The following is a 57,671-nucleotide window of genomic DNA, read 5'->3' as shown; positions in this document are numbered from 1 at the left end:
TTGCTCACCGCCGTCGCGGTACCGGAGATGACGGCGGTACGGGCGACGCCGCGGAGAAGTCCTGGCATGTTCTGTCCTTTCGAGGTGTCAGATCGGTTGTCGACGGCAAGCTACGCGGTCGGTGCGGCCGGTGTCGCCTCGTCGACCAGATCGAGCTGTGCGAGCAGAGCATCCACCGGTATCCGGCCCGACGCAACGAGTCGTCCGCCGCCGTTGCGGACAGCGGTGGCGAACGGAGCGGCCCACGCGTTCTCCCAGACGAGGACGGCCGCGCTGGAGCCCGGATCGATGACGGTGGCCGCCTCCGCGAGGTCCGAGTCGTCGAGCAGCGAGGTCGCTGCCCCGTCGAAGATCGCGAACTCCGCTCCGAGCGAGTTGATCTCGAGCCGGGCGACGGTGCCGTCGGCGTCCTTGGTGATGAAGACGATGTCGATCAGCCGCACGACGCCGCGGTCGATCAGATCGATCAGATGCGGAAGCGCCTCGCCGGTCGGCTGCTTGCCCGTCCACTCGACCACGATGTAGTCGATGGGTCCGAGTTCGCGATCTGCCGTCTGGTCGACACCTGCTTGGTCGTCCATTCCTTCTCCTCGTCTGTCTGGTTCCGGCGGTGAGACCGTCGTCGATCGACCCCGGTCACGACCGCAGGTCCACCACCGACCGTCCCGGTTGCGCCTCGTACAGCTCACCGATCTCGTTCGCATACTTTGTCGCAATCGGCTTGCGGCGCAACTTCATCGTCGGGGTGAGCTCGTCGCCGCCGGGATCCCAGGCGGTCGGCACGATGGTAAATCGCTTGACCTGTTCCACGCGGGACAGTGACCGATTCCCGGCACGAATTGCCACCGCCACCTCCTCGACCACGTCGGGATGGGTGGACAATTCGGCCAGGTCGCCGCCGGACAGATCGAGCTTCTTGGCGCGCGCGGCCGCGGCATCCGGGTCGAGCACCACGAGTGCCGACACGAAGGGCCGGGCGTCGCCGATCGCGGCCACCTGACCGATCAGCGACGAGGCCGCCTTCATCGCGTTCTCGATATTGGTGGGCGACATGTTCTTACCGGACTCATTGATCATGAGTTCCTTCTTCCGGTCGACGATGGTGACGTTTCCGTCGTCGTCGATCGTCGCGATGTCGCCGGTCGACAACCACCCGTCGGCGTCGATGGTCTCGGCGGTCTTGTCGGGTTGTTTGCGATAGCCGCGCATCACCACCGGTCCACGGACGAGGAGCTCACCGTCGTCGGCCAGCCGCACCTCCACGCCACGCACCGGTGTGCCGACGGTGCCGATCCGCAGATTGTCGTCGGTCGTCATCGTCGAGACGCCGGTGGTCTCCGACATCCCCCACACCTCGAGGACCGGAATGCCCAGGCCCAGGAAGAATCTCAGGACCTCGGGCGGGATCGCGGCCGCGCCGGAACCGGCGAAGGAGACCTGGTCCAGCCCCAACGCGGTACGGACCTTGTGCAGCACCAGACGGTCGGCGAGACCGTAGGCGAGGCCACCCGATCCCTTTCCGTCGATCCGGGCCTGGGCTGCCGACGCCCCGGCGCGGAACGCCCAGCCCGCGAGTGCCTTCTTCACCGGACTGGACTCCTCGGCCAGCTTCGCCTCTATGCCGGCACGGATCTTCTGCCACACCCGCGGCACCCCGAAGAAGAAGGTGGGATGCACGTCGGGAAGCGCTGCGGCGATCTCGCGCGGATCGGGCACGGTCGTGATCTGGATGCCGCGCATCATGTTCGCCGCATGCGAGGACACGCGGTCGGCGATGTGCGCCGCGGGCAGGTATGAGATGGCCCGGTCGTCGAACCCCGCCTGGACGATCTCGGCGAGCGCGGCCATCTCCGCGACGATGTTGCGATGGGTGATCTCGACGCCCTTGGGTGGGCCGGTGGTGCCCGAGGTGTAGATCAGCGTCGCCAGATCGTCGGGATTGACCGCCTGCCACGACGCGGTGAAGTCGAAGCCCTCCGGCGCCGGCGTCTGTTCGACGTCGGCGAGTGAGATCGCGCCCGTCGCCACTCCGTCGACGACGACCGTGGTGGACACGGCCGTCGCCGCGGCCGTGAGCACCGGCAGGAACACCTGCTCGGTGACGACGACCGCGTTCTCCGCGTTTCCGAAGAGGTATTCGACCTGTTCGGGCGAACTCGTGTTGTAGATCGAGAACGGGACGGCCCCGAGATGGAGTGCGGCGGCGTCCACCAGGTGGAACTCGGGACGGTTCGTCAGCATGATCCCGATGGTGTCGCCGCGTGTGACGCCCAACGCCGCGAGTCCACCGGCGATGGCCTCGACCCGGCGGGCGTACTCCGCCCAGGTGATCTCCTGCAGCCCGCCGACGGTGCGGAGCGCGACGGCGTCCGGTCGCACGGTGACCGTCTGCTGGAACGCGGCGGGTAGCGTCGCGACGGCGACGCCGGTCTGATGGGGAAATGTGATGGTCTCTGCAGCGGTCATGAGAGTCCTCGACTTGCCGAAGTAATGTGTTGCACGTCACATTAGCGAGTGGAGGCAGGGGTCATGCACGGATCCGGCGATTGGTAACCGCTTGGCAAAAAACCCAGATCAGGACCGTTTGTCCAGCGAAGGACCGTTGGTCAGCGACTCGAGGTTCCAGGCCCCGCCGCCGGTGAGTTCGAGCAGGTCCGTGTGATGCTGATCGGTGGTGCTCCGATGGCTGACCGATACCACGATCGTCTCCGGCAACTCCGAACGGATCAGCGAGTAGAGCGAGTACTCGAGACCCTCGTCGACCGCCGAGGTGGCCTCGTCCATGAACACCGCCTGTGGTCGTGTCAGCAGGATTCTGGCGAAGGCGACGCGCTGCTGCTCGCCCGGCGAGAGCACCTTGACCCAGTCCTCCTCGTCGTGGAGCCGGCCGACGAGATGCGGGAGGAACACCTTCTCGAGCGCGACCTTGATGGCCTCGTCACCGACGTCGTCGGGCAGGGCCGGATAGGCGACCGCGGTCCGCAGGTCCCCCAGCGGGATGTAGGGCATCTGGGACAGGAACAGCGTGTGTTCACCTGGCGGCCGGGCGAACTCGCCGTCGATGAACGGCCACAGCCCGGCGAGCCCACGGAGCAGCGTCGTCTTCCCCGAGCCCGACCGTCCCTTGACGACGAGCGCCGCGCCGGGCGCGAGGGACAGGTTCAGCGCGGTGATCAGGTCGTCGCCGCTGGGGGTCTTGACGTCGACATCGGACAGCGCGACGGCGCGTTCACGATCCACGGTCGTCACCTCCGGCATGACCCGCGAGCGCGCGTCGGCGTCGGCCAGGCCGTCGAGACGGATGATCGCGGCCCGCAGCACGGTGAAGTCGTCGTAGGCGTTCCGGAAGAACGAGAGCGCATCGTGCATCTCGGCGAAAGCCGACGAGGTCTGCGACACGTCACCGAGCTTGATCTGGCCGTCGAAGAATCGTGGTGCCTGCACGAGGTACGGGAACACCACCGACAGCTGGGTCACGCTGAAGTTCCAGCCGACGAACGCCAGTTGGACGTGGATGATCTGCCAGAAGTTCCTGACCACCGCACGGAACCTGGTCATGAGGTTGGTGTGTTCGACGCGCTCGCCGCTGTAGAACGCGACGTTCTCGGCGCCGTCGCGGATGCGGACGAGTGCATAACGGAAGTTCGCGGTGAGGCGCTCGCGCCAGAAGTTCAATCGGATCAGCGGGCGTCCGATCGCGAATGCGACCACGCTGGCGACGAGGACGTAGACCAGCACCAGCCACATCATCATTCGCGGGATCTCGACACCGAACAGGGTGACGGGACCGGAGAGGTCCCACAGGACGATAGCGAACGACACGATCGACACGCACGCGGGCAAGACACCATTGGTCGAGGACCCGCCGCCGCCCCAGAACAGCGACGAACCCGATGACACGACGGTGGTGATGTCGGCCTCGATGCGCTGATCGGGGTTGTCGACGCCGGGATGGATGTCGGCGGCCGCCCGACGGTTCACGTTCGACTCAGTGCGGCGAAACAGCCTGCGGCGCAGCAGACCCGCGCTGAGATCGACGAAGCGGTTGCGGTAGAAGGCGCGACCCTCCATCCAGTCCGCAGTGGCACCCTCGGTGAGCCAGTAGCGCAACCGGATCTCGAATGCGGCGCCCACGTAGATCTCGACCATCGTGCGGACGACATGGAGTGTGGCCAGGATTCCGAAGACGGCCATCGAGTGCCAGAACGCGTCCTTGCCCATCTGGAGCATCTCGGCACCTTGGGGGCCGCCCGCGGCGAGGCCCTCACCGGCGGTCTGCAGCGAGGTGAAGAGGTCGTTGCTCCAATACGAGACGAGCACGGTGACCCGCACTCCCAGCAGTGCGAGCAAGGTCAGGGCCGCCGCCAGCCCCCACGCCTTGACCCGTGTCTCCCGGTCGGTGAAGAACCCGCCGATCACCCGCCACAGCGGCGTGCCCCATTGGCTGAACCTCGCCAGGAGGTAGCCGATCACGAGAATGACCGCGGCCGAGATGGCGAACGCGATGGCCAACCATTTCAGACTGGCCCACACCTCGTTGCCCCAGTCGATGCTGTACTCCACGCACACTCCTCGCTACGGACGTCCCGACGGAGACCGGGTTCGACATCCCCGGTCGATGTCATCGAGGTCCCGGCCGCCGCAACGGGTTCGGTGACTCCGATGATGATCCGGCGCAGTTTAACCCGCCGTTCACCCGGTGTCCGGGCAACCACGGCGACGTTGCACCGGCCATCTGCGCCGAGCGCGTGGATTGTCGGTTTTCGTCGGCGATTCGGGCGTCAGCCCAGTGGCCGGAGCACTGCGCCCTGCTGCAGGGCCGCGGTCGAGATCGACTCCGAGAACCGGCCGTCGGCGTCGCCGACGGTGACCAGATAGCCGGCGTCGGTGTACTCCACACCGCTCACCTCGAAGGTGAGCCGGCAACCATCGTCGCCGCGGAGGAACCTCGACAGCGTGGTGGTCGCCACCTCGCCGCCGGCAGCGTCATAGATGACGACCCGGGCTCCACGGGCGAGGGTGCCCCCACCCGGCACCGCTGCGACCTCTGTCGCACAGTCGGCGACCACTCCGCCCTTGGCGGTGAACTCCGGTGTCGTGAGGAGACCCGCGATGACGGCGGCGATGACGACCACCGCGAACCCGACCATCGCGATCGAGGTCGCGACGATGACCGGGACCCTGGTGCGCCGCTGCCACGTCCGCCGGGGAAGCGGCGGGCCGGGGTCGAGCCACATCTCGTGGGCGGGGCCGTACCCCGGTGTCACCGACTCACCCCGTTCGCGATCCATCAGCTCCCCCGCAGACCGGCGCGGTCATTTCTTGGGCGGGAAGTACTTGATGAGCGCTTCCTGCACGACCGATGTCGCGAGAGTGCCGTCGCGCATCCAGAATCGGCCCGAGCCCATTCCGCGTGACCCGGTCGCGACCGGCGACCGCGTCGCGTAGAGCAGCCAGTCGTCGAACCGGAACTCGCGGTGGAACCACATCGAATGATTCACGGTCGCCGCGAACAGCCGGTCCATGCCCCACGAGAGGCCGTGGGTGGTGATGATCGAATCCAGCACCGTGGTGTCGGAGGCGTAACACATTGCCGCGACGTGCATCACGGGGTCGTCGGGCATCGTGCCGTCGGCCTTCATCCACACCCGGTTGTCGGTCAGCTTCTCCCCCGCGTCCTTGGCCTTCCAGCTCGGGTCGTTGGCGAAGCGGATGTCGATGGGATGCAACGCATTCACGAACGTCGCGATGCGGTCTTCGTAACCCTTGAAGTGCTCTCCGAGAGTAGGCAACTCCTCCGGATAGGGCACGTTCGGGATCTCCACCGCATGTTCGAGCCCGGAGGTGTTGTCCTGGAACGCGACCAGCATCGTGAAGATCTCTTCGCCGCCCTGCTTGGCGGTCACCTGCCGGTTGGCGAACGACCTGCCGTCGCGGAAGCGATCGACGTGGTACTCCATCGGCGCGGTGACGTCCCCGCCACGGATGAAATGTGCATGCAGGGCGTGGATGGGCGGATTGCCCCGGGTCAGGCTCCGCGCCGCCGCGACAACGCCTTGTCCGAGCAGCTGCCCGCCGAACGTCCGGGCGGTGACCTGCTCGGGGTGGTGCCCGATGAACAGGTCGTCGCCCTGACGTTCGACGTCGAGCAACGCGAGCAGTTTCCCGAGATCTCCGGCCTGTTCCACGGTCATGCCTCACACCCTAGAACCCGACCGCCGCGGCATCGTGCACCGCCCCGAGCAGGAGGAGACGCCGTCAGTGGTCCTGCTCGCCGATCCGGTGCACGTGGATGAGGTTGGTCGAACCGACCGTCCCCGGCGGAGCACCAGCGACGATCACCACCACATCACCCTCACTGAGCCGCCCGATCCGCAACAACTGATGATCGACCTGATCGATCATGTGATCCGTCGTGTCGACGTGGTCGACGATGAACGTCTCAGTACCCCAACTCAACGCGAGCTGACTACGCACCGCCTGCGTCGGGGTGAACGCCAGCAACGGCAACCGCGAATGCAGACGAGCCAGCCGCCGCACAGTATCCCCGGACTGGGTGAACGCCACCAACGCCTTCACCTCCAAACGCTCACCGATATCACGCGCCGCATACGAGATCACACCCCGCTTGGTGCGCGGCACATGCGACAACGGCGGCACATCACGAGGACCACCCTCGACCGCACGACAAATCCGGTCCATCGTCCGAACCGTCTCCAACGGATACTTGCCCACCGAGGTCTCCCCCGAGAGCATCACCGCATCCGCACCATCGAGCACCGCGTTGGCCACATCCGAGGCCTCCGCCCGCGTCGGACGCGAGTTCTCGATCATCGAATCGAGCATCTGCGTCGCCACGATCACGGGCTTGGCGTTCTCCCGAGCCATCTGAATCGCCCGCTTCTGCACCAACGGCACCTGCTCCAGCGGCAACTCGACCCCCAGGTCGCCGCGAGCCACCATGATCGCGTCGAACGCCAACACGATCGCCTCGAGATTCTCGATCGCCTCAGGCTTCTCCAACTTCGCGATCACCGGCACCCGACGGCCCACCCGATCCATCACCTCATGGACCAACTCGATGTCCGAGGGACTACGCACGAACGACAGCGCCACCATGTCGACCCCGAGCTCCAACGCGAACTCCAGATCAGCGATGTCCTTTTCCGACATCGCCGGCACCGACACACTCATCCCCGGAAGCGACAGGCCCTTGTTGTTGCTGACCGGCCCGCCCTCGGTCACCGTGCACACGACATCGTTGCCCTCGACCGCAGACACGGCCAGACCGACCTTGCCGTCATCGACCAGCAGCCGATCTCCCGGGCTCGCGTCCTCGGCGAGTTGCTTGTACGTGGTGGAGACCCGGTCGTGCTCGCCCACGACATCCTCGACGGTGATACGTACCTGTTCACCGGTCTCCCACACCGTCGACCCATCACAGCCATCGAAACGGCCCAAACGGATCTTCGGACCCTGCAGATCGGCCAGAACACCGACCGCCTTCTCCGTGGTGTCCGAAGCCTTACGAACGCGCGCATAAACGGCCGCATGGTCCTCATGCGTACCGTGGCTGAAATTCATCCGAGCCACGTCCATACCGCTCTCGACAAGCTCTTTCAAACGCTCATCACTCGCGGTGGCCGGGCCCAGCGTGCAAACAATCTTGGTTCGGCGTGTCACAAGAACACCTTAGTCCTCATCAGCCGTGCATCTCTATGTCGGCGGCGACTTGTCACCGGGACGCCACCGGCTGTTACCGCTGGTGGCGGCCCGCTACCGCCGAGTATGAAATTAACTTAACTTGTTGCGGCCGCGCGTGTTCGGCGACGATCGCCCCCTGTCACCGCACGGACAACGGCAGGGACGCGGGACGGACCGGCGAGGGAAGATCCGATTCGCCGACGAGGAACTCGTCCACCGCACGCGCGGTCGACCGGCCTTCCGCGATCGCCCACACCACCAGCGACGCGCCGCGGTGGGCGTCGCCGCAGACGAACACGCCCGGGGCGTCGGTCTGCCAGTCGCTTCCGCACGAGATCACACCGCGCGGATTGGGTTCGATCTCGAGATCGGACAGCAGCCGGCCGCCGCGCACACCGGCAAAACCGATCGCGAAAAGCGCCAACTCACAAGGGATCTCGAACTCGTCACCGACCGGCGTGATCTCGCGGCGACCCTCGGCGTCCCGTCTCACCTCCACCTCGGCGAGCACCATCGTCGTGACGTTGCCGTCGTCGTCACCCTCGAATCGTTGCACCGCGACCTGGTGCAGCCGTTCGCCGCCCTCGGCGTGCGCGCTCGAGGTCCGCATGATCAGCGGCCAGGTCGGCCACGGGGACCGTTCGTCGTCGCGTTCGCCGGGTAGTTCCGGGTTGTAGTCGAGCTGCACGACCGAGGCCGCACCCTGACGGTGTGCCGTTCCCAGGCAGTCGGCTCCCGTGTCGCCGCCGCCGATGATCACGACGTGCTTGCCTGCCGCGGTGATGGGTGACGGGCCGTCCCCCTCGCACTCCTTGTTGGCGGGTACGAGATGCTCCATGGCAAGGTGGATGCCGTTCAGTTCCCGGCCCGGCACCGGGTTGTCCCGCGCCTCCATCGCACCGATGGCCAGGACCACCGCGTCGTGGGTCGAACGCAGATCTTCGACCGACAGGTCGGTCCCCACGTCGCAGTTGGTCACGAACGTCGTTCCCTCCGCACGCATCTGGGCGATGCGCCGGTCGATGTCGGACTTCTGCAACTTGTACTCGGGGATGCCGTAGCGCAGCAGCCCGCCGAGGCGGTCGTCGCGCTCGTAGACGGTCACATCGTGACCGGCACGGGTGAGTTGTTGCGCCACGGCGAGACCCGCCGGACCGGAGCCGACGACGCCGACCGATTTACCGGTCGTGGACTCGGGCGGCTCGGGCCCGATGACACCTTCGGCCCACGATTCGTACGCGATCGTCTTCTCGATGCGCTTGATGGTCACACTGCCGCCGGTCGCCTGTTCGGAGATCGACAACACGCAGGCGGCCTCGCACGGCGCCGGGCACACCATCCCGGTGAACTCCGGGAAGTTGTTGGTCGCGTGGAGCCTGCTGCTCGCCGCATCCCACCGGCCGCGCCGGACCAGGTCGTTCCACTCGGGGATGAGGTTGCCCAGCGGACACCCCGCGGTTCCGGAGTGGCAGAACGGGATACCGCAATCCATACACCGGCGGGCCTGTGCGCTGACCTCGTCGAGGACCTTGATCGGGTTGTCGGCGTGCTCGTACACGTCGTCCCAGTCGTGGACGCGCTCGGCGACGGGACGGTACTTCGCCTCTTTCTTCGGGACTTCCAGGAATCCGCGCGGGTCAGCCACGTGCCGCCTCCATGATCGCTGAATCGACGTCGCGCCCTTCGGCTTCGGCCATCCGGGCCGCGTCGAGGACACGTCTGTAATCGGTGGGCATCACCTTGGTGAACGCCAGGCAACGCCGAGGCCAGTCGGCCAGGATCGACGCGCCGATCGCGGAACCGGTCAGTTCCGTGTGTGTGACGATGGTGCGCTTGAGCCAGGCGAGGTCCTCCGGGTCGGGACGCAGCAGTTCGACCATGGCCATGTTCACCTTCGCCTGATCGAGATCGTGGACGAACGCGATCCCACCCGACATGCCGGCGGCGAGGTTGCGCCCGGTCGGTCCGAGAACGACCACCCGGCCACCGGTCATGTACTCGCAGGCGTGGTCGCCCACCCCTTCGACGACGGCCGTGGCGCCCGAGTTTCGCACCGAGAAACGTTCGCCCACACGACCTCTGAGGTACACCTCACCGGAGGTGGCCCCGTAGAGGATGGTGTTGCCCGCGATCACCTGATCCTCGGCGACGAACAACGAGTCGGGATCGGGGGTGACGACGATCTTGCCTCCGCACAACCCCTTTCCGACGTAGTCGTTGGTGTCACCGGTCAACCGGATCGTCACGCCGGGCGGGAGGAACGCACCGAGTGACTGCCCGGCCGAACCCTCGAGTTTGACCGTGATCGTGTCCTCGGCGAGTCCGTCCGCGCCGTACCGGCGCGTCACCTCGGAACCCAGGAGGGTTCCGACCGTCCGGTTCACGTTGCGCACCGGCAATTCCAGCGTCACCGGGTGCGCGTCCTCGAGCGCACCCTCGGCGAGCTGGATCAGGGTCTGGTCGAGCGCACGGTCGAGGCCGTGTTCCTGACCCCGCACCCGACGAGTCGGTCCCTTGTCCTCGACCTTGCGGAAGATCGGACTGAGGTCGAGTCCCTTGGACTTCCAATGCGCGACCGCGGTGTCGGTGTGCAGCCGCTGGGATTGCCCGATGGCCTCGTCGAGGGTGCGATAACCCAACCGCGCCAAATGTTCCCGAACGTCTTCGGCGATGAATCGGAAGAAGTTGACCAGGTGGTCGACCTGCCCGGTGAAGCGTGACCGCAGCTGCGGATTCTGCGTCGCCACGCCGACGGGGCACGTGTCCAGGTGACAGACACGCATCATGATGCATCCGGCCACGATCAGCGGAGCAGTGGAGAATCCGTACTCCTCCGCTCCGAGCAGGGCCGCGGTGATCACGTCGCGTCCGGTACGCAGCGCTCCGTCGCACTGCACCGTGATGCGGTCGCGCAGGCCGTTCAGCATCAAGGTCTGCTGGGCGTCGGCGAGGCCGATCTCCCATGGCGTGCCGGCGTGTTTGAGGGAGGTCAGGGGCGATGCCCCGGTTCCGCCGTCGTGCCCGGAGATGAGAACGACGTCGGCGTGCGCCTTCGACACCCCTGTTGCGACCGTGCCCACGCCGACCGCGCTGACGAGCTTCACGTGGATGCGCGCCTGCGAGTTCGCGTTCTTCAGGTCGTGGATCAGCTGCGCGAGATCCTCGATCGAGTAGATGTCGTGATGCGGCGGCGGTGAGATCAACGCGACACCCGGCGTCGAGTGCCGGGTCTTGGCGATCCAGGGATACACCTTGTAGGCCGGGAGCTGACCGCCCTCACCGGGTTTGGCTCCCTGCGCCATCTTGATCTGGATGTCGGTGGCGTTGATCAGGTAGTCGCTCGTGACGCCGAAACGCCCGGACGCGACCTGCTTCACCGCGCTGCGGCGCTCGGGATCGTAGAGACGCTCGACGTCCTCGCCGCCCTCCCCCGAGTTCGAGCGACCGCCGATCCTGTTCATCGCCATCGCGATGGTCTCGTGGGCCTCCGCGGAGATCGACCCATAGCTCATCGCCCCGGTGTTGAACCGCTTCATGATCGCCTCGACCGGCTCCACCTCCTCGAGCGGGACCGGTTCGCGCGCGTCGAGATCGAAGTCGAACAGGCCGCGGAGGGTACCGCCCTCACGCGAGAGCCGATCGACCTCGTCGGAGTACTTGCGGAAGATCTCGGCCCGGCCGGTCTTGGTGGCGTGCTGCAGCAGGAAGATGGTCTCGGGCGAGAACAGGTGCAGCTCACCCTCCCGGCGGTACTGGTACTCGCCACCGACCTCGAGCCGACGGTAGACCTGCTCGGTGGGGTTCTCCGGGAAGGCCCGGTGGTGGCGAATCCGCACCTCCTCGGCCAGTTCGTCGAGTCCGACGCCCTCGATGCGCGACACCGTGCGGGTGAAGTACTCGCGCACCACCTCCGAGGACAACCCCACGGCCTCGAAAGCCTGTGCGGCGGTGTAGGAGCTGATGGTCGAGATCCCCATCTTGCTCATCACCTTCAGCACGCCCTTGCCCAGCGCCTCCAGATAGTTGCCGATCGCCTTGGCACGCGTGACACCGGTGAGCTCACCCTCGGCGATCAGGTCCTCGATCGTCTCCAGCGCCAGGTACGGATTGACCGCGGCCGCGCCGAAGCCGATCAGGGTGGCGATGTGGTGGACCTCGCGGGCGTCGCCGGACTCCACCACCAGCGCGACCCGCGTCCGCTCCTTGGTGCGGACCAGGTGATGATGCACGGCCGAGGTGGCGAGCAGCGACGGGATGGGCGCGTGATCGGAATCGGTCAGCCGGTCGGAGATCACCAGGGTGGTGTGTCCCTCGGCGATCGCCTGACTGGCCCTCAGGCGCAGATCCTCGAGTGCCGCAGCGAGACCCGCACCGCCCTCGGACACCTCGTACAGCGCGCGGAGCACCTTTGCCGACAGACCGGGGTTGTCGCCGTCGTCGTTGATGTGGACGAGCTTGGCCAGCTCGGCGTTGTCCAGCACCGGCCAGTGCACCATGATCTGCCGGCACGACGCCGCGGTCGGGCGGAGCAGGTTCTGCTCCGGGCCCATCACGCGACTCATCGACGTGACGATCTCCTCGCGGATGGCATCCAGCGGCGGGTTGGTGACCTGGGCGAACAGTTCGACGAAGTAGTCGTAGAGCAGACGTGAACGCTGCGACAGGACGGCGACCGGGGTGTCGGTGCCCATCGACCCGAGCGGTTCGTAGCCCGACGCCGCCATCGGGGTCAGGAGTACACGCAGGTCTTCCTCGGTGTAGCCGAAGGAGATCTGGCGGCGGACCACAGTGTCGTGGTTGGGCTGGAAGACGGGCCGGTCGGGCAGCGTCGCGATGTCGAGCAGACCGGCATGCAGCCACTCGCCGTACGCCTCGGCGTTCATCAGCTCACCCTTGAGCTCCTCGTCCGGGATGATCCGGCCCTGAGCGGTGTCGACGAGGAACATGCGGCCGGGTTCCAGGCGACCCTTGCTGATCACGTCGTCCACCGAGACGTCGAGCACACCGGACTCGGAGGCGAGGATGACCCGGCCGTCGCGCGTCTGCCACCACCGGCCGGGGCGCAGGCCGTTGCGGTCGAGGACCGCGCCGACGACCGTGCCATCGGTGAACGTCACGCAGGCCGGCCCGTCCCACGCCTCCATCAGCGAGGCGTTGAACTGCAGGAACGCCCGGCGACGGGGGTCCATGTCGGGGACGTTCTCCCACGCCTCGGGCACCATCATCATCACCGCGTGGTGGACGTCGCGACCGCCGAGGTGCAGGAGTTCGAGGACCTCGTCGAGCGACGCCGAGTCGGAGGCCTCCGGGGTGCAGATCGGGAACGCGCGCTTGAGGTCTCCCGGGATCAGGTCGGTCTCGAGGAGCGCCTCGCGGGCGCGCATCCGGTTCCGGTTGCCCCGCACGGTGTTGATCTCGCCGTTGTGCGCCACGAACCGGAACGGGTGCGCGAGCGGCCACGACGGGAAGGTGTTGGTGGAGAAACGCGAGTGGACGATCGCGATCGCGCTGAGGCAGCGGTCATCTCGCAGGTCCTCGTAGTACAGCGGCAGCTGCATCGTGGTGAGCATGCCCTTGTAGACCATCGTGCGGCTCGACAGCGACGGGAAGTACAGGCCGGTGCCCGCCTCCTCGATCTCCGGCGTCACGCGCTCGGCCTGCTTGCGGAACGGATAGATGTAGCGATCGAGGGTCACCCCGGCGAGTCGTTCGGCGCCGGGAGCCGGGTCGACGGTGACGAACAGCTGCATCATGTACGGCATGCACGCGACGGCGGTCCCGCCGACGTCGGCGTGTTCGTGGTCGACCGGGAGATCGCGCCAGCCGAGGACGGTGATGCCCTCGTCGGCGGCGAGCGCCTCGACCCGCTCCATCGCGGCCCGACGGAGGTCGGGGTCCATGGGCAGGAAGCAGGTACCCGCGGCGTAGCTGTTCGACCCGTCCGCGGCGGGCTCGGGAAGGTCGAAGTCGACGGTGGCGCGCAGCAACTCGTCGGGGAGCTGGATCAGGATTCCCGCGCCGTCGCCGCTGTTGGTCTCTGCTCCGGCCGCACCTCGATGCTCGAGGTTCTCCAGGGCCAGCAGTCCGTCGGCGACGATCGAATGCGAACGGCGACCGTGGATGTCGGTGACCATGGCCACGCCACACGAGTCGACCTCGGCCTCCGGGTCGTACAGACCCTGCTTGGCCGGGAGCGCAGAAAACAGCATCACTACCTCCACTCGAACCGGCGAACGGTTCGCTGCTGAGTGTCCAATGGGACAGCATTGGCCCGTGGAGCATTGCGCGGCGTACGAATGACCGTGCCGAGATCGGTACCGGGCTGAGTCAGAACCGTTGAGCGGTCACGGGCTCTGGAACTGTCGGTACCGGGGCGGAGGGATCGCACACCGTGAGATCCGATCCTATCCGAACACCCCGGCGGCCGTCGTCGGCCGAGACCTGTGACGCCGGTGACCGCGGCGACGAGCACCCTGATCAGCCGGTGACACCGACCGGACGCTCAGGACTTGTCCCCGGTGGAATCGGGATCCGGGTCTGTCGTGTCGTCGGGATCTGTCGTGTCGTCGGTGTCGGACGGGTCGTCGGTGTCGGGACTCGGCGACTCCGCGGCCTCGTCGGCGATGGAATCATCCGTCGGGTGGGACGCGGTGTCCGCGGATGTCTCCGACTCCGGCTCTGTGGCGAGCTGCTCGGTCGGTGTCAGGTCCGCGGGGTCGTCCGGCTCGGTGGTTTCTGAATCGCCGGTTTCGGGCTCGACGGCTTCCGGACCGCCGGCTTCCGTATCGATGGCCTCCGGATCGACGGCCTCCGGGTCGACCGCTTCCGGGCCGTCGGCTTCTGGATCGTCGGCTCCCGGATCGACGGTTTCTGGATCGTCGGCTCCCGGATCGACGGCTTCCGCGTCGCCGGCTTCCGGATCCACGGCTTCCGCGTCGCCGGCTTCCGCGTCGACCACTTCCGGGCCGACGGCTTCCGTGTCGTCGGCTCCCGGATCGACGCCTTCAGGATCGTCGGGTTCCGCGTCGCCGGCTTCTGGGTCGACGGCTTCTGGGTCGTCGGCTTCTGGGTCGACGGCTTCTGGGTCGACGGCTTCTGGGTCGACGGCTTCTGGGTCGACGGCTTCTGGGTCGACGGCTTCTGGGTCGAGGACGCCGCTGGTGAGAGCTCCCTCGTCACTGGAGTCGTCGTCGGCCTCAGCCTGCGGTACCGGCGCGTCCGATTCGGCGTCGGTCTCGGTCTGCGCTGCGGCCTCGGTCTGTCCCGGTGTCGCCGCGGTGACGGGCGCGTCCCCGCTTTCATCGGTGTCGGCTACCTCGGCTACCTCGGCTACCTCGGGATCCGGCGACGTTCGGTCGGGGTCGTCGGCGTCGAACAGGGACGATGCCCTCGCGCCCGTCGCCACCCCGCCGGCGGCGACCGCCGACGTCGTCTCGGGCTCGAGGTCCTCGTCGTACCAGTCGTCGACGTACCCGGCGACGCCCTGTTCCGCGAGCTCGGCGGCACGGTCGTCGTGGTACATCTCCAGACCCTGCTCGCGGCCCTTGGGCGCGAGGACGAAGTAGATGACGGCGGCGAGGAACACCAGCGCCGCGGTGAAGAGGTTCGGCCGGATGCCCGCGATGTCATTGGCGACGGCTGCCCGGTCGTCGCGGAGCAGTTCCACGAAGAACCGGCCCAGGCAGTAGCCCGCGACGTAGAGCGCGAACAGTCGGCCGTGCCCGATGCGGAAGTACCGGTCTACGACCACCAGCAGGACGACGATGAGCACGTTCCACAACAGCTCGTAGAGGAAGGTCGGGTGGACCACCGCGACGACGACGCCGTTGGAGACGCCGTCGATCAGCCCGGGATCGGAGTACCCGGCGGCGTTCTCGCGTTCGTAGATCTCCAGGCCCCACGGGAGTGTGGTCTCGCGGCCGTAGAGCTCCTGGTTGAAGTAGTTGCCGAGACGACCGATGGCCTGCGCCAACAAGATCGGCGGCGCGATGGCGTCACCGAAGGCGGGCAGGCGGATACCGCGGCGACGAGCGCCGATCCACGCACCGACCGCGCCGAGCGCGACCGCACCCCAGATACCGAGACCGCCGTCCCAGATCTTCAGGGCGTCGATCGGCTCCTTCAGGGCATCGGCACCGAAGTACGTCTTCCAGTCGGTGATGACGTGATACAGCCGACCACCGATGAGGCCGAACGGCACGGCCCAGATCGCGACGTCGAGAACCTCGCCGTCTTGTCCACCACGCGCCATCCACCGGCGGTTGCCCCACCAGACGGCGACGATGATGCCGACGATGATGCACAGTGCGTACGCACGGAGCGGAAACGGTCCGATGTCCCACACGCCCTGGGGCGGACTGGGGAGGTAGGCCATCATCGTCGAGGTCGGCGCGATCACGCTGCCACCCTAGCCGACCGGCCGCGGCGCTCCCCGCCTCGACCGGAAGCCGCCGTGACGATCAGAACAGCGCGCTCGGGTCAGACCGATGCCCGGCGCGAGCGGACACCCTCGGCCAGTTCGGAGACCAGCGAGGCCAGCCGATCCTGCCCTGCGTTCGCCGCGGTCACCAGTGCCGATCCCACGATGACTCCGTCGGCGTACGACGCGATCTGCGCAGCCTGCTCACGGTTGCGAACGCCGAGCCCGACGCCGATCGGGATGTCGGAGTACTCGCGAACCCGTGCGCACAGCTCGGGGGCCATGTCCGACACCGCATCTCGCGCACCGGTCACACCCATCGTGGACGCCGCGTAGACGAAACCGCGGGAGGCGTCGACGGTGAGGGCGATCCGCTCGGTCGTCGACGACGGCGCGACCAGATAGATGCGATCGAGACCGTGCCGGTCGGCCGCCTCGTGCCACTGCGCCCCTTCTTCGGGGATCAGGTTGGGGGTGATCAGACCCGCGCCGCCGGCCGCGGCCAGATCGCGGGCGAAGTTCTCGACCCCGTACTTGAGCACCGGATTCCAGTAGCTCATGACCACCGCGTTGCCACCGGCGGAGGTGATGGCCTCGACCGCGGTGAACACGTCACGGACGCGGACACCGTTGGTCAGGGCCAGGTCGGCGGCATCCTGGATCGTCGGGCCGTCCATCACCGGGTCCGAGTAGGGCACCCCGACCTCGATGATGTCGCATCCGGCGTCGACCATCGTCCGGAACGACGTGAGCGACTCCTCGACGGTCGGGAAACCGACCGGGAGGTAACCGATCAGCGCACTGCGGCCCTCCTCCCGGCAGCGGGCGAACACGGGGCCGAGTTTGGACGGGATAGACTGGGTGCTCATGCCTGCTCTCCGGGCTTCTGGACGTCGGCCGATGCCGAGAGGGTGGCCTCGTCCTGCGAGGGCGGGGTGTCGAACAATCCGAACCAGCGTGCGGCGGTGTCGACGTCCTTGTCGCCACGACCGGACAGGCTGACCACGATGATCGCGCCCTCACCCAGCTCCTGCCCGAGCTTCAGGGCGCCCGCGACCGCATGCGCCGACTCGACGGCGGGGATGATCCCCTCGCGGCGGCTGAGCAGGGCGAGCGCGTCCATCGCCTCGGTGTCGGTGATCGGCCGGTACTCCGCACGCCCGGTGTCCTTGAGGTACGCATGCTCCGGCCCGACGCCCGGATAGTCCAGACCCGCTGAGATCGAATGCGATTCGATGGTCTGGCCGTCGTCGTCCTGCAACAGGTAGGAGTACGCGCCCTGGAACGCGCCGGGCGTCCCGCCGGTGAAGGTCGCGGCGTGCCGGCCGGTCTCGACGCCGTCGCCGGCGGCCTCGAATCCGACGAGCCGCACACCCTCGTCGTCGATGAACGGGTGGAAGATGCCGATCGCGTTGGAACCGCCACCGACGCAAGCGGTCACCGCGTCGGGCAGGCGCCCGGCCTTGTCCAGGATCTGGACGCGCGCCTCGAGCCCGACGATGCGCTGCAGATCGCGGACCATCACCGGGAACGGGTGCGGTCCGGCGGCGGTGCCGAAGCAGTAATACGTGTTGTGCGCATTGGTGACCCAGTCACGCATGGCCTCGTTGATCGCGTCCTTCAGCGTCGCCGAGCCGTTGTCGACGGCGATCACCTCCGCACCGAGGAGACGCATGCGGGCGACGTTGAGCGCTTGGCGGTCGGTGTCGACCCGGCCCATGTAGATCACGCACTCGAGGCCGAGGAGCGCGCAGGCCGTGGCGGTGGCGACCCCGTGCTGGCCGGCGCCGGTCTCGGCGATGATGCGGTGCTTGCCCATCCGCTGGGCCAGGAGTGCTTGTCCGAGAACGTTGTTGATCTTGTGGGACCCCGTGTGGTTGAGGTCCTCGCGCTTGAGGAAGATGCGCGCCCCACCGGCGAACTCGGACAACCGCTTCGCTTCGTACAGCGGGGACGGGCGGCCGGCATAGTCGCGCTGCAGACGGTCGAGCTCGGCGAGGAAATCGTCGTCGGCGCGGACCTTCTGGAAGGTCGTGGTGACCTCGTCGATGACGGCCATGAGCGCCTCGGGGACGTGGCGCCCACCGTAGACGCCGAAATGTCCCTGCTCATCGGGTTCCACGGAGGTGCGTGTGGTCAGCCCGACACTCGCGGTGGGCAGCGGGGTGGCCCCGGTGACATCGGTGTGGGCGGAATCAGGATGCGCGGTCACTTCATCTCACAGACGATCGGGCCGACAGGATCACGTGGACCGAGACCGGCCCGGACGCGTTGTCAGCGAACAGGTTTCGGGCACGACGGGTGAGTACCCGCGGTGACGAGCTCACGGACCGCGGCACGCGGGTCACCACTGGTGACGAGACCTTCGCCGACGAGTACGGCATCGGCGCCGGCACCGGCGTAGGCCAGCAGATCGGCGGTACCGCGCACACCCGACTCGGCGATGCGGATGGTCTCGGTCGGCAGACCGGGTGCGATGCGCGAGAAGGTGTCACGCTCGACCTGGAGGGTCTTGAGGTTGCGCGCGTTGACGCCGACGACCGAGGCGCCGGCCTCCAGGGCGCGGTCGGCCTCTTCCTCGGTGTGCACCTCGACGAGCGCGGTCATGCCGAGGCTCTCGGTGCGGTCGAGGAGCGAGGCGAGCACGTTCTGCTCGAGAGCGGCCACGATCAGCAGGATGACGTCCGCTCCATGGGCGCGGGCCTCGTGGATCTGGTAGGTGCCGACGATGAAGTCCTTGCGCAGCACCGGGATGTTCACGGCGGCGCGAACGGCGTCGAGGTCGGCGAGTGAACCGCGGAACCGTCGTTCCTCGGTGAGCACGCTGATGATGCGCGCACCGCCCTCTTCATAGGCGCGGGCGAGTTCGGCGGGATCACCGATGCTGGCGAGCTCACCCTTCGACGGGCTCGCGCGCTTGACCTCGGCGATGACGCCGATTCCGGGCTGGCGCAGGGCGGCCAGTGCATCCTTGGGTGCGGGAGCCTTGGCCGAGGCCGCCTTGACCGACGCGAAGTCGACCACGGCCTCGCGAGCCGCGACGTCGGCTTTCACTCCCTCGATGATCGATTCGAGAACGTTGGGCACGCTCACAGCGACTTGCTCCCTTCCGCTCGAGGTGTGTTCTCAGGGTAGACGGGCCGTTGGGGCCGGTTGCGGCCGGGTTGGCCGATCTGTGACCTCGTCGCGCCGACGGGTGCGCGGCCATGTCCCGGCTCGGACAGTGAGTTCGCACACCCCGGCATCCGCGCGTGGCTCAGCGTCGGTCGGGATCGGTGGGGTCGGTCGGGTCGATGCCGGTGTCGAGCGCGTCCCACATCATGCGCTCGTTCGCGCCCGGCGGCGTCGGGTCCGGCGAGTCGGTGTCGTCCGCGGCCCCCGGCTTGCCGGACCCGCCGGTCGTCGTCTCGGGTGCGGGGGTTCCGGTCTCCGTCTGGGCGGCCTTGCGGCGCTCGTAGTCGGCGAAGATCTGGGTCTCGATCTCCTCGCGCCGTGCCGCCGGGGTCGTGTACTTCGACGGCCTGGTCGCCCCCTTCGCGACGCGCAGCAGCGCGACCGCCGCGCCCACCGCGAACAGGGTGCCGACGAGGACGACGAGTGCGGCGAGGGGGTTGGTGTCGACGTAGAGCACGACATAGCGATCGGGAATGCTGCCGGCATCTGCCGCATAGTTCGAGTCGGCGCCGCCGGTGATCAGCGAGATCGCCGGGAAGGCGGCCAGCACCCCGCCGACGGCGACGAGGATCGCGACGACGCGAAGCGCCCAGCCGCGCACCGACAGCGCCGCGGCGATGCCCGCCAGATAGACCAGTGCGAGCGGGGTGAGCCACGGACTCCAGTCCCCGCCGTTGACCTCGAACGCGCGCTGCGGGGACAACCCGTCCTCGGCGGAGACGGTGGCCCAGGTCAACCGGCTCGCACCCCAGAACGCAGCCGCTGCGGCCGCCATCAGCACGGCCGCGAGGACCTGCATTCGGCGGACGGACTTGCGGCGCAACGCCTCGGCGTCGGGCCCTGCTCCGGCACCTGGCTCGGCAGAGGTCATGAGGTCTCACCCACCCGTCGCATCGTCGAGGCGGCGGCGACCGCGTTGAGCACCGCGGTGGCCTTGTTGCGCGCCTCGTTGTATTCGTACTCGGGCTCGCTGTCGGCCACCACACCGCCGCCGGCCTGGACGAACGCCTTGCCGCGCGCGAGCAGTGCCGTGCGGATGGCGATGGCGGTGTCGGCATTGCCGGCGAAGTCGATGTAGCCGACGATCCCGCCGTAGAGCCCACGACGGGTCATCTCGTGTTCGTCGATGAGTTCCATGGCCCGCACCTTCGGTGCCCCGGTGAGGGTTCCGGCCGGGAAACAGGCCGTCACGGCGTCGAGGGCGTGTTTGTCGTCGCGGAGGGTCCCCGACACGGTCGAGACGAGGTGCATGACGTGGCTGTACCGCTCGATGTGCCGGTAGTCGCTGACCTTGACCGTGCCGGGCACGCAGACGCGTCCGAGGTCGTTGCGTCCGAGGTCCACCAGCATCAGGTGTTCGGCGTTCTCCTTCTCGTCCTCGATCAGGCCCTTGCCGAGCAGCTGGTCTTCCTCCTCGGTCGCGCCGCGCCAGCGCGTCCCCGCGATCGGGTGGGTGGTCGCAACCCCGTCGGCCACGGTGACCAGTGCCTCGGGGCTGCTGCCGACGATGGTGAACGGCTTGCGGGCGATGGCATCGGGCGAGCCCGTGTCGCTGTGTTCCTCGGTGCCGGGCATACGCAGCAGGTACATGTACGGACTCGGGTTCGACGCGCGCAGGACGCGATAGACGTCGAGCGGGTCGGCGTCGGAGTCCATCTCGAAGCGCATCGACGGCACGACCTGGAAGGCCTCACCGGCCTCGATCTCGCCGACCAGGTCGGTGACGATCTCGCTGTACTCCGCGAGGGACCGCTGGGCGGAGAACTCCGGGCGCGGGCGGTCGAAGGTCGACACCGTCGACGGCGCGGGTGCGGCGAGTGCCTCGGTCATCCGATCGAGCCGGGCGAGGGCGTCGGCGTAGGCGTGCTCCACCCGGTCATCGGAGCCGTCCCAGTTGACCGCGTTCGCGATGAGGGTGATCGTGCCCTCGTGGTGATCGACCGCGGCGAGGTCGGTGGCCAGCACCATCATCATGTCGGGGAGGCCGAGGTCGTCGACCGTGGTCTCGGGAAGACGTTCCAGCCGCCGAACCATGTCGTAGGCCATGAACCCGACGAACCCACCGGTCAGCGGCGGCATCCCGGGCAGCGGGTCGGTCTGCAGAAGGCGCAGCGACTCCGCCAGCACTTCGAGCGCGTCGCCGCCCTCGGGAGCGCCGACGGGCACCGAACCCCACCAGTGCGCCTGCCCGTCGACGACGGTCAGGGCCGACGGCGCGCCGGCGCCGATGAACGACCAGCGGGACCACGATCGCCCGTTCTCGGCGGACTCCAGCAAGAAGGTTCCCGGACGGTCACCCGCGAGCTTGCGGTAGGCCGACAGCGGTGTCTCGGAGTCCGCCAGGACCTTGCGCGTCACCGGCACGACGCGGTGATCACGCGCGAGATCGAGGAACTCCGGAAGAGTGGTGGTGGCGGCCGCGCCGCCGGTGGTGGCGGTCATCCGAGCGGCTCGCCGCCGACGCCCCACTGATTGCGCGGCACCTCCGTGATCGTCACCCAGACCGAGTCGGGGTTCTTGCCGGTCGCCTTGGCGTAGGCCTCGGTGACCGCGGCAATCGTCTCGCGTTTTACGCGATCGGACAGTCCCGGCGTCTGCGAGATCTGGATGAGGGGCATGGACGCACCGCCTTTCGAAGGTCTCGAGCTGTGACGAGCACCCGGGAGGTCTCCCCCGGGACTCGCGTCTGGACTTCTATTCTGCTGTGCCCGGCGAGCCCCGCCCGGCGTCGGCCCCGGAACCCGGCGCCGCGTCGATCCCGAAGGTCAGCGACTCGGTGTCGAAGCAACTGTGATTGCCGGTGTGGCAGGCCGCGCCGACCTGGTCGACGACCAGCAGCACGGTGTCCCCGTCGCAGTCGAGCCGGGCGTCGTGCACGTACTGCGTGTGCCCGCTGGTCTCCCCCTTCACCCAGTACTCCTGGCGTGACCGGGAGTAGTAGGTCCCCTTCCGGGTGGACAGCGTGCGCTCGAGAGCGACGTCGTCCATCCAGGCCACCATCAGCACCGTGCCGGTGCTGCGTTCCTGGGCGACCGCGGTGAACAGGCCGTCGGCGTTGCGTTTGAGGCGTGCGGCGAGATCGGGATCGAGTGCCATCAGCGACCTTCCTGATCGGTGCGAGAACAGGCGCGGCGCCTCATCGGACGATGATCCCGGCGTCGCGCATGGCCGTCTTCACCTCGGCGACGGTGAGTTCGCCGAAGTGGAAGACCGAGGCCGCGAGGACAGCGTCGGCGCCCGCCTGCACGGCCGGGGCGAAGTCGTCGATGCGTCCGGCGCCGCCACTGGCGATGACCGGCACCGACACCGCGGCGCGCACGGCCGTCAGCATGCGCAGATCGAAGCCCTGCTTGGTTCCGTCGGCGTCCATCGAGTTGAGGAGGATCTCGCCGACACCGAGGTCCTGGCCGCGGACCGCCCACTCGACCGCGTCGATACCGGTGCCCTTGCGGCCGCCGTGCGTGGTGACCTCCCAGCCCGAGGGCGTGGGCTCCGACCCCTCCGGCACGGTCCGCGCGTCCACCGACAGCACGATGCACTGCGATCCGAACCGCCGGCTCATCTCGGCGAGCACATCCGGGCGGGCGATGGCCGCGGTGTTGACGCTGACCTTGTCGGCCCCGGCGCGCAGCATCGTGTCGACGTCGTCGACGGTCCGGATGCCACCGCCGACGGTCAGCGGGATGAACACCTGGTCGGCGGTGCGCTTGACGACGTCGATCATCGTCGAACGTCCTGAGCTCGACGCGGTGACGTCGAGGAAGGTCAACTCGTCCGCGCCTTCGCGGTCGTAGCGTTCGGCCAGTTCGACCGGGTCGCCGGCATCGCGCAGGTTGGCGAAGTTGACGCCCTTGACCACGCGGCCGTCGTCGACGTCGAGGCATGGGATGACCCGGGTCGCCAGCGTCATCGTCGGGTCTCCTTCGGGGTGGTGGCTTCGGTACTCACAGACGTCCTCAACACGGTTCCCGGCGCGGTCACGCCGACCATTCCCGGACCGTGTCGCCGATGACACGCATCAGCCCGGCATGCACGGTCGGCGTACCCGCGACGAGCGACGGCGACGCCACGGTCCACGGTCGGCCCGCGATGTCGGTCGCGACGCCGCCGGCGGCGCGGACCAGGGCCGCGCCCGCGGCGTTGTCCCAAGGGTGCCTGCCGAATGCGATCGCCCCGCCGAACACGCCGGCCGCGGTGAACGCCATGTCGACACCCGTGGAACCCGTCATCCGGATCCGTGCGGCTCGCGTGCTCAGTTCGCGAAGGAGGTCGGCGCGGCGGGTGCCCGGGTACCTGCCGCCGCCGCGTGCGTCGAACGGACCGAACGCGATGGCGGCCTCGGCGAGCTCCATGTCGGGGGCCGGCGGGACGGGCTCACCGTCGACCAGAAGCGGACCGTCGACGTGCGCGGCGTAGCGACGTCCCACGAGAGGCAACCAGGTCATTCCGAGCGTGGCCTCACCGTCCACCACCAGACCGAGGAGGATGCCGGTGAGCGGCATCCCCGCGGAGTAGTTGAAAGTCCCGTCGATCGGGTCGAGCACCCACACCGGACCGTCCACGACATCGGCGCCGCCGAACTCCTCGCCGTGAACCGGGATCTGGGTGCGGTCGGCGAGCTCGGCCCCGATGTGGCGTTCGAGGTCCAGATCGATCTGGGTGGCGAAGTCGGTGCCGCCCTTGTTGATCGCGCTCGGCGCGCCCTGACCGTCGACGAACCGCTCGACGGAGGCGTCGAGGATCGACCCGGCGATGTCGAGCAGCCGGGGCAGGTCGAGGGAGGTGTCCGCCGCGCTCATCAGACCCCGGCGACCGCGGCCAGCGCCTCCGGCAAGGTGAAACGGCCCGCGTAGAGCGCCTTGCCGACGATGACGCCCTCCACACCCTTGCCGGTGAGGCCGGCGATCGCGACCAGATCGTCGATGGCCGAAACTCCACCCGAGGCGACGATCGGGGCGTCGGTCGCCGCGGCGACCTCGGCGAGCAGGTCGAGGTTCGGACCCTGCAGCGTCCCGTCCTTGGACACGTCGGTGACCACGTACCGCGCGCACCCGTCGCGGTTCAGTCGCTCGAGGACCTCCCAGAGATCGCCTCCGTCGGTGACCCAGCCGCGTCCGCGCAGGCGGTAGGACCCGCCGTCGCGGATGACGTCCAGACCGACCGCTATGCGGTCGCCGTGCTCGGCGATCGCGCGGGCACACCACTCCGGGTTCTCCAGGGCAGCGGTGCCGAGGTTCACGCGGGTGCACCCGGTCGCGAGGGCGGCCGCCAGCGAATCGTCGTCACGGATGCCGCCGGACAACTCGACCTTCACGTCGAGTTCGCCGACCACGCCGGCCAGCAGGTCGCGGTTGTCGCCACGGCCGAAGGCGGCGTCGAGGTCGACGAGATGGATCCACTCCGCGCCGTCGCGCTGCCACGCCAGCGCGGCATCGCGCGGCGAGCCGTAGGACGTCTCGGTGCCGGCCGCGCCCTGGACCAGGCGGACCGCCTGCCCGTCGGCGACGTCGACGGCGGGAAGGAGTTCGAGGGTGCTACCCATGGGTGAATCTGTCCTGTCTGTTCTGGATCGAGCGTGAGCGGCTGTGGGACGGGTGGTCAGGCGGGGTCGTGACCGTCGCGAGCCGCGATCAGGTCCGCCCGCGCACGGTCGACCATGCGGTTGGCAACGGTACCGATCGCGGCGATCATCGCCGCCACCGCCACCAGCGCGGCGACGAGCCCGGCGATCGGCGACCAGTGCGCGCACAGCGCGATGATCGGGACGGACGCGATGAGGACCAGCACACCCGCCCCGAGAGCGTAGAAGGCGAGTTTGGCGATCGAGAAACCGGTCGACGCCGACGCGGAGTCCTTCGGCACGGATTCGGGCGGCGGCCCGCCGTGCCCGTCGCCGAACCCGCCGTCGTGGCCGGGGCGCGGCGTGCCGTCGGTCACGAGAGTCCCCGAACCCAGTTCTCCAGCAGGTGGGCGCCGGCGTCACCGGACTTCTCCGGGTGGAACTGCGTGGCCGACAACGGCCCGTTCTCGACTGCGGCGAGGAACCGGCCGCCGTGTTCGGCCCAGGTCAGTCGGGGTGCGACCAGAGGCGAACCCTCGTTGTCCATCTCCCAGGTCTGCGCGGCGTAGGAGTGCACGAAGTAGAAGCGGGTGTCGGCGTCGAGTCCGTCGAACAGCACCGAACCCGCCGGGGCGTCGACCGTGTTCCAGCCCATGTGCGGCAGCACCGGCGCCGGCAGCTGCGTCACACTGCCCGGCCACTCTCCGCAACCCTCCGCCTCGACACCGAACTCGACGCCGCGCTCGAAGAGGATCTGCATGCCGACGCAGATGCCCAGCACCCGGCGACCGCCGGCCAGTCGTCGCCCGACGATCCGGTCGCCCTTGACCGCGCGCAGGCCTTCCATGCAGGCGGCGAACGCGCCGACGCCGGGCACGACGAGGCCGGTGGCGTTCAGGGCCGTGTCGAAGTCGGAGGTGACCGTCACCTGTGCCCCGGTCCGCTCGAGCGCACGCTGCGCGGACCGCAGGTTGCCCGAGCCGTAGTCGAGGATCGTGACGTCGGCGACGCTCACAGCGCGCCCTTCGTCGACGGCACACCGGTCACGCGGGCGTCGTATTCGGTCGCCGCGCGCAACGCGCGGGCCACGGCCTTGAACTCCGCCTCGGTGATGTGGTGCTGGTCGCGGCCGTAGAGGACCCGCACGTGCAGCGCGATGCGAGCGTTGAGCGCGATCGACTCGAACACGTGCCGGTTGATGACGGTCGAGTACGGGACACCCGGGTAGCCACCGATCACGGCGGTGAGCATGTGCTCGGGCTCGCCGGTGTGGACGCAGTAGGGGCGGCCCGACACGTCGACGACGGCCTGGGCGAGGGTCTCGTCCATCGGGATCCAGGAATCGCCGAAGCGACGGATGCCCTTCTTGTCGCCGAGCGCCTGGCCGAGAGCCTGGCCGAGCACGATCGCGGTGTCCTCGATGGTGTGGTGGCCCTCGACCTCGATGTCGCCCTTCGCCTCGACGGTGAGATCGAAGCTGCCGTGCTGACCGAAGGCGGTGAGCATGTGATCGAAGAACGCGATGCCGGTCGAGATGTTCGTCACGCCGGTGCCGTCGAGATTCAATTCGACGGAGATCGACGACTCCCTGGTGCTCCGTTCGACCTTCGCGACACGGGGCGCGGGGTTGGTCGCAGAGGGGGTGCTCACTGAGGGTTCTCCAGATCTGTGGTGGCGAGCGTGCGGCTGACGTCGAGGAAGGCGTCGTTCTCATGCGCGAGACCGATGGTCACCCGGAGGTGACCGGCGATGCCGACGTCCCGGATGAGGACGCCCTGGTCGAGGTAACGCTGCCACGACGCCGCAGCATCCCGGAACCGTCCGAACAGCACGAAGTTGGCGTCGGAGTCGATGACGCGGTACCCGAAGGCGGTCAGCGCCGCGACCACGCGCTCGCGTTCGGACCGGATCGCGGTGACGCCGGCGAGGGTGTCGTCGCTGTGGCGCAATGCGGCTCGCGCGGCGGCCTGGGTCAGCACGGACAGGTGGTACGGGAGCCGCACCAGCTGGATCGCGTCGACGACGGCGGGCGCTGCGGCGAGGTAGCCGAGCCGGCCGCCGGCGAAGGCGAAGGCCTTGCTCATCGTCCGGCTGACGACGACCTTGGCCGGGAACTCGTCGATGAGCTCGACGGCGCTCGGAGCCGCCGAGAACTCGGCGTAGGCCTCGTCGACGATCACGATGCCCGGAGCCGCCTCGACGATGCGACGCAGGTCCGCGAGCGGGATCGAACCGCCGGTCGGGTTGTTCGGCGACGTCACGAAAACGACGTCCGGTTCGCGGTTCGCGACTTCGGCGACCGCGTAGTCGGTGTCGAGCGAGAAGTCGCCCGCCCGCGCCGCGACCAGCCAGGTGGTGTCGGTGCCGTCGGAGATGATCGGGTGCATCGAGTAGGACGGGACGAAGCCGAGCGCGCTGCGACCGGGACCGCCGAACGCCTGCAGCAACTGCTGCAGGACCTCGTTGGAACCGTTTGCCGCCCAGAGGTTTTCGACGCCGAGCTGCACACCGGTGGCCCGTGTCAGGTAGGCGGCGAGGTCGGCACGGAGAGCGACGGCATCGCGGTCGGGATAGCGGTGCAGCACGGCGGCGGCCTCGCGCACCGACGCGGCGACATCGTCGATCAGGGCCGGCGACGGCGCGTGCGGGTTCTCGTTGGTGTTGAGGATCACCGGAACCCTGAGTTGCGGTGCGCCATAAGCGCTCTTGCCACGGAGGTTCTCACGTAGCGGCAGGTCGTCGACGGTGATCGAGCTGCCCGGGGTTGCCGTCACCGGATCGGCGGCCGTCACCGGCCCGCGCTCCCGACGAAGCGCTGCTTCACCGCATCACCGTGACCGGGCAGGTCCTCGGCGTCGGCGAGGGTCACCACCTTGTCGGCGACCTCGCGCAGCGCGGCCTCGTCGTAGTCGATGACGTGGACGCCCTTGAGGAAGGTCTGCACCGACAACCCGGAGGCGAAGCGCGCCGAACCCGAGGTGGGCAGAACGTGATTGGAGCCCGCACAGTAGTCACCGAGGCTGACCGGCGCATAGGGCCCGACGAAGATCGCGCCCGCGTTGTGCACCCGGTCGGCGACCGCGGCCGCGTCCCGGGTCTGGATCTCGAGGTGTTCGGCCGCATAGGCATCGACGACGGCGAGCCCCGCGTCGAGATCGTCGACGAGGACGACGCCCGACTGCTCCCCCGACAGCGCGGTGGTCACGCGTTCGCGGTGCTTGGTGGCCGCGACCTGCTGCTCGAGAGCCTCGTCGACGGCGTCTGCGAGTTCGGCGCTGTCGGTCACGAGCACCGACGCCGCGAGGACGTCGTGCTCGGCCTGGCTGATGAGGTCGGAGGCGAGGATGCCCGCGTCCGCCGAGTCGTCGGCGAGGATCGCGATCTCGGTGGGTCCGGCCTCGGAGTCGATGCCGACCACGCTGCGGCACAGACGCTTGGCCGCGGTGACGTAGATGTTGCCCGGGCCGGTGATGAGGTCGACGGGGTCGAGAACGGCATTCGGCTCGTCCGCGGATTCCGTGTCGGCGCCACCGTAGGCGAGCAGTGCCACGCCCTGGGCACCGCCGACCGCCCACACCTCGTCGACTCCGAGGAGCGCACAGGCGGCGAGGATGGTCGGGTGCGGCCACCCGCCGAAGTCCTTCTGCGGAGGCGAGGCGACGACCAGCGAGCCGACGCCGGCCTCCTGGGCGGGGACGACGTTCATGATGACCGACGACGGATAGACGGCGTTTCCGCCCGGGACGTACAGGCCGACGCGGCGCACCGGAATCCACTTCTCGCTGACGACGCCGCCGTCGACGACCTGGGTGCGGGTGGTCTCCCGTCGCTGGTCGGCGTGAACCTTGCGCGCGCGTGTGATCGACTCGCGCAGCGCCTCGGCAACCTGCGGGTCGAGCCCGGCCAGAGCATCGGCGATGACCTGGGCGGGCACCCGCACCGACGCGGGGCGGACACCGTCGAACTTCTCGCCATAGTCGAGCGCAGAGCTGCTCCCGTTCTCCGCCACCGAATGCACGACCGGTGTCACCGTGTCGAGGACGGCATTGACATCGGTACCCCCGCGGGGCAGCGCGCGACGCAACTCGGCGAGTGTCGGCGTGCTACCGCGCAGGTCAATTCGGGCGAGCATGATCTCTCCTGGTGGCTGCTGATGTACCCGACAAGGATACGTGTCGGCTGCCAGCGGGTTTCTGGTGCGGGTTGTCACCGAGAACGTCGGGGCAGTTCGATCCGGTATGCGGACGAAGCTGCCCCCGTCCTTCCACCGGCCGTTCGCCAGGACCGAGTTGTCCGACGTCGAGGTCCGAACCGGCGACGCGGGGCTGAACCTACGGTGCCGGGATGTCCAGACCGAGGTCCAGGACGGTGACGGAGTGCGTCAGGGCGCCCACGGCCAGGTAGTCGACGCCGGTGCGGGCATAGTCGGCCGCGACGTCGAGCGACAGGCCTCCCGAGCTCTCCAGCTTGGTGCCCGGCGAACGGGTGTTGCGGCGCTGGACGGCCATCTGGGTCTCCCACGGCTCGAAGTTGTCCAGCAGGACCAACTGCGGTTCGAGTCCGAGGACCTCGTCGAGCTGGGCCAGCGAGTCGACCTCGACCTCGACCGGTAGGCCCGGCGCCGCCGCCCGGACCGCCTCCAGTGCCGCGGCGACCGAACCCGCGGCGACGACGTGGTTGTCCTTGACGAGGGCGGCGTCGCCGAGCCCCATCCGGTGATTGACTCCCCCGCCGGCACGAACCGCGTACTTCTGCAGATGCCGAAGACCCGGAAGTGTCTTGCGCGAGTCGCGGATTCGGGCGTCCGTACCCTCCACCGCCGCCACCCAGGCCGCGGTGGTCGTGGCGATCCCCGACAGGTGCGAGATCAGGTTGAGCGCCGTGCGTTCCGCGGTCAGCAGCGCTCGCGTCGGAGCGTGGACGGCGAGTACGACGGTGCCGGGTTCGACGCGGGTTCCGTCGTCGACGCGCGACGTGATCGTGTACTCGCCCGCCCCGATCACCTCGTCGAAGACCGCCTCGACCACCGGCACGCCGGCGATCACACCATGCGCGCGGCTGATGATCGCCGCGTCGACGACCGCGTCGGCGGGGACCGTGGACGTGCTCGTGACGTCGGGGCCGTATCGCAGATCCTCGTCGAGCGCGGTGCGGATCAACGCGCGGACCTCGTCGGTGACCGCGGCGCCGAGTTCACCGCCCGCGGCCTGGCCGACGAAGCCGCCGGCCGGGGCCGTCGTCGAGGGGGTGGAGCTGCTCACTCGCCCGATCCGGGGTTGCCGATCGCGATCATGCGCTCGACGCTCTTGCGCGCCTTCTCGGCGACGTCGGCGTCGACGAACACCTCGTCGCGACCCTCCCGCAGGCACCGGAGCATGGCCGCCGGGGTGATCATCTTCATGTAGGGGCACGATGCCCGGTCGTTGACCGCCTGGAAGTCGACGCCCGGTGCGGCCTTGCGCAACTGGTGCAGCATCCCGACCTCGGTGGCGACGAGCACCTGCTTCGCGCCGGTCTCGCGCGCGGCGTCGAGCATGCCGCCCGTCGACAGGATCTTCACCTTCTCCTCGGGAACGAAACCCTCGCCGGCCAGATACAGCGCCGAGGTCGCGCAACCGCATTCGGGGTGGATGAACAGGTCGGCGTCCGGGTGCGAGTTCGCCTGCGCGGTCAACTCGTCACCGTTGATGCCGGCGTGCACGTGGCATTCGCCCGCCCAGATGTGGATGTTGTCGCGGCCGGTCTCGCGCTTGACGTGCGCGCCGAGGAACTGGTCCGGCAGGAACAGGACGTCGCGGTCGGGATCGATCGACGCGACCACGTCGACCGCGTTCGACGACGTGCAGCAGATGTCGGTGAGGCCCTTCACCTCGGCGGTGGTGTTCACGTAGGACACCACCAGCGCATCGGGGAACTCGGCCTTCCAGGCCCGGAGTTCGTCCGCGGTGATCGAGTCGGCGAGCGAGCATCCGGCGCGCTCGTCGGGGATCAGGACCCGCTTCTCGGGGCTCAGGATCTTGGCGGTCTCGGCCATGAAGTGGACGCCGCAGAAGATGATCTCGTCGGAGTCGACCTCGGCGGCGATCCGCGAGAGGGCAAGAGAGTCGCCGACATGGTCGGCAACATCCTGGATGGCTGGGAGCTGGTAGTTGTGCGCGAGCAGCGTCGCGTTGCGCGCCTTGGCGAGGCGGCGGACCTCGTCCGCCCACTCCTGCGTCGGCTCCACGCCGGTGTAACCGCCCGGCGCGTCGTACCACGTCGCATCGACGAGCGCCGAGTCCTCGACTGCGGGCGCGGTCATCGACGTGAGGCGATCACTGGTGATGCTCATGTGCCACTCCTCTGGCTACCCGGCGACGAGTTCCGTCCCCGGGACGCTGGTTCCCCAGATCACGGGCCGTGTGTCCGAGGCAGGTTTTCGACTCATGGTCGAAAACGCTATGCATCGTAACATTCGCCACACTCACGGCATTCCCATGACCTCGTCGCCGGCGTTCTCGGCCCGCGATCCAGGCGGACGACGAGTTCAGCCACACATCAGAGCGTCGAGGTAGCGCTCGGCGAATCGCGACTGCACAACCCGCCCGATCGGCCCGCCCAGACGCGTGAACCACCGCCCCGGACGCGAGAACGCGACGACATGCCCGACCACGGTGTCGTCGTCGAGCCATTCCACCCAGAAGCGCTCTTCGCCGATCTCGGGATGGCCGGGCAGCGTGCCGTACGCGAAGCCGCGCTCGCGCGGGGCGTCGATCACCTCGATGACCCGGCACCGTGCGGTGATCGCGAGGGGGCCGAGACCGGCACGCAGGTCGACGTCGGCGTCGACAGTGGCCGCGGGCGTCGATTCGTCGACACCGAAGCCGGCACGACGATGCATGTCCCAGTTCATGATTCGCCGGCCGGCCGTGGCGAAGCAGGCAGCTCCCGAGCCGATGACCCGTGACCGGCGCAGATGGTGGTAACCGGACGGGAGCGTCCCGGCCGTCGCGCCGACCTCGGGATAGGTGAGATCCGATCGGTTCGCGGTCACCCGACTCGTGCCACCTCGGCGTCGAGCACGAGCGCCAGATCGTCGAGTGAGGTACCCAGCGCGCGAGCAAGCGCCGCGATCGTGGCGAAAGCGGGCGTCGGCATGCGTCCGGTCTCGATCTTGCGCAGGGTCTCCGGCGAGATACCCGCGCCCGACGCCACATCGCCCAGCGGACGATCGCCGCGCAACTCGCGGAGACGGGCGCCGAGCCGGCGGCCGGCCGCGATCTGTTCCGGGGTCAGGGGGTTACGCACCATGTGGCGATCCTAGCGGGTCCGGTATACAAATACCGAGACGCGGTGGTATTTGTATACCGACCAGCGATCCGAAAGAACGCAATGACCACGAGAGGACGGGAATGGTCGAACTGAAGTCGCCTGCCGAGGTGGCCGCCATGGGAGTGACGGGGGCGTTCATCGCAGATCTCCTCGACGACCTCGCTGGACGCGCCGACGTCGGGGTCAACCTCCTCGAGCTCGAGGAACGCGCGCGGAAGCTCGTCAACGACCGCGGTGCACAGTCCTGCTACTGGGACTACTCGCCGTCCTTCGGCCGCGGCCCGTTCCGCAATGTGATCTGCCTGTCGGTGAACGACGCTGTCCTGCACGGACTCCCGCACGATTACGTCCTCGCCGACGGAGACCTGCTCTCGATGGACATCGCCGTCGCCATCGACGGCTGGGTGGCCGACTCCGCGCGCAGCGTCATCGTCGGCACCCCGCGACCCGACGATCAGCGACTCGTCGAGGCCACGGAAGAAGCACTGGGCGCAGCCATCGACGCCGCTCGTCCGGGCGGTCGGCTCGGCGACATCTCGGCCGCGATCGGAGCGGTCGCCGCCCCACACGGGTATCGGGTCAACACCGAGTTCGGCGGACACGGGCTGGGCCGCACCATGCACGAGGATCCCCACGTCGCCAACGTGGGCCGGGCCGGACGCGGCATGAAACTCCGCCCCGGCCTGACCCTCGCACTCGAACCGTGGTTCACGCTCGGTTCCGAGCGCATCAAGTTCGACGCCGACGGGTGGACCATCCGGTCGTTCGACGGCTCGCGCGGCGCGCACAGCGAACACACGATCGCCGTCACCGAGGGCGAGGCGCTGGTCCTCACGACGAACCGGGGCGGGTAGTCGAGGTCACCAGGTGGCTTCGACACGGCGCCTCGACCTCGACGCGCTCCTTCGTCGCTTGCTCGGCCCGGCGGCTTCGCTCGGAGCCGGCTCAACCAGCAGGGGGTCGCCGACTCCTCCAGCGGAGGGCACCAGCACAACCAGCAGGGGGGCGCCGACTCCTCCAGCGGAGGGCACCAGCACAACCAGCAGGGGGGCGCCGACTCCTCCAGCGGAGGGCACCAGCACAACCAGCAGGGGGGCGCCGACTCCTCCAGCGGAGGGCACCAGCACAACCAGCAGGGGGGCGCCGACTCCTCCAGCGGAGGGCACCAGCACAACCAGCAGGGGGTCGCCGACTCCTCCAGCGGAGGTCACCAGCACAACCAGCCGGGGGTCACCAGCACAACCAGCCGGGGTCGCCAGCACAACCAGCCGGGGCTCGCCAGCACAACCAGCCGGGGCTCGCCGACACAACCAGCCGGGGCTCGCCAGCACAACCAGCGGGGGGTAACCGGCTCAACCAGCCGGGGGTCGCCAGCACGTCCAGCGGGGGCTCTCCAATCTCAACCAGCGGGGGTCACCAGCAGGGCGCACCCTACAATCGGGCGCATGCCATCCGCCGGGTCCGAGCCACCCATCGCCGACGGTGCGACCCTCCGGGTGGAAGTCCTGAGCGTCGTCTTCCAGATCCGCGTACCCCAGACCCGGAACACGTCGGACACCGACGACCCGTCGTTGTGCGTCCTGCTGTCGCGGTCCGCCGACGGCGTGTGGACACTTCCCGGCGGCGGGGTCGGCGCCGAGGAGACGTTGTCGGCGAGCGCACGCCGGCTCGTCGCGGACGCGCTCGACGTCCGTGAGATCGCGCACCTGGAACAACTGTCGGTCTTCTCCGACCCGCACCGGGTGCCCACGGTCCGCACCATCGCGTCGACCTACATGGGCCTCGTGCCCTCCGACGCCGACGCGACACCCCCCGACGCCGCGGGCTGGTTCGCCGTCGACGGATTACCGCCCCTGGCCTTCGATCACGCCGGGATCGTCGAGGCCGCCCGGCATCGACTTGCGGCCAAACTCTCCTACACCAACATCGCGTTCGCGCTGGCCCCCGCCCGGTTCCCGATGTCGGCATTGTCGGAGATCTACTGCGCCGCACTGGGTTATCCCGTGGACACGACCAACCTGCTCCGCATCCTGAGCCGGCGCGCGGTGGTGGTCGCCACCGGGACCGTCGGCAAGACCGGCCGTAACGGGGGTCGCCCGCCGGCGCTCTACGCCTTCGCGGAGAAGGAGCTACGCGTCACGGATGAGTTCGCGACGCTGCGCCCACCGATGTGAACACGTCCGCCGGCGGCTCGTCGGACTCGAGATCTCCGACGCCCAGATCGGCTGTCCGCGAGGACAACACGCAGACGAGGTACACCACGGCGAACGCGAACGGGGCACAGATGAGCAGCGTCCACGGCTCGGCCGGGCCGGACCGCGTCGCGCCGTCGAGCCACAGCTCCGGCGCGACCCGGTAGACGGCGTCGACCGGCAGTGCGGTCGGATCGTCGTCGAACCGCAGGCCCGCGACCCACATCCCGACCGACGCCGCAAGCGCCGAACCTGCCACCGTCGCGAGGGCGGGCCACACGAATCCGGCGACCCCGCGCCACGTCCGGGCCGCAAACCACACGACGATGGCCGTGACCGCGCCGTAGGCGAACATCGTCAGGGCGAAGGCGCCCACGCCGGCGAAGTCGGCGGGGATGTCCTCGCGACGCAGACCCTCGAACACGACGCCGGTGGTCGGCGGGGTGAGGAGCGCCCAGACCGCCCCGGCGACGACGCCGATGAGGGCCACGCCGACGGTGACCGCGGCCAGTCCCGAGACCGTGCGGACCGGCGGTTTCACCGGCGACCCAGCTCCGACGAGTCGACCGTCCCGTGCCTCGAGCAGCGGGCATCCCATCCGTCGGGCCGCACCTGGACCACCATCCGGCGCCCGCACTGGCCACAGAAGCGAGGGGGTTCGAGACCCAACCGGGCAGCCGGCGGCACGGCGTCGGGAGCCTGCAGTTCCAGTTCGAGTCCGGTGAACACACCGAACCGGCACGGCTCGGCGAGAGGACCCGGGACGGTGTCGATCATGAGAACACGCTACCCATCGCGGCGACGAGCCCGTCAGATCGTGTCGTTCAACGACTTGATCGGCATGGACAGATCACTGAGGAGATCGAGATCGTCCTCGGCGGGCCGGCCGAGGGTCGTCAGGTAGTTGCCGACGATGACGGCGTTGATGCCGCCGAGGATGCCCTGTTTGGCCCCCAGGTCGCCGAGCGTGATCTCACGCCCGCCGGCGAAGCGCAGGATGGTGCGCGGCAGCGCCAGACGGAAGGCGGCCACCGACTTGAGGGCCTCCGCGGCGGGGAGCACGTCGAGATCGCCGAACGGGGTGCCGGGCCGCGGGTTCAAGAAGTTCAGCGGCACCTCGTCGGGCTCGAGCGTCGCCAGTTCGGCGGCGAACTCGGCCCGTTGCTCCAGGGACTCACCCATACCGAGGATGCCGCCGCAGCAGACCTCCATGCCCGCCTCCCGGACCATGCGCAGGGTGTCCCAGCGCTCCTCCCAGGTGTGGGTCGTCACCACGTTCGGGAAGTGGCTGCGCGCGGTCTCGAGATTGTGGTTGTAACGGTGCACGCCCATGTCGCGGAGCTGGTCGACCTGCTCCTGGGTGAGCATGCCCAGGCTGCACGCGATCTGGATGTCGACCTCGTTGCGGATGGCCTCGATTCCCGCCGCGACCTGACTGAGCAGCCGCTTGTCGGGACCGCGGACCGCCGCGACGATGCAGAACTCGGTCGCACCGGTCTTCGCGGTCTGCTTGGCCGCCTCGACGAGGGAGGGGATGTCGATCCACGCACTTCGTACCGGCGAGGCGAAAAGTCCGGACTGGGAACAGAAATGGCAGTCTTCTGGGCACCCGCCGGTTTTCAGCGAGATGATGCCCTCGACCTCGACCTCGGGCCCGCACCAGCGCATCCGCACATCGTGGGCGAGCTGGAGCAGTTCGGTCAGCCGGTCGTCGGGCAACCGCAGAACCCGGAGAACCTGCTCCTGATCGAGCGGCTCGCCGCGGTCGAGCACCTGGTCACGGGCGATGGCGAGGATGTCGTCCGACGCCGGTGCCGAGGTGGTGGCGTCGACTGTTGCCTGGGTCACTGGTGATACTCCTTGGATGATTGTTCTGCTGCGGGAACGTGTTACGGCGTCCGGACGAGCTGTTCCGGATGGCGGGGAGAAAGGGTCGCGAGCCACTCGTCGTCGAACCACGACGCTGCGTGGCGGCGGAACTCGGCGGGTTCGAGGTTCGCGGCGCCGGCGGGCAGGACCCCGACGACCGGCACCCCGGTCACCCGCGGGAGGTCGGTGCGGTTGCACCGCATCGCGAGGTCGGGATCGTCCGGCCACCAACCGATCACGAGCCCGGCGGGACGCAGACCGCGCGCCCGCACCGCGTTCACGGTGAGTTCGGCGTGATTCAGCGCGCCCAGCCCCGGCGCCACCACGACCAGCACACCGTCGACGGTGTCGGGAACGAGAGTGGCCGCGGCGATGTCGAGGATCGTGGCCGACTCCCCCAGCCGCACCAGCACTCCGCCGGCGCCCTCGACGAGGGTCAGGTCGTGTGACGCGGCCAGATCGTCCACGGCGCGGACGATCACCGCCGGATCGGCCAGTGGCATCCCGGCGCGGCGCGCGGCGGTGTCGGGCGCGAGGGGTTCCGGGTAGCGGAAGAGCTCGACCGCGGTGACGTCGCCCGCCAGGCGTTGCACCTCGGCGAGGTCGCCGGGTTCGTCGGGACCGACGCCGGTTTGTACCGGTTTGCATACGGCGACGCGCCCTTCGTGGCTCGTCGCTATCGCTCCTCGTACCTCAGGGAGCAGAGGATGGGCAGACGCTAACGCTCCTCGCACCTCAGGGAGCAGAGGATGGGCAGACGCTAACGCTCCTCGCACCTCAGGGAGCAGAGGATGGGCAGACGCTAACGCTCCTCGCACCTCAGGGAGCAGAGGATGGGCAGACGCTAACGCTCCTCGCACCTCAGGGAGCAGGGGGTCGGCCACCTCAGGGAGCAGAGGGTCGGCCACCTCGTGGAGCAGGCAGGCAGCGGCGAGTGCCGCGGTGGCGACGGTCTTCCCGACGTCGGTCGAGGTCCCGGTGACGGCGAGGACCCTGCCGCGGCGTGCGGCGGTCACCGCGCACCGACTTCGCGCAGCGCGGCGTCGACGACGGCGGCCACGTGGTCGAGGGCAGCGGCTTCGAGGTCGGCGCGCACCGTGATCCGCAGCCTCGAAGTCCCGACCGGGACCGAGGGCGGACGGAAACACCCGACGAGGACGCCACGGTCCCGGCACGCGGCAGCAGCCGCCACCGCGCGTTGCGGATCCCCGACGACGATCGAGATGACCGCCGCGGCGGGCTCTTCGACGCCACAGGCGAGCGCCAGGCGACGGGCGTTGTCGCGCAGTCGGTCCGGCAACCCGGGTTGCGCCCGCAGGATCGTCAGTGCGGCATGCGCGGCGCCGACCGCGGCCGGGTTCAGGCCGGTGTCGAAGATGAAGGTGCGGGCGCAGTCGATGAGGTGCGAGCGCAGTAGCTCCGACCCGAGGACCACACCGCCCTGCGCGCCGAGCGACTTCGACAGCACGGTCGTGACGATGAGATCGGGAGCACCCGAAAGTCCCTGTTCGGCGACGAGTCCGCGACCACCCGGACCACGTACCCCGAGAGCGTGGGCCTCGTCCACGAGCAGGACGGCCCCGTGCGCGCGTGCCGCGGCATACAGATCCGCGACCGGCGCCGGTTGACCGTCGATGCTGTACACCGAATCGGTGACGACGAGCGCCCGGGCCTCGGTACGTTCGGCGAGGGCCCGCCGGACCGCCTCGTGATCGCCGCGGTCGACGACCACCACCCGGGCACGCGACAACCGGCAGCCGTCGATCAGCGACGCATGGGTGCCGGTGTCGCTGACGATCAGGTCGCCGCGTGTCGCCAGCGCGGTGATCGCACCGACATTCGCCAGGTAACCGGACGAGAAGACCAGTGCCGCATCGAATCCGAGGAAGTCGGCGAGATCGTGCTCGAGATCGACGTGTGCCTGGGTGGTGCCGACGACGAGGCGCGACGCCGTCGAGCCACCTCCCCACCGTTCCGCGGCGGCCCGCGCACCCGCGATCACTGCGGGGTGGGTCGACAACCCGAGGTAGTCGTTGGAACCGAGGTTGATCTCGTCGCCGGCCGCCCTGCGGACGTGTGGGCTGCGATGCAGGCCGGCCTCGGCGCGCGCACGGGCGGCGCCGGCCAGCCACGCCAGACCGATCTCTCCCCCGCCGCTGACCCGCGCATCGCCGTCGACCCTCGAATCCGGCTGCACCTGAATCGAAGTCATGACCGCACCACTGCCGGCTCGCGATCGCCGACCGTGGCATGCACGGCAGCGGACACTCCGCGCACGATCACCCCGATGTCCTCGGGTGTGCAGATGAACGGCGGCATCGTATAGACGAGATTGCGGAACGGCCGCAGCCATGCCCCGGCCTCGACGGCAGCGTCGGTGGCCGCCACCATGTCGACCGGGCGATCGAGTTCGACGACGCCGATCGCGCCGAGGACCCGCACATCGACGACGCCGTGGCGATCACGCATCGGTTCGAGTCCGTCGCGGAGCCCCCGCTCGATCGCCGAGACCCGCTCGGCCCACGGCGTTTCCAGCAGCAGTTCGATCGCTGCGACGGCCACCGCGCAGGCCAGCGGGTTGGCCATGAAGGTCGGGCCGTGCGCGAGTCCGCCCGCCTCCCCCGCACTGATCACCTGAGCGATCTCGGACGTGCACAGGGTCGCGGCGAGCGTGAGGTAGCCACCGGTGAGCGCCTTGCCGACACACATGATGTCGGGCGCGACGCCGGCGCCCGGCGCCGCGTCGGCCCCCGGGGCGGCGTCGGCCGCGAACAACGTTCCGGTACGGCCGAATCCGGTCGCGATCTCGTCGAAGATCAGCAGGACGTCGTGTCGGTCACAGATCTCCCGGAGCGCACGCAGATATGCCGCGTCGTGGAATCGCATGCCGCCCGCGCCCTGGACCACGGGTTCGACGATGACCGCGGCGAGCTCGTCGTGGTGCGCGCGCACGGTGCGCTCGAACTCGGCGACGTAGTCGGGCCGGAACTCGGCCGGCGGTGCGTCGACGAAGATCTGTTGTGCGAGAACACCCTTCCACATCGCGTGCATGCCGCCGTCGGGATCGCAGACGCTCATCGGGGTGAAGGTGTCGCCGTGGTAGCCGCCACGCCAGGTGAGCAGACGCGTGCGGCCGGACCGACCGCGGCTGCGCCAATACTGCAGCGCCATCTTGACCGCCACCTCGACCGACACCGACCCCGAGTCGCAGAAGAACACCTTCTCCAGGCCGGCCGGGGTGATCTCGACGAGGAGCTGCGCCAGCCGGGCGGCCGGTTCGTGGGTCAGACCGCCGAACATGACGTGCGACATCCGACCGAGCTGAGCGGCCGCGGCGGAGTCGAGTCGGGGGTGTCCATAACCGTGGATCGCCGCCCACCAGGAGCTCATCCCGTCGACCACCGATCGGCCGTCCGCGAGTTCGAAGCGGACACCCGAGGCCGAGGCCACGACCAACGGCCGGGTGGCCGCCGGCAGCGCACCGTAGGGGTGCCAGATGTGGTCGGCATCGATGCGACTGATCGCGTCGTGATCCATGAGGCACCTCCCGGCCTGTCGTTAGGCAGTCCTGAACACCGTCCAGGGTCCTGAACACCGTACAGGGAATCCTGAACGCTGTACAGGCCCGGGGTTCGATGCCCACTGCCGGGTCATTACGCTGACGCGGGTGAGCAACAGTCGCACCGACGTTCTGCGCGCCGCCCGCGACATCCTGGGCGAGCACAGCCTGGCCGACCTGTCGATGCGACGCCTCGCCACCGAACTCGGCGTCCGTCCCAACGCGCTGTACTGGCACTTTCCCAACAAGCAGACCTTGCTGGCCGCACTCGCCGACGACATCCTCGGCGCGGTCGCCATCCCCGACACCTCGCTGGCCTGGGACGAGCGCCTCGATCTGCTCGCGACCGACATGCGCAGCGCGCTCCTCGGAGTTCCCGACAGTGCCGAGGTCGTGTCGTCGAGCTGGGCCAGCGGCCTGTCGTCGAAGGCCATCACCGCCGACATCATCGCCGCCGGCACGGCCGGCGGTTTGTCCGTCCGCGACGCCGAGGCGGTCAGCACCGCACTGTGTCAGCTGGTCATCGGGCTCACCATCGAGGAACAGACACGCGCGCAGATGGAGCGTCTGGGTGTCACCGGGCCGTCGGGTCGCGACTTCGCGGGCGAGTTCCGCGACGGGCTGGCCATCATCCTCGACGGAGCCCGGACGCGCCGCTCGCGGTGAACCCCGCGCGGCCCCGCAGACCGGTGCGCGAGTGTCGCGGTCGTCCGAATCGGTGTTTCACAGCTTCGGCGAGTACATTGCTAGCCGGTCATCCCGGCCCCGAGACCGATCTGTCCCCCACCGGAAAGAACACGCCCTGTGGCATCGACGACGCGAGTAGTGGCGCCGGAGTCGTCCCCCTCGACGCCGACAACGCCCGCATACCGCACCGACCTCGACGGCCTGCGCGGTATCGCCATCGCCCTCGTCGCCTGCTTCCACGTGTGGTTCGGCAAGGTCTCCGGCGGCGTCGACGTCTTCCTCACCCTCTCGGGATACTTCTTCGTCGGGTCGCTGCTGCGGCACGCGATCACGAGCCAGGCTCCGCACGTCTCGTTCCGCGACACCCTCAACCCGTGGCCACGTCTCAAACGGCTCCTCAAACGGCTGCTACCGGCGCTGCTCACCGTCCTGATCGCGGTCACGGTGCTGACTCTGCTGATCCTCCCGCAGACCCGGTGGGCCAATGTCGGCCGCGAGGTCATCGCGAGCGCGCTGTACTACCAGAACTGGTATCTCGCGCAGAACTCCCAGGACTACCTCGCCGCGAGTTCGGCGAACAGCCCGCTGCAGCACATCTGGTCGATGTCGGTGCAGGGCCAGTTCTTCGTCCTGACCCTGCTCGTCGCCCTCGCGTTCGCGACGTTGCTCAAGGTCGGTGCCCGCATCGCCCGGCCGTTCGCCGACCCGCGGGTCATCAGGTTCCTCGTCGGCGGCGCGGTGTTGGTCGTCGCGCTCGCCTCGTTCTACTGGGCGCACCGCGGCCTGGCGATCAACCAGCCGTACAACTACTACGACACGATCTCCCGTCTGTGGGAACCGCTGGCCGGCGGCCTGCTCGCGATCTGGTTGCCGTCCCTGCGAATCCCGAACTGGCTGCGCAACATCGCGACCGTCTTCGCGCTCGCGCTGATCGTCAGCTGCGGGTTCTGGATCGACGGTGTCAACGCCTACCCCGGTCCGATGGCGCTGGTGCCGGTCGGCGCGACGCTGCTGATCATCTGGGCGGGCGCGACGGCGTTGCAGAAGCCACCTCGGGGGTCCCATGCCGCGGCCACCGAGATGCCCGTCACGAACCGCTGGCTCGCGAGCAGGTGGCCGGTCTGGCTCGGGACCATCGCGTATTCGCTGTATCTGTGGCACTGGCCGCTGCTGATCTTCTATCTGACCTGGCGCGACAAGAACCATGCCAACTTCGTCGAGGGCGTGCTCATCCTCGCGGCGTCGGTCGGGCTCGCGTGGCTCACCAAGCGCTACATCGAGGACCCGCTGCGCGGCGGCGATCGTTCGGCGCTGAGCCGCGGCCGCCGCGACGGACGGTCGCGGTGGCTGTCGTACACGTCGGTCGTCACCTCGATCCTCGTGGTGGCGACGCTCGTCACCGGCGTCGGCATCACCGTGTGGGAGCGGCACGTCGCGAACATCGTCGTCGACACCAAGAACCTCGACCCGAGGTCGTACCCGGGGGCCCGAGCACTGCTCGACGGCTGGCCGGTGCCCGCCCTCGATCCACAACCGTCGGCGCTGGAGGTCATCAAGGACTTCCCCGAGACCTCCACCGACGGGTACATGAGCGACTTCACCGACAACGAGATCCACGTCGGCACCTACGGCGATCCGACCGCGACGCGCACCATCGCGCTCGCCGGCGGCTCGCATGCCGAGATGTGGATCTCGGCGCTCGACATTCTCGGCAAGCGCAACGGTTTCAAGGTGAAGACCTACCTCAAGATGGGGTGCCCGCTGTCGACGAACCGGGTACCGAAACAGCGCGGCGTGCCCTACCCGGAGTGCTACGACTGGGGACAGCGCGTCATCGATCGCGTCATCGCGGACAAGCCGGACGCGGTGCTGACGAATTCGACGCGACCGCGGGACTACGAACCCGGCGACTGGGTGCCACCGGACTACGTGCCGATCTTCGACCGTTTCCTCGACGCCGGGGTGCCGGTGTTGGGCATGCGGGACACCCCGTGGCCGAAGAACGCGAAGGGCACCATCGACACCCCGATCTGCCTCGCCGACGGCGGCGACGCCGAGAGCTGCGGGTCGCGCCGCAGTGCTGTCCTCTCACCCGAGGACCCGGCGGCGGAGCTGGCCGCCACGCGACCCGACTTCCACCCCCTCGACATGTCCGACGGGATCTGCGACGCCGAGCGGTGCCCGGCGATCGTCGGCAACATCACCGTCTACAAAGACCCACACCACCTGAGTGCGACCTATGTCCGCAGCCTCACCGACGAGCTGGGGCGCCAGATGGAGGCGCAACTGCCGTGGGCTGGTCCCGCGGTGCCGTGACGGTCGGCGGAAGTCGCGGGCTTCCTCCGGAAGCGGCGGGTGGGGCAGCCCACATCTGACCCGACCGGCCGCGTCCTGAGATGACCGTCCGCGGCAACGCGACTAGGGTCGACCCATGACGTCGTCGAAGGCGGGTAAGACCGGACCGCCGGCCCCCGGTGAACAGCCGGGTGATCCCGACTCCACTCCCGATTCAGATTCCACCGCCGATCCCGGCTCCCCCTCGGAGCCCCACGCACCGGAGTACGACACCACCTCGACGACGGCAGCACCTCCGAGTGGTGGCAAGACCATCGCCGACCCCGTACCGATGCCGTCCGACCCGATCCAGGCCGAGGCGCTGGTCCAGCCGGAACCGGCCCCGATCCCGGTGTGGCCGGGTACTCCATACCCCCTCGGCGCCACCTATGACGGTGTGGGAACGAATTTCTCGCTGTTCTCCGAGGTGGCCGAAGCCGTCGAGCTGTGCCTGATCGACCGCGAGGGCCACGAGCGTCGGATCCGGCTCGAAGAGGTCGACGGTTACTGCTGGCACTGCTACCTGCCCAACGTCGGCCCCGGCCAGTTCTACGGCTTCCGCGTCTACGGGCCGTACGACCCGTCGCAGGGATTGCGTTGCGACCCGAGCAAACTCCTGCTCGATCCGTACGGCAAGGCCTTCCACGGCGACTTCGACGGCGACGCATCGCTGTTCTCCTACCCGCTCCCGACACCGCCCGAGGACACCGACGAATCGGCGGTCGACGACGACGCATCCGCAACCCCCGAGACCGGGGCCGCCGACACCGGGACCGGCGGTGGCGGGACCGACGAGGGCGCGGTCGACGATGCCGACGAGCCGACCGCCGAGGCGGGCGATGCGGCCGATCCCGCCGATGAGGCAGGCGAGTCCGACGGCGATGCCGCGCCCGCGGAGCACGGGGACATCCCCGATCCCGAGCCGGTCAATCCGATGCCGCAGTTGGACTCACTCGGGCACACCATGGTCTCGGTGGTGATCAACCCCTACTTCGACTGGCAGAACGACCGGTCGCCCAATCGTCCGTACCACCAGACGGTCATCTACGAGGCGCACGTCAAGGGCATGACCGCGACCCATCCCGACATCCCCGAGTACCTGCGCGGCACGTACGCGGGGCTGTGCCATCCGGTGATCATCGACCACCTCAAGGAGTTGGGCATCACCGCCATCGAACTGATGCCCGTGCACCAGTTCATGCAGGACTTCGTCCTGCGCGATCAGGGTCTCCGAAACTACTGGGGATACAACACCTTCGGATTCCTGGCACCGCACATCGAGTACTCGTCGAACCCCGACCAGCCGGCCAGCGCGGTGACCGAGTTCAAGGCGATGGTGCGTGAGTTCCACAACGCCGGCATCGAGGTCATCCTCGACGTCGTCTACAACCACACCGCCGAGGGCAACCACCTCGGACCCACCGTGTCGTTCCGGGGCATCGACAACGCCGCCTACTACCGGCTCGTCGACGGCGATCCCGAGATGTACATGGACTACACCGGAACCGGCAACAGCCTCAACGGTCGTCATCCGCACACGCTGCAGCTCATCATGGATTCGCTGCGGTACTGGATCCTCGAGATGCACGTGGACGGCTTCCGTTTCGACCTCGCGTCCACGCTGGCCCGCGAACTGCACGACGTCGATCGGCTGTCCGCGTTCTTCGATCTGGTGCAGCAGGACCCGGTGGTCAGTCAGGTGAAGCTGATCGCCGAGCCCTGGGACATCGGCGAGGGTGGTTACCAAGTGGGCAACTTCCCGCCGCTCTGGACCGAATGGAACGGCAAGTACCGCGACACCGTCCGCGACTACTGGCGCGGCGAGCCGTCCACCCTGGGCGAGTTCGCCTCCCGGCTCACCGGATCGTCGGATCTGTACGAGGCGACCGGCCGACGGCCGCTCGCGAGCATCAACTTCGTCATCGCGCACGACGGTTTCACGCTGCGGGACCTGGTGTCCTACAACGAGAAGCACAACATGGCCAACGGTGAGGACAACCGGGACGGCGAGAGCCACAACCGGTCGTGGAACTGCGGAGTCGAGGGACCCACCGACGATCCCGAGATCAACGCCCTGCGCGCGCGGCAGCAGCGGAACATCCTAGCGACGCTGTTCCTGTCGCAGGGCACGCCGATGCTGGCGCACGGCGACGAGATCGGGCGTACCCAACAGGGCAACAACAACGTCTACTGCCAGGACTCCGAATTGTCTTGGATGGACTGGACTCTCGCCGAGGAGAACGCCGACCTGCTGGAGTTCACCCGCAAGGCCATCGCACTGCGCACCCGGCATCCGGTCTTCCGGCGACGAAAGTTCTTCGGCGGGAAGCCGATCCGATGGGGCGACCAGGCACTCGACATCGCCTGGCTCACCCCGGCCGGCCAGGAGATGACCGCCGAGGACTGGGACAGCGGGTTCGGCAAGAGCCTCGCCGTGTTCCTCAACGGAAACGGACTGGGCGAGAAGGACGAACGTGGCGAACTGGTCGTCGACGACTCCTTCTTCATCTGCTTCAACGCCCACTACGAGGACCTGGACTTCACGCTCCCGCCGACGTGGTACGGCAACGAGTGGGTCGGCGAACTGGACACGACGCATCCCGTGGGGGACAGCGAGCTGACGGCCTCCGCCGGCGAGTCGGTGACCGTAGGCGCCCGCTCCGTCCTGGTCCTGCGAAAGACCTCGTGACTCCTATGGGCAATCGTCCGACCCCGCGCGCAACGTACCGGCTCCAACTATATGGCGACTTCGGATTCGCCGATGCCGCAGCACATCTCGACCACCTCGCCGAGTTGGGGATCAGCCACGTCTACCTCTCCCCGATCGGCACGGCGTCGGCCGGGTCGACGCACGGCTACGACTGGTTGCCGCCGCCGGCGGTCTCCGCCGTGCTGGGCGGGATCGACGGGCTGCGGGAACTGCGTTCCGCCGCCGCCGAACGCGGTCTGGGTCTGATCATCGACATCGTCCCGAACCACACCGGGGTAGCCGATGCACTCGCCAACCCGTGGTTCGCCGACCTGCTCCGTCACGGGCCCGCATCGGACTACGCACACTATTTCGACGCCGACTTCAGCGACGACAACGGTGCCGACGGGAAGCTGGCCCTGCCGATCGTCGCCGCCGATGGGGACCTGAGCCCACTCGAGATCGACGAGCACGGGAATCTGCGGTACTACGATCACGCGTTCCCGATCGCCCCCGGCACCGCGGGAGACATTCGGCCCGCTCGCTCCGCTCCCGGCGCCGGCGGCACACCGCAAGAGGTCCACTCCCGCCAGCACTATCGGCTCGTGCCGTGGGACAGCGGCCTCATCGGCTACCGGCGCTTCTTCACGGTCAACGAACTCGCCGGTCTGCGCCAGGAGGACCCGGAGGTCTACGACGCGACGCACCAGTGGCTGCGTGAGCTACTCGACGCCGACCTCATCGATGGTGTGCGCGTGGATCATCCGGACGGTCTGTGGGACCCCCAGGATTATCTGCGCCGGCTGCGCGCGGACGTCGGGGACGATCGTCTCCTGTACATCGAGAAGATCCTGGCGCCGGACGAGCCCCTCGAACCGACCCTGCCGGTCGAGGGCACCACCGGGTACGACCACATGCGCGTGATCGATGCCGTGTTCGTGGCGCCGGCCGGCGTCGCCCAGCTCACCGAGCTACACGAACGGATCACCGGCGAGAGCGGTGACGCGCGGTGGGTGGAGGCCGCCGAGCACGATCGCAAACTCCGCACCGTGCGGGAGTCGTTCCCTGCGGAGCTCAGACGTCTCGTACGCGCCGTCACCGCGCGCGTCGAGGGATCACCGGCCTCGGATCCGGACGTGATCGCCACCGCCTGCGCCGAACTGATCGCCGCGCTCGGGGTCTACCGGGCGGACTACCCGTCGTTGCGTCCACGTCTGCTCGCCGTCGCCACCGGGATCGCCGAGGCGAAGCCCGAACTGCGTGCCGCGATCGACCTCATCGTGCGGGAGACGGCGGTGCCCGGCGAGGCGACATCGAGGCTGGCGCAGACCTGCGGGGCGGTGACCGCGAAGAGCGTCGAGGACAGTTTGTTCTACCGGACGGCCCGGCTCGTCTCCGCCCAGGAGGTCGGTGGCGATCCCGCGAATCCCGTCATGTCGCTGGCCGATTTCCACGAGCACAACGCCGAGCGCGCCGCGCGGTGGCCGCTGGCCATGACGGCCACGTCGACGCACGACACCAAACGCGGTGAGGACGTGCGCGCGCGGATCGCGGTGCTCGCCCAGATCCCCGACCGCTGGTCCCAGCTCGTCGACAAGGTCTGGCGCGAGACCGACGTGCCGGATGACCTGACCGGCTATTTCCTCCTGCAGAACATCGTCGGGGTCTGGCCCACCGGCGCCCCGGTCACCGACGAGTTGCGGGGCCGGTTGATCGAGTACGCCCGTAAGGCGACTCGCGAGGCCGGTCTGCGCACCACGTGGACCGAGGTGAACGAGGAGTTCGAGACCGCAGTCGAGACCTGGATCGGCCAGGTCACCAGCGGGGACGTCGCATCCTCGGTCGCCGAACTCGTCGACCGCATCGGACCGGCCTGGGAGCAGGAAGCGCTGGCGCGCAAGGCGATCGCGATCCTCGGGCCCGGGGTCCCCGACATCTACCAGGGCACCGAGTGGTGGGAGGACTCCCTCGTCGATCCCGACAATCGACGACCGGTCGACTTCGGCCGGTCGACCGAGCACCCGAAGACCCGACTCGTCCAGGAAGCTCTCCGTGCCCGGGCCGCGCATCCCGATGCGTTCGGCGTTGCGGCCACCTATGAACGGCTGACCGCCGACGGGCCCGCCGCCGACCACACCATCGCGTTCGTGCGCGGCACCGGCGAGGCCCCCTCGGTCGTCGTGGTGACCGCCCGGTTCACCCACAGCCTCGACCACGATGCCGCGGCCGCGACGTCGGTCACCCTGCCCCCGGGGTTCCGGTGGCGCGACGACCGAACAGGGTCGGTGTACGAGGGATCGGTCGACCTCGCCTCGGCCCGCGGCCAACACCCCGTGGCGATACTCGTCCGAACGTGACGTCCACCCACCACTGATAGACGAGCGCGCCCCCGAATCGGTGGCGCGCTCGTCCATTGCCGGTGAGTGTGTCCGCCCGGATCAGCCGCCCGGCGCGGGCGCGGGCTGCGGTGCCGGCGACGGCTGGGGTGCCGGTGCACCTGCGGCGCCGGGCAGCGACTGCGACGGATCGATCTGACCGCTGGGGCTCCCCGGCGGACCGTCGACCTCGGACACCAGCCACTTGCCGTCTTCCTTGCTGAGGTCCAAGCGGAAGACCATCAGGCTGGTACCGCCGCTGGGCAACTTGACGCTGCGGCCGGTCACCTCCGCCATCACCACGGTCTTGGCGGTGTCGGCATCGACGGTCTCGACAGCGACCACGCTGATCGTCGAGGACACCTCGATGTTCAGGGACTCCACATTGGCCTCGGTGTCGGCCCGTTCCTGCTCGAGGCGGTTGCGCAACTCCCCCGTCGACAGCGGACCCAGCAGTTCCTTCGAGTTGCCCGCGTTGTCGGCATTGAGCGTCGTCACGAGCTTCGTGACGAAGTCGGCCGAAGCCGCCTTGGAATCGGCGAACGCGTCGGCCTCCCGCTGCAGGTCGTAGGCGCGCCAGCCGAAGAACGCCACCAGCGCGATGAGCGCGACCGCGACGATGGCGACGAGAACCTTCTTGATCCCGCCGCCGGTGACCGTGAACAAGATCTCGCGGCGATCCGAACCCGCCTTCGATGATGCTGCCGGCGACGGGTCACCCGCGGCACCGGAGGCGTCGGCACCGTCGGTCTCGGACGTGCTCGCCACCGTGCCGGTTCCGCTCCGTCGAGCCGACTTCCCCCGCGGCGTCGCCGCGGTCCCGGCGTCGTTCGTGTCCTCCGCGCTCGTCGCCCCATCGGTGTGATCGGCTGCGACAGCCCCGCTCTCGGGCGGCGTGCTGTCGGCCTTCTCGTCCGTTGGATTCATGTCGGGATCAGTACGATCTGGGTCATTCCGGTCAGTCATCTACAGGTCACACAACTTGTCTGTCGTCGTCGAGTGGCCGTCAGTCGTCGAGCGGCCCATCACTTGTCGAGCGGAACGGTACGGGCGTTCGGGTCGTAACCCGGCGGCGGTCCCGCGGTGTCGTCGCCCGGTGGCCGTGGCGCATTGGCCGAGCCACGGATCTGCTGACGCGGATCCTCGGTCACACAGTACAGATTGGTCGGGATGGTCAGCTCGAGGATCTGCGTCGGCCGCCGCGGCGTCACCGGGTAGTTGCAGCTCGGACGCGGGTACACCGACCCGAAGATCCACAACGCACCGTCGTGGAACATGGTGAGGCTCTTGACACTGGCATCGCGGATCGCGGGGAACAGCGTCGCGAGCGCCGGCGCACGCAACGCACCCTGCTCGGCGATGTCGACGAACTGCTTCGTCACATCGGTGATCGGATCCGTCAACTGGTTGATCGACCCGGCCAGGCTCGTGAACTGCGAGGGACCCCGGTCGAGGAGCTCGCGGAGTTCCTTGTCGGAGGCAGCCGCCGAGTTGACCAGCGAACTCAATCCCGCCACCGTCGTGCCGAGGTCGGGCTGGATCTGTGCCGTGGTCTTGAAGATGGTCCCCGCGTTCTGGATGAACTTGGTGGTCTCCGGCAGCGCGGTGTACAGCTTCGCGAAGATCGTGCCACCGGAGTCGAAGATGACCGACAGGTCGTTCGTGCCGTCCTCGTCGTAGAGGGCGATCTTCAGATTGTCCACGGCGGAACGGAGTTTCGCCGGATCGATCTGGTTGATCAGTTCCAGCGAGGACTCGAGCAGCTGCGAGAACGGCACGGTGACCTCGGTCTGGTCGGCCCGGATGACGTCCCCGTCCTCCAGGTAGGGACCGTCGGAGGTGTCCGGCTGGAAGTCGACGTACTGCTCTCCCGCAGCCGACAGACCCAGTGCCGCAACAGTGGTGTCGCGGTTGATCTTGTACCGGTCCTCGACCGTGACGACGACCTCCACCGAATCCGGTTGCACCCGAACGGTGTCGACGTCGCCGATGCGCGCGCCGCGCAGTGTGACCCCGGACGTCTCCTGCAGACCGCCGGAGATCGGGAACTGGATGGTGAGCTTGTACTTGTCGGCGAACGGCTGCCACCGCAGGATGCCCAGGGCGAGATAGCTGAGTCCGACGACCATGACCAGTACCAGGGCGATGTTGCCCACAAGTACCGAATTCCGGCGTAGGACACCGAATATGCCGCTCATCCGCAACACCCCCTCGTCCCCGTGATCCGCGCCAGCAGACGGGTCAGTGTCTGCTGCAACGCCGCCGAACCCTCGTCCACGTCCTGGATCTCGGGCAGTCTGCTCGCCGAGTCGAAGCCGACACCCGGGCTGAGCCAGTAGACCTTCGCCGACACCAACGCCGCGCTACCCGGTGTGGACTTGACCCACTTCGGTGTGAGCTCGTGCAGGTTGTCGGCCAGCGATCCGAGCGGGCCGGCAGCCTGCCGGAGGCCGGCCAGCACCGTCGACAGATGGCCCAGCATCTCGACCAGGTTGTCCTGATCGCTGTCGAGGAAGTCGTTGGTGGCCGTTGTGACCTGCTGGGTCTTGTCCAGCGTGGTCAGGATCGTGGCGATCTGCCCGTTCAGCGACTCGAGCGCCGGACCCAGTTTGTTGATCGACGCCATGATCTGCGCACGCCCGTCGGCGAGCTGTCCGCTGAGCACCCGCGTGGCGGCCAGCGACCGATCGACCGCCGCCGAACTCTGGTTCAGCTTCCGGATACCGGTGGTCAGGCCCCGGATCGCGCCGTTGAGATCCGACGGGTTCGTCGCGACCGCGCTGCTCAGCTCGGTGAGGATGATCGTCAACGAGTTCAGCGAACCGCTGTCCACGACCCCGCTCATGCTGATCAGCAGATCCTCGACCGTCGCCGCGGCCGACGTCGGACCGGTGAGCGTGTCCCCGTCCACCATCAGACCGTCGCGCGCCTCGATCGGCGGCAGCAGGGCGACGAAGACGTCGCCCAGCGGTGTGGCCTGGCGGAGTTCGGCGCCGGTCCCGACCGGGAGCTTGGTCTTCTTGCTGACCTGCATGGTCACCACGGCGGTGTAGTCCTTGGCGACGAGGTCGGTGACCTGTCCGACATCGGTTCCGTTCAGCTTCACCTTCGCCTTCGCCGGCAGGTTGAGCGCGTTGGCGAAGTTCGCGGTGATCGTGATCGAGTCACCGATGCCGCCCGGTGCGGGCAGCGGGATCTGCTCCACCGTGAGACTCGGGAGGAGTCCGCAACCGGTGAGCCCCATGAGCGCCGCTAGCAGCACCGCCATGACCCCGCCTCGGCGGACCCGGCCGGGGGATCGCACAGGGCGCCCGGGACCGTCCGAACGGTTCAGCGAATCCATTGTCGCCGTTCTCATTTCGTCAGCTCCAGCATCGCCGAGTAGATACCGAGGTCGGGACCGAAGTCCTTGAGCTTGCCCGTTCGGCAACCGTCCTTCTGCAGGTTGATCGCCTCACAGAACTCGGCGAGGAGTTCGTTGTCGAGGAGCGTCTTGTCGAGCAGCAGCTGCGCGCGCCACGCTCCCTGTTCGGCCGAGATCGAGTTGCTCAGGTTCTGGAAGAGCAGCGGGCCGACGTCGACCGTCTCGACGACCTGCCGCGAGTAGTCCCCGAGATTGGCGGTCAGCGCGGCGAGCCGGTCGAACGACACCGACATGGTGTTGGTGTTGTTCTGCAGGAACACGGTGGTGTTCTGCAGCGTCTGATTCAGGTTGGCCAGGGTGGCGAGCAGACCGGGCGCCTGGTCTCCCAGCAGCTGCGACACCTGGTTGACCGACTCGGAGAACGCCGTCATCTTCGGATAGTTCTGCACCAGGGTGGTGGTCAGACCCTCGATGGTCTCGAGGATGTCGACGAGGGCATCGCTGTTGCCCGCCACCACATCGGACGCCCCGCCGAGTTCGTCGAGCGCCGCCCGGATCTCCTCGCCGTTGCCGGTGGCGATGCCGGAGGTGATGTCGATCATCTCCGCGAGCGGGCCGGGTCCTTCTCCCTCACCCTTGAGTGCCACCACCAGACCGTCGATGGCGTCGAACAGTTCGCCGACCGACACCGGGGCCTTCGTCTCCTTCAGGACCGACCCGTCCTCGAGCTTCGGCCCGCCGTCGTAGGCGGGTGACAGCTCGACGTGGCGGGTGGTGACGATCGAGGTGTTGACGATCGCCGCCGTGGCGTCGGCCGGGACGGGGACGTCGCTGTCGATCGTCATGGTCACCTTGACGCGCTCGCCCTGCGGTTCCACCGCGGTGACCTGACCGACCGGCATGCCGAGGACCGCGACGTCGTTGCTCACGTAGAGCCCGGCGACGTTGTCGAAGTAGGCGGTCACCTCGATGGCCTGGCCGACCGCCGCCTTCCAGCTCCCCGGGATCATCGAACAGCCGGAGAGCCCGAGGATGCCGAGCAGCGCGACCCCGACCAGCAGGATCGGGCGGCGGAGTCCGTGGGCGTGCATCGTCGTACCTGCCGTCGTGTCCGGGCTCATCGTTTCCGCGCTCAGCATCCGTCCACCACCCGGGCCAGGCACAGCCAGTTGTCGGGGAAGATGCCCCACGGCAGATAGCCGTTCGCGTAGGGCCCGTCGCCGATGACGTTGTTGGTCAGGCGCGCGGTGACCGGGAGGATCTCCAGCAACTTGCGGAGGTTGTTGCGGTTTTTCTCCAGGCCCTGGGTGATCGTGTTCAGGTTCGCCATGATGGGCGCGAACTGGTTGGCGTTCTCGCCGGCCACCGCGGTCGCCTGCTCGGTGAGTTCGGCGATGCCGTCGAGCATCCGGGTGACCAGCTCTTCACGCGCGACGATCTTCTGGGTCAGGTCGCGTCCCTGACCCACGATCACGGCGAGCTGGGCCTGATTGTCGTTGACGATGTTGGTGATCGTCTTGGTGTCGGCGATCAATTGGTTGATCTGGTCCTTGCGATTGGTGATGACCTTCGACATCTGGGTGAGCGCCTCGAAGGTCGGCTCGGTGATCGCCGGCACGCCGGCGAGTTGCCGGTTGAGGGTGCGGATGCTCTCGGAGAGCGTCCGGTCGTCGATCCCGGTCAGGATCGGCGCGCCCGCCTCGATGGTGCGCTGGAGATCGTAGGGCACGGCGGTCTTCGCGATGTGTCCGTCGGGTGCATCCTCCGGCGAATCCCCCAGCGACACATCGATGTAGCGCTGACCCAGCAACGTCGACATCTTGATCTCGGCAGAACCGTTGGACGTCACCCGGACGTCGCTGTCGACCTTCATGGTGATGGCCACGTGCTGTCCGGCGAGTTCGGTGTCGGTGACCTCACCGACGTCGATACCGGCGACGCGGACCTTGTCCCCCGGCCGGATACCGCCGGCCTGGGCGAAGTCGCCGGTGAGGGTCTTCTTGCCCAGATGCGCGGTCGCGAGAGCGGTCACGCCGAGCAACAGGGCGACGATGACCACGGCGCCGATCACGCCGAACCACACGCGCCGGTTGTCACGGAAACTCCTGCGGAACCAGCTCATCGGCACACCACCGAGTGATTCGTGCCGCCGATCTTGTTGAAGATCCCGGGCGGTAGCAGGACGTCGCCGATCGCGACGTCGAGATCACATGCATAGATGTTCACGTAAGCGCCCTCACCGAGCACGAGCGGGAAATGACCGAGGAAGATCGGCGCGTCGACCGCCATCCGATCGAGTTTGGCGCCATTGCTGATCAGCGTGTTGGTCGCGATCCGGCCGTCCGTGGCGGCCTCGGCCAGACTCTGTCGGCTCTCACTCAGCACGTCGGCGAATCCGCTTGCGGTGCGCCCGATGTCGGTCACCGCACTGCCGAACGCCGCCGAGTTCGAGTTGAGGTTGGCGATCAGCGCCGACATCGACTCGATGACGGTGCCCAGCTGGCCGCCCTGGCGCGACAGGTCGCGCATGACCGCGCTCAGGTTGTTGATGATCGCGCCGAGCACGACGTCCCGGTTGGCCGTGTCCTCCGCGAGGCGGCCGACCTCGGCGACCGTGTAGCTCAAGGACACCGAATTGCCCTGGAACGCCTGGATCAAGCCCTCGGACAGGGCGTTGACCTGTTCCGGGGTGAGGGTCTCGAAGACCGGCTGGAACCCGGCGAGCAATGTGGTGACGTCGAAGGAGTCCTCGGAGGGGAGCTCGAGCGTCGACCCCGGATCGAGGGGCCGACTCTCCCGGTCCGGGACCAGCGTCAGGTTCAGATATCGCTGCCCGATGAGGTTCTGGTAGCGGATCGCCCCCCGCGTGTTGGTGTAGACCTGCTGGTTGTCCTGCACCTCGAAGGTGACCCGGGCACGGCCGTCGGCGAGTTCGATCTGGTCCACACGACCGACGCGGACACCGGCCATGCGGACGTCGTCGCCCGTGGCGAGACCCGAGGCATCACCGAAGTAGGTCGTGTAGCTGTTGGTGGTCCCCGGCACCGAGCGCTCCAACGTCGAGAAGATCACGTAGGTGACCAGCAACGCGGCGATCCCGAAGATGGTGAAACCGATCAGCGGTTTGCGGATCGATTCCGAAGCCGCGCTCATCGGCCTCCTCCTTGACCTTCGCCGCCCCGGCCCGCCTCGGCGGCGTTGCGCACCTCGAGCGTCTGGACCAGCGGTCCCAGCATGATCGTGTCCGCTGCCGACGGGGTACGGCGCAGGACGGTGCCGAGCGTCTTGTTGTCGGCATCGGTGGTGACGTTGCCGACCGGCTTGTTCCGGCGCATCCCGTCGGAGGGATAGATCGCCAGCGGACCAGACATCGTCGGTCCCGTGCCGGTGCCGGGCCCCACGCAGCCCGGGCCGCGCAGGGTGCCGTACGGACCGCCGTCGTACACCGGGCAGTTCTGCCGGGTGTAGCGCTGGAAGGCGCCGAAGCTGACACCGATGTTTTGCTGCACGTGGCCGTTGGTGCCGGTGAACACCGTCAGCACCCGGGCGGCCAGGTTGTTCAGCGCGATCACGCCCTGCGGCAACGAGTTCGGCTCGAGGACGAGCGCTCCCAGCATCCGGTTCAGATCGGTCACCAGACGCTGACCGCTGTTGCCATTGCGCGCGAACAGCAACTGGGTCTGGTCGAGCAGGCCCTGACTCGCGGTCAGCACCGCGGTCAGGTCACGCTGCTTCTCCGCGATGGTGATCGCCGGGATCACGCTGCGGCCCAAGGTGTCGAGCAGTTGCGGCGCCGATTGCGCGAGGCCGGTGAGCGCGGCGTCGAAGTTGTCGAAGCCCGGGGGCGCGCCCGGCGGGAACTGGGCGTTGATCGAGTCGAAGTAGTTCCGCAGCACGGGGACGAACGACCCGAACACCGAGCCGCCGCCCTTGAGCGCGTCGGCGATGACGCCGAGCACCTGCGCCAGTTCCTCCGGCGGCACCGCGTCGAGGATCTGCTTCAGCTCGTTCTGGGCGTCCTGCAGCTTGATCGTCTCGAGCGAGTCGTCGGCCGGGATCACGTCGCCGGCGGACAGCCGGTCGGCACCCACCTCGGCGGGCTGCACCAGCTCGACGGAGTTGACGCCGAACAGGTTCGACGGAACCGTACGCGCGGTCACCGAGGCGGGAATGCCCTCGGCCTGCGCCGGCTCGATGTCGATGGCGACGTTCTTGATCAACCGGGAAGCGTCGGCCTGTGCGGAATCCTCGACGCTGATCGACTTGACCGTGCCGACGATCAGCCCGTTGTACCGGACGTCGGCACCGGTGGACAGCCCGTCGCCGACATCGACGAGTTCGGCCGTGACAGGCACCGTCTTGCTGAACGTGCCCTGGTACCGCATGAACAGCAGCACGAAGATCACCAGCAGGACGAGCAGGAAGGCGACTCCGCGCAGCACGTATTGCAGCAGCGAGGGATTGCGCCCGTCGGTCGCGATGTTCACGGTCTCCCCCTCATCCCGAGATCTTGATCCCGGGCGACGTGCCCCAGAACACGAGTGTCATGACCAGGTTCGCGAAGACGATGACGATGATCGCGAGTCGGATGGCATGTCCGGCAGCAACTCCCACTCCTTCGGGACCACCTGAGGCGAAGTAGCCGTAGTAGCACTGGATGAACGTCGTCAGCAGGACGAAGACGATCACCTTGAAGAACGAGAACAACATGTCCCACGAGACGAGGAACTGGTTGAAGTAGTACAGATACGTGCCCTCGCCCTGACCGCTCTGCAGCATGAACATGAACTGGCAGGCGAGGTAGTTGGCGGCCAGCGACACCGAGTAGAGCGGGATGATCGCCAGGACGGCCGCGCACATCCGGGTGGTGACGAGATACGGCAGCGGCCGGATCGCGATCGCCTCGAGGGCGTCGATCTCCTCGGCGATGCGCATCGAGCCCAACTGTGCGGTGAACCGGCAACCCGACTGGGCGGTGAACGCGGTCGCGGCGAGCAGCGGTGCGATCTCGCGGGTCGTCGCGAACGCGGACAGCCCGCCGGTCACCGGCGACATGCCGAGCAGGTTGAGGGCGGTGTAGCCCTCGATGCCCACGGTCGCGCCGCCCATGATGCCGAGGATCACCATGACGCCCACGGTGCCGCCACCCACCACGATGGCGCCGTTGCCCCACGCCACGTCGGCGAGCAGGCGCCACACCTCTTTGCTGTAGTGACGGAACGCCAGTGGCACCGCGGCGATCGAGCGGACCAGGAAGGTGATCAGGTGGCCCATCGCGGCGAGCGCATCGCGCGGACCGCGGTACACCGCCTTGGCGGCCTCGAGCGGCCGCAGGGCCGGAGGAACATACCGTGACGCGGTCATCTCACACCACCCTCGACGGGAACAGGATCGCGAACAGCTGCGTGAGGATCACGTTCACCGTGAACAGCAACAGGACCGAGTTGACGACAGCGGCGTTCACCGAGTCGGCCACACCCGCGGGCCCGCCCTTCGTCGAGAGGCCGCGATCGCAGGCGACGATGGCCACGATCGCGCCGAATATGACGGCTTTGGCCAACGCGAACATGAGGTCGGCGGTGGTGGCGAAGGACGCGAAGGTGCCGGTGTAGCTACCCGGTGTGCCGCCCTGGAAGTAGACGTTGAAGACGTAGCCGGTGATGAACCCGACGAAGCAGACGAACCCGCAGAGCAGGAAGCTGACGACCATCGTCGCGAGGAGTCGCGGCGAGATCAGACGCTCGATGGGGTTGACGCCCATGACGCGCATCGCGTCGATCTCGTCGCGGATGGTGCGGGATCCGAGGTCCGCGGCGATCGCCGAGCCGACAGCGCCCGCGAGGAGCAGCGACGTCACCAGCGGTGCACCCTGCCGGATCACACCGAGACCCGTCGCCGCGCCGGAGAACGACGTGGCACCGACCTGACCGGCGATGTTGGACACCTGGATCGACACGATGACGCCGATCGGGATGGCGACCAGGAGGGTCGGGAAGACCGAGGTGCTGGCCATGAAGGCGCACTGACGGATGAACTCCCCGAACGGGAACCGTCGCTTGAAGAGATCGACGAAGAGGGTCCGGAACACCTCGACGAACATGCCGAGCTGGCGACCGAATGTGTCGAACGAGGCGACGACATGGCCGTCCACCCACGACCGCACCGCCCCCGGCCTCTTGCGACCCACCTCCTCGTCGTCCGAGGTGACTGCGTTAGTGCTCAATCCCTGCCCTTGCGTCTCGGCTTACCCGTTCACCGGCCGTCAGGTCGCGATGGCGCGTGTCGACCTCGACGCGCGTTCTCGTTCCCGCAGACCCGCTTCGCGTGCCCCCGTGGGCATGAGCGCCGCGGGTAAGATACCCCATTCCCCTCGTCCGAATGTGTTCGGCCTCACACTAGCGCCCGACTGCACCTGGGTCAAGCCCCTGGTAGTG

The 57,671-nt window shown here is 68.3% G+C and carries 49 protein-coding genes and 2 pseudogenes (1 of these 51 running past the window's edge); 6 read left to right on the top strand and 45 right to left on the bottom strand.

Annotated features, from left to right (window positions below; genetic code table 11):
- The 30 genes and pseudogenes from AMD30_RS18240 to AMD30_RS18100 all read right to left on the bottom strand — a co-directional run.
- Positions 1-68, bottom strand: the 5' end (the start) of a protein-coding gene (locus AMD30_RS18240; protein WP_055476589.1) for an SHOCT domain-containing protein. Its footprint begins 232 nt before the window's first position; only the first 68 of its 300 coding nucleotides appear in the window; the start codon lies at positions 66-68; its stop codon lies off the left edge, out of view.
- Between the two features lie 42 nt (positions 69-110).
- Complete coding sequence (locus AMD30_RS18235) at positions 111-581, bottom strand: DUF6325 family protein (RefSeq protein WP_055476588.1); 471 nt, start codon at positions 579-581, stop codon at positions 111-113.
- Positions 582-636: 55 nt separating this feature from the next.
- Positions 637-2,466: an AMP-dependent synthetase/ligase gene (locus tag AMD30_RS18230; protein ID WP_055476587.1), complete on the bottom strand. Its 1,830-nt coding sequence runs from the start codon at positions 2,464-2,466 to the stop codon at positions 637-639.
- 108 nt (positions 2,467-2,574) lie between these two features.
- Positions 2,575-4,563, bottom strand: a complete 1,989-nt coding sequence (locus tag AMD30_RS18225; protein WP_055476591.1) for an ABC transporter ATP-binding protein/permease — start codon at positions 4,561-4,563, stop codon at positions 2,575-2,577.
- Positions 4,564-4,781: 218 nt separating this feature from the next.
- On the bottom strand, positions 4,782-5,291 hold the full coding sequence (locus tag AMD30_RS18220; protein ID WP_055476586.1) for a hypothetical protein: 510 nt from the start codon (positions 5,289-5,291) through the stop codon (positions 4,782-4,784).
- A 24-nt stretch (positions 5,292-5,315) separates the two neighbouring features.
- Positions 5,316-6,194, bottom strand: a complete 879-nt coding sequence (locus AMD30_RS18215) for an acyl-CoA thioesterase (RefSeq protein WP_010842341.1) — start codon at positions 6,192-6,194, stop codon at positions 5,316-5,318.
- A 64-nt stretch (positions 6,195-6,258) separates the two neighbouring features.
- On the bottom strand, positions 6,259-7,683 hold the full coding sequence (gene pyk / locus AMD30_RS18210) for a pyruvate kinase (RefSeq protein ID WP_010842340.1): 1,425 nt from the start codon (positions 7,681-7,683) through the stop codon (positions 6,259-6,261).
- A gap of 160 nt (positions 7,684-7,843) precedes the next feature.
- Complete coding sequence (locus AMD30_RS18205; protein ID WP_055476585.1) at positions 7,844-9,349, bottom strand: glutamate synthase subunit beta; 1,506 nt, start codon at positions 9,347-9,349, stop codon at positions 7,844-7,846.
- Positions 9,342-13,913: a glutamate synthase large subunit gene (gltB, locus tag AMD30_RS18200; protein WP_055476584.1), complete on the bottom strand. Its 4,572-nt coding sequence runs from the start codon at positions 13,911-13,913 to the stop codon at positions 9,342-9,344. Before gltB ends, AMD30_RS18205 begins: the two co-directional genes overlap by 8 nt.
- A 493-nt stretch (positions 13,914-14,406) precedes the next feature.
- Positions 14,407-14,772 (bottom strand): annotated as a pseudogene (locus tag AMD30_RS25830) (hypothetical protein); the annotation flags it as partial.
- Positions 14,681-16,102: pseudogene (lgt, locus tag AMD30_RS18195) on the bottom strand (prolipoprotein diacylglyceryl transferase); the annotation flags it as partial. The pseudogenes lgt and AMD30_RS25830, both read right to left, overlap by 92 nt.
- 80 nt (positions 16,103-16,182) lie before the next feature.
- Entirely contained in the window at positions 16,183-16,992 is an 810-nt protein-coding gene (gene trpA, locus AMD30_RS18190; RefSeq protein WP_010842336.1) for a tryptophan synthase subunit alpha, read from the bottom strand.
- The gene (gene trpB, locus AMD30_RS18185; protein WP_010842335.1) at positions 16,989-18,335 is read right to left on the bottom strand and encodes a tryptophan synthase subunit beta; all 1,347 of its coding nucleotides are present in this window, start codon (positions 18,333-18,335) and stop codon (positions 16,989-16,991) included. The genes trpA and trpB overlap by 4 nt, the downstream gene beginning before the upstream one ends.
- A 62-nt stretch (positions 18,336-18,397) precedes the next feature.
- Complete coding sequence (gene trpC, locus AMD30_RS18180; protein ID WP_010842334.1) at positions 18,398-19,216, bottom strand: indole-3-glycerol phosphate synthase TrpC; 819 nt, start codon at positions 19,214-19,216, stop codon at positions 18,398-18,400.
- Positions 19,217-19,379: 163 nt separating this feature from the next.
- Positions 19,380-20,168, bottom strand: coding sequence for a TIGR02234 family membrane protein (locus tag AMD30_RS18175; RefSeq protein ID WP_055476582.1), 789 nt, complete (start codon positions 20,166-20,168; stop codon positions 19,380-19,382).
- Positions 20,165-21,739 (bottom strand): anthranilate synthase component I, encoded by a 1,575-nt coding sequence (locus AMD30_RS18170; protein ID WP_010842332.1) that lies wholly within the window; start codon positions 21,737-21,739, stop codon positions 20,165-20,167. The genes AMD30_RS18175 and AMD30_RS18170 overlap by 4 nt, the downstream gene beginning before the upstream one ends.
- Positions 21,736-21,915, bottom strand: coding sequence for a tautomerase family protein (locus AMD30_RS18165; protein WP_004021167.1), 180 nt, complete (start codon positions 21,913-21,915; stop codon positions 21,736-21,738). Before AMD30_RS18165 ends, AMD30_RS18170 begins: the two co-directional genes overlap by 4 nt.
- Positions 21,916-21,991: 76 nt before the next feature.
- Entirely contained in the window at positions 21,992-22,393 is a 402-nt protein-coding gene (gene hisI, locus AMD30_RS18160; RefSeq protein WP_010842331.1) for a phosphoribosyl-AMP cyclohydrolase, read from the bottom strand.
- A gap of 40 nt (positions 22,394-22,433) precedes the next feature.
- Positions 22,434-23,207, bottom strand: coding sequence for an imidazole glycerol phosphate synthase subunit HisF (gene hisF / locus AMD30_RS18155; RefSeq protein WP_055476581.1), 774 nt, complete (start codon positions 23,205-23,207; stop codon positions 22,434-22,436).
- Between the two features lie 67 nt (positions 23,208-23,274).
- Complete coding sequence (locus AMD30_RS18150; protein WP_010842329.1) at positions 23,275-24,096, bottom strand: inositol monophosphatase family protein; 822 nt, start codon at positions 24,094-24,096, stop codon at positions 23,275-23,277.
- On the bottom strand, positions 24,096-24,839 hold the full coding sequence (gene priA / locus AMD30_RS18145) for a bifunctional 1-(5-phosphoribosyl)-5-((5-phosphoribosylamino)methylideneamino)imidazole-4-carboxamide isomerase/phosphoribosylanthranilate isomerase PriA (protein WP_055476580.1): 744 nt from the start codon (positions 24,837-24,839) through the stop codon (positions 24,096-24,098). The genes AMD30_RS18150 and priA overlap by 1 nt, the downstream gene beginning before the upstream one ends.
- A 56-nt stretch (positions 24,840-24,895) precedes the next feature.
- Entirely contained in the window at positions 24,896-25,234 is a 339-nt protein-coding gene (locus AMD30_RS18140; RefSeq protein WP_010842327.1) for a hypothetical protein, read from the bottom strand.
- Positions 25,231-25,872: an imidazole glycerol phosphate synthase subunit HisH gene (hisH, locus tag AMD30_RS18135; protein ID WP_055476579.1), complete on the bottom strand. Its 642-nt coding sequence runs from the start codon at positions 25,870-25,872 to the stop codon at positions 25,231-25,233. Before hisH ends, AMD30_RS18140 begins: the two co-directional genes overlap by 4 nt.
- Complete coding sequence (hisB, locus tag AMD30_RS18130) at positions 25,869-26,507, bottom strand: imidazoleglycerol-phosphate dehydratase HisB (RefSeq protein ID WP_055476578.1); 639 nt, start codon at positions 26,505-26,507, stop codon at positions 25,869-25,871. Before hisB ends, hisH begins: the two co-directional genes overlap by 4 nt.
- Positions 26,504-27,649, bottom strand: coding sequence for a histidinol-phosphate transaminase (locus AMD30_RS18125; protein WP_055476577.1), 1,146 nt, complete (start codon positions 27,647-27,649; stop codon positions 26,504-26,506). Before AMD30_RS18125 ends, hisB begins: the two co-directional genes overlap by 4 nt.
- A complete protein-coding gene (gene hisD / locus AMD30_RS18120) occupies positions 27,646-28,989 on the bottom strand; it encodes a histidinol dehydrogenase (RefSeq protein WP_055476576.1) in 1,344 nt (447 codons plus the stop codon). Before hisD ends, AMD30_RS18125 begins: the two co-directional genes overlap by 4 nt.
- 199 nt (positions 28,990-29,188) lie before the next feature.
- Positions 29,189-30,118, bottom strand: a complete 930-nt coding sequence (nadC, locus tag AMD30_RS18115; RefSeq protein WP_055476575.1) for a carboxylating nicotinate-nucleotide diphosphorylase — start codon at positions 30,116-30,118, stop codon at positions 29,189-29,191.
- The gene (gene nadA, locus AMD30_RS18110) at positions 30,115-31,188 is read right to left on the bottom strand and encodes a quinolinate synthase NadA (RefSeq protein ID WP_055476574.1); all 1,074 of its coding nucleotides are present in this window, start codon (positions 31,186-31,188) and stop codon (positions 30,115-30,117) included. Before nadA ends, nadC begins: the two co-directional genes overlap by 4 nt.
- Before the next feature lie 195 nt (positions 31,189-31,383).
- Positions 31,384-31,890, bottom strand: coding sequence for a DUF1990 family protein (locus AMD30_RS18105; protein WP_055476573.1), 507 nt, complete (start codon positions 31,888-31,890; stop codon positions 31,384-31,386).
- Positions 31,887-32,147 (bottom strand): helix-turn-helix domain-containing protein, encoded by a 261-nt coding sequence (locus tag AMD30_RS18100; RefSeq protein ID WP_055476572.1) that lies wholly within the window; start codon positions 32,145-32,147, stop codon positions 31,887-31,889. Before AMD30_RS18100 ends, AMD30_RS18105 begins: the two co-directional genes overlap by 4 nt.
- A 101-nt stretch (positions 32,148-32,248) precedes the next feature.
- Between AMD30_RS18100 and map the strand changes: the two genes are divergently transcribed.
- Positions 32,249-33,022 (top strand): type I methionyl aminopeptidase, encoded by a 774-nt coding sequence (map, locus tag AMD30_RS18095; RefSeq protein ID WP_055476571.1) that lies wholly within the window; start codon positions 32,249-32,251, stop codon positions 33,020-33,022.
- Positions 33,023-33,613: 591 nt separating this feature from the next.
- On the top strand, positions 33,614-34,342 hold the full coding sequence (locus AMD30_RS18090; protein ID WP_055476570.1) for an NUDIX hydrolase: 729 nt from the start codon (positions 33,614-33,616) through the stop codon (positions 34,340-34,342).
- Here AMD30_RS18090 and AMD30_RS18085 read toward each other — a convergent pair.
- From AMD30_RS18085 to AMD30_RS18060, 6 genes are all read right to left on the bottom strand, one after another.
- Complete coding sequence (locus AMD30_RS18085; protein ID WP_055476569.1) at positions 34,305-34,901, bottom strand: DUF2567 domain-containing protein; 597 nt, start codon at positions 34,899-34,901, stop codon at positions 34,305-34,307. The two genes, AMD30_RS18090 and AMD30_RS18085, sit on opposite strands and share 38 nt — an antisense overlap.
- Entirely contained in the window at positions 34,898-35,137 is a 240-nt protein-coding gene (gene bsaP / locus AMD30_RS18080) for a biotin synthase auxiliary protein BsaP (RefSeq protein WP_055476568.1), read from the bottom strand. Before bsaP ends, AMD30_RS18085 begins: the two co-directional genes overlap by 4 nt.
- Positions 35,138-35,170: 33 nt before the next feature.
- Complete coding sequence (gene bioB, locus AMD30_RS18075) at positions 35,171-36,208, bottom strand: biotin synthase BioB (RefSeq protein ID WP_055476567.1); 1,038 nt, start codon at positions 36,206-36,208, stop codon at positions 35,171-35,173.
- Positions 36,209-36,249: 41 nt separating this feature from the next.
- Positions 36,250-36,933: an ATP-dependent dethiobiotin synthetase BioD gene (gene bioD, locus AMD30_RS18070; RefSeq protein WP_231632774.1), complete on the bottom strand. Its 684-nt coding sequence runs from the start codon at positions 36,931-36,933 to the stop codon at positions 36,250-36,252.
- A 308-nt stretch (positions 36,934-37,241) separates the two neighbouring features.
- Positions 37,242-38,441 (bottom strand): 8-amino-7-oxononanoate synthase, encoded by a 1,200-nt coding sequence (locus tag AMD30_RS18065; protein ID WP_055476565.1) that lies wholly within the window; start codon positions 38,439-38,441, stop codon positions 37,242-37,244.
- The gene (locus AMD30_RS18060; RefSeq protein ID WP_055476564.1) at positions 38,438-39,766 is read right to left on the bottom strand and encodes an adenosylmethionine--8-amino-7-oxononanoate transaminase; all 1,329 of its coding nucleotides are present in this window, start codon (positions 39,764-39,766) and stop codon (positions 38,438-38,440) included. Before AMD30_RS18060 ends, AMD30_RS18065 begins: the two co-directional genes overlap by 4 nt.
- A 130-nt stretch (positions 39,767-39,896) precedes the next feature.
- Here AMD30_RS18060 and AMD30_RS18055 point away from each other — a divergent pair, with 130 nt between their 5' ends.
- The 4 genes from AMD30_RS18055 (at position 39,897) to treY (ending at position 47,855) form a co-directional block, all read left to right on the top strand.
- The gene (locus AMD30_RS18055) at positions 39,897-40,454 is read left to right on the top strand and encodes a TetR family transcriptional regulator (RefSeq protein WP_055476563.1); all 558 of its coding nucleotides are present in this window, start codon (positions 39,897-39,899) and stop codon (positions 40,452-40,454) included.
- Positions 40,455-40,613: 159 nt separating this feature from the next.
- On the top strand, positions 40,614-42,791 hold the full coding sequence (locus AMD30_RS18050; RefSeq protein ID WP_055476562.1) for an acyltransferase family protein: 2,178 nt from the start codon (positions 40,614-40,616) through the stop codon (positions 42,789-42,791).
- Positions 42,792-42,906: 115 nt separating this feature from the next.
- Complete coding sequence (glgX, locus tag AMD30_RS18045; protein WP_055476561.1) at positions 42,907-45,498, top strand: glycogen debranching protein GlgX; 2,592 nt, start codon at positions 42,907-42,909, stop codon at positions 45,496-45,498.
- Positions 45,499-45,503: 5 nt separating this feature from the next.
- A complete protein-coding gene (gene treY, locus AMD30_RS18040; protein WP_055476560.1) occupies positions 45,504-47,855 on the top strand; it encodes a malto-oligosyltrehalose synthase in 2,352 nt (783 codons plus the stop codon).
- An 81-nt stretch (positions 47,856-47,936) separates the two neighbouring features.
- Here the strand turns inward: treY and AMD30_RS18035 are convergent, their stop codons facing one another.
- From AMD30_RS18035 to AMD30_RS17995, 9 genes are read right to left on the bottom strand one after another with little or no spacing between them, the layout of a single operon-like run.
- Positions 47,937-48,839: a hypothetical protein gene (locus AMD30_RS18035; RefSeq protein WP_055476559.1), complete on the bottom strand. Its 903-nt coding sequence runs from the start codon at positions 48,837-48,839 to the stop codon at positions 47,937-47,939.
- 59 nt (positions 48,840-48,898) lie between these two features.
- Positions 48,899-50,071 carry an MlaD family protein gene (locus AMD30_RS18030; protein ID WP_055476558.1) on the bottom strand — a complete coding sequence of 391 codons (1,173 nt, stop codon included), beginning with the start codon at positions 50,069-50,071 and terminating at the stop codon, positions 48,899-48,901.
- Positions 50,068-51,216, bottom strand: a complete 1,149-nt coding sequence (locus AMD30_RS18025) for an MlaD family protein (RefSeq protein ID WP_084817311.1) — start codon at positions 51,214-51,216, stop codon at positions 50,068-50,070. Before AMD30_RS18025 ends, AMD30_RS18030 begins: the two co-directional genes overlap by 4 nt.
- A gap of 11 nt (positions 51,217-51,227) precedes the next feature.
- Complete coding sequence (locus tag AMD30_RS18020; protein ID WP_055476556.1) at positions 51,228-52,328, bottom strand: MCE family protein; 1,101 nt, start codon at positions 52,326-52,328, stop codon at positions 51,228-51,230.
- Between the two features lie 41 nt (positions 52,329-52,369).
- The gene (locus tag AMD30_RS18015) at positions 52,370-53,359 is read right to left on the bottom strand and encodes an MCE family protein (protein WP_055476590.1); all 990 of its coding nucleotides are present in this window, start codon (positions 53,357-53,359) and stop codon (positions 52,370-52,372) included.
- Complete coding sequence (locus AMD30_RS18010) at positions 53,356-54,390, bottom strand: MCE family protein (protein ID WP_055476555.1); 1,035 nt, start codon at positions 54,388-54,390, stop codon at positions 53,356-53,358. The genes AMD30_RS18015 and AMD30_RS18010 overlap by 4 nt, the downstream gene beginning before the upstream one ends.
- Positions 54,387-55,724, bottom strand: coding sequence for an MlaD family protein (locus tag AMD30_RS18005; protein ID WP_055476554.1), 1,338 nt, complete (start codon positions 55,722-55,724; stop codon positions 54,387-54,389). The genes AMD30_RS18010 and AMD30_RS18005 overlap by 4 nt, the downstream gene beginning before the upstream one ends.
- A 10-nt stretch (positions 55,725-55,734) precedes the next feature.
- Positions 55,735-56,601: an MlaE family ABC transporter permease gene (locus tag AMD30_RS18000; RefSeq protein WP_055476553.1), complete on the bottom strand. Its 867-nt coding sequence runs from the start codon at positions 56,599-56,601 to the stop codon at positions 55,735-55,737.
- Position 56,602: 1 nt separating this feature from the next.
- On the bottom strand, positions 56,603-57,460 hold the full coding sequence (locus AMD30_RS17995) for an MlaE family ABC transporter permease (RefSeq protein ID WP_055476552.1): 858 nt from the start codon (positions 57,458-57,460) through the stop codon (positions 56,603-56,605).
- Positions 57,461-57,671 lie beyond the last annotated feature (211 nt).

The sequence above is a fragment of the Gordonia sp. HS-NH1 genome (genome assembly GCF_001418765.1).
GTDB lineage: Bacteria > Actinomycetota > Actinomycetes > Mycobacteriales > Mycobacteriaceae > Gordonia.
This window is presented reverse-complemented; position numbering and strand designations above follow the sequence as displayed.

What these genes read in the sequence shown, in the direction of transcription:
- AMD30_RS18235 (WP_055476588.1), bottom strand. Translation starts at nt 581, where the DNA reads ATGGACGACCAAGCAGGTGTCGACCAGACGGCAGATCGCGAACTCGGA.
- AMD30_RS18230 (WP_055476587.1), bottom strand. Translation starts at nt 2,466, where the DNA reads ATGACCGCTGCAGAGACCATCACATTTCCCCATCAGACCGGCGTCGCC.
- AMD30_RS18220 (WP_055476586.1), bottom strand. Translation starts at nt 5,291, where the DNA reads ATGGATCGCGAACGGGGTGAGTCGGTGACACCGGGGTACGGCCCCGCC.
- AMD30_RS18215 (WP_010842341.1), bottom strand. Translation starts at nt 6,194, where the DNA reads ATGACCGTGGAACAGGCCGGAGATCTCGGGAAACTGCTCGCGTTGCTC.
- gltB (WP_055476584.1), bottom strand. Translation starts at nt 13,913, where the DNA reads ATGCTGTTTTCTGCGCTCCCGGCCAAGCAGGGTCTGTACGACCCGGAG.
- trpA (WP_010842336.1), bottom strand. Translation starts at nt 16,992, where the DNA reads ATGAGCACCCAGTCTATCCCGTCCAAACTCGGCCCCGTGTTCGCCCGC.
- AMD30_RS18175 (WP_055476582.1), bottom strand. Translation starts at nt 20,168, where the DNA reads ATGACCTCTGCCGAGCCAGGTGCCGGAGCAGGGCCCGACGCCGAGGCG.
- AMD30_RS18170 (WP_010842332.1), bottom strand. Translation starts at nt 21,739, where the DNA reads ATGACCGCCACCACCGGCGGCGCGGCCGCCACCACCACTCTTCCGGAG.
- AMD30_RS18165 (WP_004021167.1), bottom strand. Translation starts at nt 21,915, where the DNA reads ATGCCCCTCATCCAGATCTCGCAGACGCCGGGACTGTCCGATCGCGTA.
- hisI (WP_010842331.1), bottom strand. Translation starts at nt 22,393, where the DNA reads ATGGCACTCGATCCCGATCTCGCCGCACGCCTCAAACGCAACGCCGAC.
- hisF (WP_055476581.1), bottom strand. Translation starts at nt 23,207, where the DNA reads ATGACGCTGGCGACCCGGGTCATCCCATGCCTCGACGTCGACGACGGC.
- AMD30_RS18150 (WP_010842329.1), bottom strand. Translation starts at nt 24,096, where the DNA reads ATGAGCGCGGCGGACACCTCCCTCGACCTGCCCCGGCTGCTCGACATC.
- priA (WP_055476580.1), bottom strand. Translation starts at nt 24,839, where the DNA reads ATGGGTAGCACCCTCGAACTCCTTCCCGCCGTCGACGTCGCCGACGGG.
- hisD (WP_055476576.1), bottom strand. Translation starts at nt 28,989, where the DNA reads ATGCTCGCCCGAATTGACCTGCGCGGTAGCACGCCGACACTCGCCGAG.
- nadA (WP_055476574.1), bottom strand. Translation starts at nt 31,188, where the DNA reads ATGAGCATCACCAGTGATCGCCTCACGTCGATGACCGCGCCCGCAGTC.
- AMD30_RS18100 (WP_055476572.1), bottom strand. Translation starts at nt 32,147, where the DNA reads ATGGTGCGTAACCCCCTGACCCCGGAACAGATCGCGGCCGGCCGCCGG.
- map (WP_055476571.1), top strand. Translation starts at nt 32,249, where the DNA reads ATGGTCGAACTGAAGTCGCCTGCCGAGGTGGCCGCCATGGGAGTGACG.
- AMD30_RS18090 (WP_055476570.1), top strand. Translation starts at nt 33,614, where the DNA reads ATGCCATCCGCCGGGTCCGAGCCACCCATCGCCGACGGTGCGACCCTC.
- bsaP (WP_055476568.1), bottom strand. Translation starts at nt 35,137, where the DNA reads ATGATCGACACCGTCCCGGGTCCTCTCGCCGAGCCGTGCCGGTTCGGT.
- AMD30_RS18065 (WP_055476565.1), bottom strand. Translation starts at nt 38,441, where the DNA reads ATGACTTCGATTCAGGTGCAGCCGGATTCGAGGGTCGACGGCGATGCG.
- AMD30_RS18060 (WP_055476564.1), bottom strand. Translation starts at nt 39,766, where the DNA reads ATGGATCACGACGCGATCAGTCGCATCGATGCCGACCACATCTGGCAC.
- glgX (WP_055476561.1), top strand. Translation starts at nt 42,907, where the DNA reads ATGACGTCGTCGAAGGCGGGTAAGACCGGACCGCCGGCCCCCGGTGAA.
- treY (WP_055476560.1), top strand. Translation starts at nt 45,504, where the DNA reads ATGGGCAATCGTCCGACCCCGCGCGCAACGTACCGGCTCCAACTATAT.
- AMD30_RS18035 (WP_055476559.1), bottom strand. Translation starts at nt 48,839, where the DNA reads ATGACTGACCGGAATGACCCAGATCGTACTGATCCCGACATGAATCCA.
- AMD30_RS18030 (WP_055476558.1), bottom strand. Translation starts at nt 50,071, where the DNA reads ATGAGCGGCATATTCGGTGTCCTACGCCGGAATTCGGTACTTGTGGGC.
- AMD30_RS18025 (WP_084817311.1), bottom strand. Translation starts at nt 51,216, where the DNA reads ATGGATTCGCTGAACCGTTCGGACGGTCCCGGGCGCCCTGTGCGATCC.
- AMD30_RS18020 (WP_055476556.1), bottom strand. Translation starts at nt 52,328, where the DNA reads ATGCACGCCCACGGACTCCGCCGCCCGATCCTGCTGGTCGGGGTCGCG.
- AMD30_RS18015 (WP_055476590.1), bottom strand. Translation starts at nt 53,359, where the DNA reads ATGAGCTGGTTCCGCAGGAGTTTCCGTGACAACCGGCGCGTGTGGTTC.
- AMD30_RS18010 (WP_055476555.1), bottom strand. Translation starts at nt 54,390, where the DNA reads ATGAGCGCGGCTTCGGAATCGATCCGCAAACCGCTGATCGGTTTCACC.
- AMD30_RS18000 (WP_055476553.1), bottom strand. Translation starts at nt 56,601, where the DNA reads ATGACCGCGTCACGGTATGTTCCTCCGGCCCTGCGGCCGCTCGAGGCC.